At 66.1% G+C, this 56,229-nt stretch carries 54 protein-coding genes and 3 tRNA genes (1 of these 57 only partly in view); 34 read left to right on the top strand and 23 right to left on the bottom strand.

The window, feature by feature from the left end:
• Positions 1–2,783, bottom strand: partial view of a DEAD/DEAH box helicase gene (locus VF992_00285; protein ID HEX9339603.1) — the 5' portion only. 544 nt of this gene lie to the left of the window's left edge; 2,783 of the gene's 3,327 nt are visible here — the first part of the coding sequence; the start codon lies at positions 2,781–2,783; the stop codon falls past the left edge of the window.
• A 251-nt stretch (positions 2,784–3,034) separates the two neighbouring features.
• Here VF992_00285 and VF992_00280 point away from each other — a divergent pair, with 251 nt between their 5' ends.
• Positions 3,035–3,220, top strand: a complete 186-nt coding sequence (locus VF992_00280) for a hypothetical protein (protein HEX9339602.1) — start codon at positions 3,035–3,037, stop codon at positions 3,218–3,220.
• A 103-nt stretch (positions 3,221–3,323) separates the two neighbouring features.
• On the opposite strand, the gene VF992_00275 is transcribed toward VF992_00280, so the two are convergent.
• Positions 3,324–3,875 (bottom strand): GNAT family N-acetyltransferase, encoded by a 552-nt coding sequence (locus tag VF992_00275; GenBank protein ID HEX9339601.1) that lies wholly within the window; start codon positions 3,873–3,875, stop codon positions 3,324–3,326.
• Positions 3,876–3,975: 100 nt separating this feature from the next.
• A complete protein-coding gene (locus VF992_00270) occupies positions 3,976–4,431 on the bottom strand; it encodes an ester cyclase (protein ID HEX9339600.1) in 456 nt (151 codons plus the stop codon).
• Positions 4,432–5,369: 938 nt separating this feature from the next.
• On the opposite strand from VF992_00270, the gene VF992_00265 reads away from it, so the two are divergent.
• From VF992_00265 to lysS, 6 genes are all read left to right on the top strand, one after another.
• A complete protein-coding gene (locus VF992_00265) occupies positions 5,370–6,278 on the top strand; it encodes a dihydroorotate dehydrogenase (protein HEX9339599.1) in 909 nt (302 codons plus the stop codon).
• A complete protein-coding gene (locus VF992_00260) occupies positions 6,271–7,047 on the top strand; it encodes a dihydroorotate dehydrogenase electron transfer subunit (protein HEX9339598.1) in 777 nt (258 codons plus the stop codon). Before VF992_00265 ends, VF992_00260 begins: the two co-directional genes overlap by 8 nt.
• Before the next feature lie 45 nt (positions 7,048–7,092).
• Positions 7,093–8,739, top strand: coding sequence for a DUF885 domain-containing protein (locus tag VF992_00255; GenBank protein HEX9339597.1), 1,647 nt, complete (start codon positions 7,093–7,095; stop codon positions 8,737–8,739).
• Between the two features lie 71 nt (positions 8,740–8,810).
• Positions 8,811–9,404, top strand: a complete 594-nt coding sequence (locus tag VF992_00250; protein HEX9339596.1) for an orotate phosphoribosyltransferase-like protein — start codon at positions 8,811–8,813, stop codon at positions 9,402–9,404.
• An 86-nt stretch (positions 9,405–9,490) separates the two neighbouring features.
• Positions 9,491–9,712 carry a hypothetical protein gene (locus tag VF992_00245; GenBank protein ID HEX9339595.1) on the top strand — a complete coding sequence of 74 codons (222 nt, stop codon included), beginning with the start codon at positions 9,491–9,493 and terminating at the stop codon, positions 9,710–9,712.
• Positions 9,713–9,747: 35 nt separating this feature from the next.
• Positions 9,748–11,346 (top strand): lysine--tRNA ligase, encoded by a 1,599-nt coding sequence (gene lysS, locus VF992_00240; GenBank protein ID HEX9339594.1) that lies wholly within the window; start codon positions 9,748–9,750, stop codon positions 11,344–11,346.
• 461 nt (positions 11,347–11,807) lie between these two features.
• Here lysS and VF992_00235 read toward each other — a convergent pair whose 3' ends face one another.
• Positions 11,808–12,083: a hypothetical protein gene (locus VF992_00235; GenBank protein ID HEX9339593.1), complete on the bottom strand. Its 276-nt coding sequence runs from the start codon at positions 12,081–12,083 to the stop codon at positions 11,808–11,810.
• Positions 12,084–12,199: 116 nt separating this feature from the next.
• Complete coding sequence (locus VF992_00230) at positions 12,200–13,015, bottom strand: helix-turn-helix domain-containing protein (protein HEX9339592.1); 816 nt, start codon at positions 13,013–13,015, stop codon at positions 12,200–12,202.
• A 153-nt stretch (positions 13,016–13,168) separates the two neighbouring features.
• Here VF992_00230 and VF992_00225 point away from each other — a divergent pair, with 153 nt between their 5' ends.
• From VF992_00225 to VF992_00215, 3 genes are all read left to right on the top strand, one after another.
• A complete protein-coding gene (locus VF992_00225) occupies positions 13,169–13,669 on the top strand; it encodes a carboxymuconolactone decarboxylase family protein (protein HEX9339591.1) in 501 nt (166 codons plus the stop codon).
• A gap of 19 nt (positions 13,670–13,688) precedes the next feature.
• Entirely contained in the window at positions 13,689–14,615 is a 927-nt protein-coding gene (locus VF992_00220; GenBank protein HEX9339590.1) for an NAD-dependent epimerase/dehydratase family protein, read from the top strand.
• A gap of 164 nt (positions 14,616–14,779) precedes the next feature.
• A tRNA-Gln gene (locus VF992_00215) sits at positions 14,780–14,904 on the top strand.
• 45 nt (positions 14,905–14,949) lie between these two features.
• Here VF992_00215 and VF992_00210 read toward each other — a convergent pair.
• Positions 14,950–16,554: a glycerol-3-phosphate dehydrogenase/oxidase gene (locus VF992_00210; protein HEX9339589.1), complete on the bottom strand. Its 1,605-nt coding sequence runs from the start codon at positions 16,552–16,554 to the stop codon at positions 14,950–14,952.
• Between the two features lie 226 nt (positions 16,555–16,780).
• Between VF992_00210 and VF992_00205 the strand changes: the two genes are divergently transcribed.
• Positions 16,781–17,938, top strand: a complete 1,158-nt coding sequence (locus tag VF992_00205; protein HEX9339588.1) for a formate--phosphoribosylaminoimidazolecarboxamide ligase family protein — start codon at positions 16,781–16,783, stop codon at positions 17,936–17,938.
• A 26-nt stretch (positions 17,939–17,964) separates the two neighbouring features.
• Here VF992_00205 and VF992_00200 read toward each other — a convergent pair whose 3' ends face one another.
• Positions 17,965–18,393 (bottom strand): SRPBCC family protein, encoded by a 429-nt coding sequence (locus VF992_00200; GenBank protein ID HEX9339587.1) that lies wholly within the window; start codon positions 18,391–18,393, stop codon positions 17,965–17,967.
• Between the two features lie 131 nt (positions 18,394–18,524).
• Between VF992_00200 and VF992_00195 the strand changes: the two genes are divergently transcribed.
• The gene (locus VF992_00195; GenBank protein HEX9339586.1) at positions 18,525–19,529 is read left to right on the top strand and encodes a sodium:calcium antiporter; all 1,005 of its coding nucleotides are present in this window, start codon (positions 18,525–18,527) and stop codon (positions 19,527–19,529) included.
• Here the strand turns inward: VF992_00195 and VF992_00190 are convergent, their stop codons facing one another.
• From VF992_00190 to VF992_00180, 3 genes are all read right to left on the bottom strand, one after another.
• A complete protein-coding gene (locus VF992_00190) occupies positions 19,530–20,264 on the bottom strand; it encodes an RDD family protein (GenBank protein HEX9339585.1) in 735 nt (244 codons plus the stop codon).
• Between the two features lie 82 nt (positions 20,265–20,346).
• Positions 20,347–21,027 carry an RNA 2'-phosphotransferase gene (locus tag VF992_00185; GenBank protein ID HEX9339584.1) on the bottom strand — a complete coding sequence of 227 codons (681 nt, stop codon included), beginning with the start codon at positions 21,025–21,027 and terminating at the stop codon, positions 20,347–20,349.
• 38 nt (positions 21,028–21,065) lie between these two features.
• The gene (locus VF992_00180) at positions 21,066–21,905 is read right to left on the bottom strand and encodes a D-aminoacyl-tRNA deacylase (GenBank protein ID HEX9339583.1); all 840 of its coding nucleotides are present in this window, start codon (positions 21,903–21,905) and stop codon (positions 21,066–21,068) included.
• Between the two features lie 90 nt (positions 21,906–21,995).
• Between VF992_00180 and VF992_00175 the strand changes: the two genes are divergently transcribed.
• From VF992_00175 to VF992_00160, 4 genes are all read left to right on the top strand, one after another.
• Positions 21,996–22,349, top strand: coding sequence for a hypothetical protein (locus VF992_00175; protein HEX9339582.1), 354 nt, complete (start codon positions 21,996–21,998; stop codon positions 22,347–22,349).
• A 176-nt stretch (positions 22,350–22,525) separates the two neighbouring features.
• Positions 22,526–22,954 (top strand): Hsp20/alpha crystallin family protein, encoded by a 429-nt coding sequence (locus tag VF992_00170; protein ID HEX9339581.1) that lies wholly within the window; start codon positions 22,526–22,528, stop codon positions 22,952–22,954.
• A gap of 127 nt (positions 22,955–23,081) precedes the next feature.
• Complete coding sequence (locus VF992_00165) at positions 23,082–23,219, top strand: hypothetical protein (protein ID HEX9339580.1); 138 nt, start codon at positions 23,082–23,084, stop codon at positions 23,217–23,219.
• Positions 23,220–23,259: 40 nt separating this feature from the next.
• Positions 23,260–24,342: a uracil-DNA glycosylase family protein gene (locus tag VF992_00160; GenBank protein HEX9339579.1), complete on the top strand. Its 1,083-nt coding sequence runs from the start codon at positions 23,260–23,262 to the stop codon at positions 24,340–24,342.
• On the opposite strand, the gene polX is transcribed toward VF992_00160, so the two are convergent.
• Positions 24,281–26,011: a DNA polymerase/3'-5' exonuclease PolX gene (gene polX, locus VF992_00155; protein ID HEX9339578.1), complete on the bottom strand. Its 1,731-nt coding sequence runs from the start codon at positions 26,009–26,011 to the stop codon at positions 24,281–24,283. The genes VF992_00160 and polX overlap by 62 nt on opposite strands.
• A 49-nt stretch (positions 26,012–26,060) precedes the next feature.
• Between polX and VF992_00150 the strand changes: the two genes are divergently transcribed.
• The 6 genes from VF992_00150 to VF992_00125 all read left to right on the top strand — a co-directional run bounded on the left by VF992_00150 (position 26,061) and on the right by VF992_00125 (position 31,020).
• The gene (locus VF992_00150; protein HEX9339577.1) at positions 26,061–26,819 is read left to right on the top strand and encodes a DUF72 domain-containing protein; all 759 of its coding nucleotides are present in this window, start codon (positions 26,061–26,063) and stop codon (positions 26,817–26,819) included.
• A 54-nt stretch (positions 26,820–26,873) separates the two neighbouring features.
• Positions 26,874–28,373, top strand: a complete 1,500-nt coding sequence (gene gvpD, locus VF992_00145) for a gas vesicle protein GvpD P-loop domain-containing protein (protein HEX9339576.1) — start codon at positions 26,874–26,876, stop codon at positions 28,371–28,373.
• Positions 28,374–28,488: 115 nt separating this feature from the next.
• Positions 28,489–28,836 carry an ArsR family transcriptional regulator gene (locus VF992_00140; GenBank protein ID HEX9339575.1) on the top strand — a complete coding sequence of 116 codons (348 nt, stop codon included), beginning with the start codon at positions 28,489–28,491 and terminating at the stop codon, positions 28,834–28,836.
• A gap of 131 nt (positions 28,837–28,967) precedes the next feature.
• Positions 28,968–29,375 carry a winged helix-turn-helix domain-containing protein gene (locus VF992_00135; protein HEX9339574.1) on the top strand — a complete coding sequence of 136 codons (408 nt, stop codon included), beginning with the start codon at positions 28,968–28,970 and terminating at the stop codon, positions 29,373–29,375.
• Between the two features lie 160 nt (positions 29,376–29,535).
• Positions 29,536–29,676 (top strand): hypothetical protein, encoded by a 141-nt coding sequence (locus VF992_00130; GenBank protein HEX9339573.1) that lies wholly within the window; start codon positions 29,536–29,538, stop codon positions 29,674–29,676.
• A 75-nt stretch (positions 29,677–29,751) separates the two neighbouring features.
• Positions 29,752–31,020 (top strand): cation:proton antiporter, encoded by a 1,269-nt coding sequence (locus VF992_00125; protein HEX9339572.1) that lies wholly within the window; start codon positions 29,752–29,754, stop codon positions 31,018–31,020.
• Here VF992_00125 and hpt read toward each other — a convergent pair.
• Genes hpt through VF992_00110 form a run of 3 tightly spaced genes read right to left on the bottom strand, consistent with a single transcriptional unit; the run spans position 31,017 to position 33,561 of the window.
• On the bottom strand, positions 31,017–31,580 hold the full coding sequence (gene hpt, locus VF992_00120) for a hypoxanthine/guanine phosphoribosyltransferase (GenBank protein ID HEX9339571.1): 564 nt from the start codon (positions 31,578–31,580) through the stop codon (positions 31,017–31,019). The genes VF992_00125 and hpt overlap by 4 nt on opposite strands.
• Before the next feature lie 2 nt (positions 31,581–31,582).
• Complete coding sequence (locus VF992_00115; GenBank protein HEX9339570.1) at positions 31,583–32,839, bottom strand: amidohydrolase; 1,257 nt, start codon at positions 32,837–32,839, stop codon at positions 31,583–31,585.
• Entirely contained in the window at positions 32,836–33,561 is a 726-nt protein-coding gene (locus VF992_00110) for an MTAP family purine nucleoside phosphorylase (GenBank protein ID HEX9339569.1), read from the bottom strand. Before VF992_00110 ends, VF992_00115 begins: the two co-directional genes overlap by 4 nt.
• 136 nt (positions 33,562–33,697) lie before the next feature.
• On the opposite strand from VF992_00110, the gene VF992_00105 reads away from it, so the two are divergent.
• The 6 genes from VF992_00105 to VF992_00080 all read left to right on the top strand — a co-directional run bounded on the left by VF992_00105 (position 33,698) and on the right by VF992_00080 (position 39,455).
• Complete coding sequence (locus tag VF992_00105) at positions 33,698–35,338, top strand: zinc-ribbon domain-containing protein (protein HEX9339568.1); 1,641 nt, start codon at positions 33,698–33,700, stop codon at positions 35,336–35,338.
• 118 nt (positions 35,339–35,456) lie between these two features.
• The gene (locus tag VF992_00100; GenBank protein ID HEX9339567.1) at positions 35,457–35,990 is read left to right on the top strand and encodes a DUF835 domain-containing protein; all 534 of its coding nucleotides are present in this window, start codon (positions 35,457–35,459) and stop codon (positions 35,988–35,990) included.
• A 103-nt stretch (positions 35,991–36,093) separates the two neighbouring features.
• Entirely contained in the window at positions 36,094–37,875 is a 1,782-nt protein-coding gene (gene arcS, locus VF992_00095; GenBank protein ID HEX9339566.1) for an archaeosine synthase subunit alpha, read from the top strand.
• A 195-nt stretch (positions 37,876–38,070) separates the two neighbouring features.
• Positions 38,071–38,550 carry a hypothetical protein gene (locus VF992_00090; protein HEX9339565.1) on the top strand — a complete coding sequence of 160 codons (480 nt, stop codon included), beginning with the start codon at positions 38,071–38,073 and terminating at the stop codon, positions 38,548–38,550.
• Positions 38,551–38,634: 84 nt separating this feature from the next.
• Positions 38,635–38,883, top strand: coding sequence for a hypothetical protein (locus VF992_00085; protein HEX9339564.1), 249 nt, complete (start codon positions 38,635–38,637; stop codon positions 38,881–38,883).
• Positions 38,884–38,963: 80 nt separating this feature from the next.
• On the top strand, positions 38,964–39,455 hold the full coding sequence (locus VF992_00080) for a hypothetical protein (GenBank protein HEX9339563.1): 492 nt from the start codon (positions 38,964–38,966) through the stop codon (positions 39,453–39,455).
• A gap of 40 nt (positions 39,456–39,495) precedes the next feature.
• Here VF992_00080 and VF992_00075 read toward each other — a convergent pair whose 3' ends face one another.
• The 4 genes from VF992_00075 to VF992_00060 all read right to left on the bottom strand — a co-directional run bounded on the left by VF992_00075 (position 39,496) and on the right by VF992_00060 (position 40,795).
• A complete protein-coding gene (locus tag VF992_00075) occupies positions 39,496–39,738 on the bottom strand; it encodes a hypothetical protein (GenBank protein HEX9339562.1) in 243 nt (80 codons plus the stop codon).
• Between the two features lie 18 nt (positions 39,739–39,756).
• On the bottom strand, positions 39,757–39,993 hold the full coding sequence (locus VF992_00070; GenBank protein HEX9339561.1) for a hypothetical protein: 237 nt from the start codon (positions 39,991–39,993) through the stop codon (positions 39,757–39,759).
• A 380-nt stretch (positions 39,994–40,373) separates the two neighbouring features.
• Positions 40,374–40,444 (bottom strand) — tRNA-Gly (locus tag VF992_00065).
• 156 nt (positions 40,445–40,600) lie between these two features.
• A complete protein-coding gene (locus VF992_00060) occupies positions 40,601–40,795 on the bottom strand; it encodes a hypothetical protein (GenBank protein HEX9339560.1) in 195 nt (64 codons plus the stop codon).
• 188 nt (positions 40,796–40,983) lie between these two features.
• On the opposite strand from VF992_00060, the gene VF992_00055 reads away from it, so the two are divergent.
• Positions 40,984–45,210, top strand: a complete 4,227-nt coding sequence (locus tag VF992_00055) for a tetratricopeptide repeat protein (protein HEX9339559.1) — start codon at positions 40,984–40,986, stop codon at positions 45,208–45,210.
• Between the two features lie 339 nt (positions 45,211–45,549).
• On the opposite strand, the gene VF992_00050 is transcribed toward VF992_00055, so the two are convergent.
• A complete protein-coding gene (locus tag VF992_00050; GenBank protein ID HEX9339558.1) occupies positions 45,550–46,194 on the bottom strand; it encodes a DUF6582 domain-containing protein in 645 nt (214 codons plus the stop codon).
• Between the two features lie 220 nt (positions 46,195–46,414).
• On the opposite strand from VF992_00050, the gene VF992_00045 reads away from it, so the two are divergent.
• Genes VF992_00045 through VF992_00035 form a run of 3 tightly spaced genes read left to right on the top strand, consistent with a single transcriptional unit; the run spans position 46,415 to position 49,723 of the window.
• Positions 46,415–48,415, top strand: a complete 2,001-nt coding sequence (locus tag VF992_00045; protein ID HEX9339557.1) for a DNRLRE domain-containing protein — start codon at positions 46,415–46,417, stop codon at positions 48,413–48,415.
• Between the two features lie 60 nt (positions 48,416–48,475).
• Positions 48,476–49,054, top strand: coding sequence for a Rab family GTPase (locus VF992_00040; GenBank protein HEX9339556.1), 579 nt, complete (start codon positions 48,476–48,478; stop codon positions 49,052–49,054).
• 51 nt (positions 49,055–49,105) lie between these two features.
• Positions 49,106–49,723 (top strand): GDSL-type esterase/lipase family protein, encoded by a 618-nt coding sequence (locus VF992_00035; protein HEX9339555.1) that lies wholly within the window; start codon positions 49,106–49,108, stop codon positions 49,721–49,723.
• 121 nt (positions 49,724–49,844) lie between these two features.
• Here VF992_00035 and VF992_00030 read toward each other — a convergent pair whose 3' ends face one another.
• Together VF992_00030 and VF992_00025 are read right to left on the bottom strand one after the other, a co-directional pair.
• A complete protein-coding gene (locus VF992_00030; GenBank protein ID HEX9339554.1) occupies positions 49,845–50,816 on the bottom strand; it encodes a hypothetical protein in 972 nt (323 codons plus the stop codon).
• Positions 50,817–50,972: 156 nt separating this feature from the next.
• Entirely contained in the window at positions 50,973–51,788 is an 816-nt protein-coding gene (locus VF992_00025; GenBank protein HEX9339553.1) for a carbon-nitrogen hydrolase family protein, read from the bottom strand.
• Between the two features lie 113 nt (positions 51,789–51,901).
• Between VF992_00025 and VF992_00020 the strand changes: the two genes are divergently transcribed.
• Positions 51,902–51,974: transfer RNA gene (locus tag VF992_00020), tRNA-Glu, on the top strand.
• Between the two features lie 736 nt (positions 51,975–52,710).
• On the opposite strand, the gene VF992_00015 is transcribed toward VF992_00020, so the two are convergent.
• Together VF992_00015 and VF992_00010 are read right to left on the bottom strand one after the other, a co-directional pair.
• Positions 52,711–54,348 carry a hypothetical protein gene (locus VF992_00015; GenBank protein HEX9339552.1) on the bottom strand — a complete coding sequence of 546 codons (1,638 nt, stop codon included), beginning with the start codon at positions 54,346–54,348 and terminating at the stop codon, positions 52,711–52,713.
• 152 nt (positions 54,349–54,500) lie between these two features.
• Entirely contained in the window at positions 54,501–55,163 is a 663-nt protein-coding gene (locus VF992_00010) for a VOC family protein (GenBank protein ID HEX9339551.1), read from the bottom strand.
• 269 nt (positions 55,164–55,432) lie between these two features.
• On the opposite strand from VF992_00010, the gene VF992_00005 reads away from it, so the two are divergent.
• Entirely contained in the window at positions 55,433–55,963 is a 531-nt protein-coding gene (locus VF992_00005; protein ID HEX9339550.1) for a DNA polymerase ligase N-terminal domain-containing protein, read from the top strand.
• Positions 55,964–56,229 lie beyond the last annotated feature (266 nt).

The following is a 56,229-nucleotide window of genomic DNA, read 5'->3' as shown; positions in this document are numbered from 1 at the left end:
TTCGGCATGTCGGGCGTCGAGCAGATCGTCCACAGGTGGTATAGCGCGTCGTCGCGAGCCTCTCGCAGCGCGTCTCGCATCTTGACCGCGCTGAGCGGATCGATGTACAGATCGCTCGTCCGCTTCCCGAAGAACGTCGCCTTCAGGAAGCCGTCGCGGCGCGTGATGAAGTCCTCCTTCTCGAGGAAGTCGAGGACCTCGCGGATCTTCCCGTGGATCTCGTGGACGTCCCCGGTGAACGCGAAGAAGGTGCGATTGAAGAACGCCAGGAGGTCCTCTTCCGAGTTCACGTGGCCCGTCGCGACGCTCGCGAGGACGTGCATCCGGAGAGCGGGCTCGGATCCGAGCTTCGATTCGATGGCTTCCGGCTCGCTCCGGAAGTACTCGTCCATGAGATCATCGATCTCGTCGATGTCCTTGGCAAAGAGGATCGCCTCGCCGTATTTGTCGTACTTCGGCCGGCCGGCCCGGCCGCACATCTGTTTGATTTCGAGGACCGGGATCGGTGTGAGGCCGAAGTTCACGTCGAACCGATTCAAATCTCGGATGATGACACGCCGGGCTGGGAGGTTGATTCCAGCTGAATTGTGGACCACGAATCCGAAGGCGCAGGTATAGCTCTGGTCGCCGTGAACGTGCAGGTTGTACACCGGTCCGGAATAGGGTACTTTCCGGATCCTGCGCACCGTCGATCGGAAGGAGTTATCGGCGAATTCTTTCGTGTTGTAAGTGCGGTTCCCGAGTCGGATTTTCGCAGGTGGCAGCCCCATCACAGACGTGAGGAAGTCGACTCCATGTCTGCCGCTGAGTTTCACATGGTATTGAGGGCGTTTGCCGATGCCGTGGGGAGGGCTGATCGACACAGAGGGCATGTACCCGAGCCGTTTCAGCATTCGCACGACTTGATCGGCCAACCTTGGCGAGACGGTCGTGAGACGGGCTCGGTTAGCCCCGCTTGGCTGGATGGCCCCGTCTCCTTCGTATAGCCCCCGGAGCAATCGTTCGATAATCTCGGGAGGCGCGGAGAGAAGTTCTTCGGGGAAGTGTTTGTTCGCCGCGCCGCGACCAACGGCTTCGTCAAAATATTGTGCCATCGCTCTTGAGCAACAACGTATGTTGCGACGGTGTCTCGTGGTGTCGGAAATCCTCGGCATCGCATGGAAGACATTCCTCATCGTCGACGTAATGAACCGGGTCAAGCCTTCCTCAGACGTAGCGACGGCAAATCCAACAATGCCATTTCGCCCAGTGTATCCCTCTGCGGCATACAGACCGAGGAACCGCGCAACCGTACCATCCAGCGGCACCTGCTGGGGAACCGGTATCGCGTTCGGATGAGGGAACACTGACCCGAACTGATTCCTGCCGACGAACTCCCGGCGATGAATCTGGAGCATGGGGCTCCCGCCATCCGCCATCGACCAAGGGCACTCCACAGGTGACTGAACTTGGTCGCCAACAGCCAGTCTCCGTGCGGTTACCCAAACCGGTTCGCTCCTACGGATTTCGTGCCACGATACACCCCCGGCGTGGTATCCGTAACGGTATTGGGTGTTCGTGAGCACCCTGTGGCCCGGGGTCATCAGAACCGGTACCATGCCATCAGCCTTGATCTCGATCAGATCGCCTGCGAAGGACCGTCTGCTCGTTCCGAGGACTTTGCGGAAGACCCCCCGGTCAGTCAACACCATGTCGCCCTTCCGTATCCGAGAAATCGGAACGGGTCCGCGCTGAGTGGTAATCATTGTGTCCGGATGTAGACACAAGGTAGGAGTTGCGACGATGCACGCGATGCGACCCTTTCTGAACTCCTTCTCCACAACGCCGCGCTGCGCGTTGGTCAGTCCCGCATTGTGAAAAGCAACCCCGCTTTCAATGCACCGGGCAAGGCGTGCACCCATTGAAGTCGGCTCGTCCTGCGCGGCCGCGAGGCCTTCGGCTACTTTCTTCAACTGGTCGTGGCGTTTTTCGCCGAGTTGATCCCGCACATGGGACGCAAGGGCCTTAGCGAGCGCTTCGGTGGACCGACGGGTATTCACAAAGATTAGAGCCTGTCCGCCAGATGCCATGATGTCCGTCACGAGCCCCGAGATGTCGTCCTCGCCGGCCTTCACTTCCTGCACGGATTGGTCGACGAAGTGGACGAGGCCCTCATGGTACACGCCCTCCTTCAGGGGGACCGGCCGCCACTCGCTCTTGACGTGTTCGGCTTCGAGCCACTTCGCGAGCTGGCCGGAGTTCTTGATCGTGGCGCTCAGAGCGAGCACCTGCGCCTTGGGGTTGACTTGCCGCAGCTTCGCGAGCGTCACCTCCAGGGTGGGCCCGCGGTCCCCGTCGTTGATCAGGTGGACCTCGTCCGCCACGACAACTGTCAGCTGCTGGAGCCAGTTGATCCGGTGCCGCAGGAGAGAATCGGCGCGTTCGGACGTCGCGACGATGACGTCGAACCTCTCGAGGGACGGATCGATCGAGTCGTAGTCCCCGACGCTGATGCCGACTCTGAGGCCGAGCGACTCGAACTCCTTCAGGTCCTCGTACTTCTCCGCAGCGAGGGCTCGCAACGGGACGATGTAGAGGGCCTTGCCCCCGCGGAGGACGGACGCGAGGATCGCCAAATAGGCCACGAGGGACTTGCCGCTCGCGGTCGGGATGGCGAGGACGAGGTTCTCGCCGAGCAGCGCGGGACCGATCGCCTCGGCCTGCGGCGGATACAGCTCCTCGATCCCCTGTTTCTTCAGGATCTCGACGATCCGAGGATCGAGCCCCACGTCGGCGACCCGCATCGCCCATTGGATGCGAGGCGGTCTGCATAAAGGTTCTCGGGGGAGGCGTGACAAAACCCGGAGCCGCGTGACGTTGAGCCTGCCCCCGGAGTCGCTAGCGGTCCGCGCACAGAAAGTATTATCATCGTTCAGGGGGATTTGCATCGGGGGAGGCTAACGCCCTTGGGTCGAGGGTGGGCAACGCAGCTGATGCCGATGACAAAGTCCTACCCCGAATCGCCGTCCGTGATTTAGGTGGAGGCTCGAAGCATATGGATGCCGGGGAGATCCTGCTCGTCGCCCTCATCGTCGTCGTTCTCTTCACGGTGTTCGTCATCGTTTTCGCAGGGTATGAGCTGGGGCAGCTCTGCGGGCAGGTGATTCCGGTGGCAGCCCTCCTGGGACTGTACGCACCCTACCGGGCGTACGTCATGCGAGGCCGGAATCCCCCGTCGTGAGAGCGGGGGTTCGGACGCCGCGAAGGCGGGTCACCGAACCGGACAGGACGCAGGGGAGGACCCTGCGGAGCCTCTGTGCCCTGGTTGATCCGTTTCTATCCGTTCATATCTTCCGACGCATGACGACGTTGCTCTTTCCGAATGGCGCCACGATCTTGAATCCCTCCCTCTCGAACATCGAGACCGTTCCGAAGTACTCTCGGTAGGCTCCCCAGCGGGCGATCGGATAGGCCTCGACGAGACCCCCTCCCCTGCGGCGTATCGCGTCCATGGCGGCCTTCAGGGCGACGCTTGAGACCCCACGGCGGCGGTGCTTGCCTTCGACGACAAAGCACGTGATCCTCCAAAGTCGCTCCGTGTCGCCTTCCGGGAGGAGCCTCCGGTAACCCCGATCGCCGTCGACGCGAGGGAGCTCGTCCCTCGGACCGAATTGGCACCATCCCACCGGGTCGCCGTCCGAGTAGACCAAGATCCCGTGGGACCGCCCTCTCTCCACGAGTTCTCGCTTCTCGTCCCGGTGCCTAGCGGCTCCCTCGGCCCTGGACTCGAGGCGGTCGCTGGCGGCCAAGGGGCCGGCCCGCTGATGATACATGCACCAACACCCGAACGCGCCGGGCGCCGGACGTTTCTCGAAGAGGCGCTCGAAGTCCGGCAACGTACGCTTCGTCAGCTCTTTCGTGGAATACTCCAAAGCTCCGCGTCCCGTCGCCGACCCGATTGTCGACCGTTTTATCTAAGGCCTCCCCGGCGCGCTTCTAAGGCACGAGCCTCAGCTGCTTCATCAGCTCGAGTTGGTCGTAGTAGATGTGGCTCTCGGCAATCTCGCCTTGTTCCACCTTGTACACGACGCACCCTCGAAGCTCGATGCGCTGCCCAGTGGGCGGAACGTACCCCTCCTTGCCTTGTTCAAGTGCCGCCTGATCGAGGCCGTGGCGAAGCGGCCCTTTGTGCGTTCCCGAGATGAGGAGTTCCACGCACACCCAGTCCCCCTGTCCGAAACCCCGCAGTTTCTTCCACGAGAGATCCGGAAGGGCCTCGCCCCACGCCCGAAGCCGTTCCTGGACCGCTTCCCGACCTTGCACCGGAACGGGCAGGTCCGGGGAAGACATGACGATATTGTCCATATGGAGCCCAAACAGGTGGTCCCAGTCTTGGTCGTTGATTGCTTCGAACGCGGCTTCAACCATACGAAGGTTCTGTTCGACGGTCATTACCCTCAGCCCTCTCCTAGAAGCCGCATAGTATTCCCGGAGTATATAGATGGAGAGAGCGAATGAGACAACGGGCCGCGGGACAGTCAGCAGGGGACAGCTAAGCAGACCACCGCGAGGAGGACAGGCGGCTCCGTAGGGATTTCTCGGTCAGCTGCGGCCTTTGCGGACGCGGTCGGTGATGGCTAGGAGCAGGATGGGCACGAACCAGAGGGCCGGCAACAGTTCGCTCAAGGGGGCAGCAGTGCTAACGGCGTTGCCTCAACTTCTCGTCACGGCGCCGCCACTGCTTTTCCCATGTTCCTTGGTACCAAGCCGCGTAGCGTCTGGACACAACCGAAACCGTTCCCCAGACGAGCAATACGAATCCTAATACCAAGCTGGACAGGCCAAGTAGTCCCAGAACATCCGTGCCGTAGGTCAAGAAAGTCTGAAGGGAATATGTGAGGACGCCTGACCCGATGGCCATGAAGACAATCGCGAAGCTCTTGCGGACCGTGTCCGGCCCCACGGGATTGGGCTGACGCCAGAGCAGGGTGCCCCCGATCAGTTGAGCCGCCGCTCCGATTGCGACTATCGTTCTCGGACCGACCTGTCCCCGAAGGAAGTCTATGGCGACCGTGGACAGGTAGCCTGCTCCCGTGGCGACCAACACCAAGGCCATGAAGCGAAAGGTCACACGGAGCGTTTCCAAGTGGGTGCGAGGGGACGCCCAGGACTCGGGCGGCGGGGATTGCGTCGGGATATTGATCGGCACGCCGGAACTCGTGGATCAGGCAGAGCGCTACATCGTGATGAATCCTCCGAGGGCCGGACGAAGCGACGCTCGAGCCGTGCCGATCTCGCGAGCAAGGGTGGCAGAAAGCGGCACTCGCTCCGTTGGCTCAGTGATTGCCCCACCCAAAGCCTTTAGCGGTTCCGTCGATTCGGTCGGCAAGATGGTCGACCTCCGGACGGAGATCGCGGGCGTAAGGCTCCGGAACCCGACGATGCTCGCGTCCGGTTTCCTCGATGAGACCGGCGGATCGATGGCCCGCGTCTACCAGGCAGGCGCCGGCGCCGTCGTGACCAAGAGCGTCGGCCCCGAGCCGCGGGAAGGCTATCCGAACCCCACGATCGTCGAACTCGATGCGGGCCTCCTGAACGCGGTCGGCCTCCCGAATCCCGGGGTCGTCGAGTACGAGCACGAGGTGAGGCGCGCCCTCACGGCCGGCGCCGTCGTCATCGGCTCCGTCTACGGCAAGGACGCGGACGAGTATGCGAGCGTGGCGGCGAGGATGGCGACGTACGGGGTGAAGGCGATCGAACTCAACTTCTCCTGTCCGCACGCGAAAGGCCTCGGGACGGAGATCGCGCAGCACGAGGACGCGGTGCGAGATTTCACCCGGGCCGTCAAGGACGTCGTCTCGCTGCCCGTCTTGCCGAAGCTCTCCCCGAACGTCCAGGACATCGCGACGTTCGCGCTCGCCGCCGAAGAAGGCGGTGCCGACGGAATCGTCGCGATCAACACGCTGAAGGCGATGGCGATTACGCCGGAGTTGAAGATGCCGTCCCTCGCCAACCGCTACGGCGGGCTCAGCGGCCCCGCCATCCGGCCGATCGGCGTGCGCGCGGTGTACGACATCTGCGAGAAAGTCCGCATCCCGGTCATCGGCGTCGGCGGCATCGGATCCGGCCGGGACGCCCTCGAGTACATCATGGCGGGCGCCAGCGCCGTCCAGGTGGGGACCGCGATCATCTCGAAAGGCCTCGGGGTCTTCGACGCGATCGCGAAGGAAATGGCGTCCCTCCTGGAGGAGGCCGGATTCGCATCGGTGCCCGAGGCGATCGGGGTCGCGCATGCCTAGGATCCAGGTCGTGTCCCTCCTCGAGATCGTCCGGGAGACGCCCTCGACGACCACGTACCGCTTCCGAGCCGATTTCGCCGAACAGCCGGGCCAGTTCCTGATGGTCTGGATCCCGCGGTACGACGAGCTGCCCATGGCGCTGTCCTACCTCGGCGGCGTCAAGGGCATCACCGTCCGGGATTACGGGGACGCGACGCACGCGCTCGCGGCGTTCAACGCGGGGGACCGGATCGGCGTGCGCGGGCCGTACGGAAACGCGTTCCGTCTCCGGGGAGAGCGAGTCCTCGCGGTCGGCGGCGGAAGCGGCATGGCGTCGATGATCGCCGCGATCGAGGCGTTCGCGCAGCAAGGCGCCCGCGTCGTGACGGCGGTGGGCGCGAAGACCGCGGAGGAGCTGCTGTTCGTCGATCGCGCGAACGCGAGCGGGGAGGTGCATATCGCGACGGACGACGGCTCGCGCGGTTTCCATGGGTTCGCCGCGCCCCTCGCGGAGAAACTGATGGACCGCGAGCCGTTCGACATGGTCCTGACGTGCGGCCCGGAGAGGATGATGAAAGCCGTCGTGGACCTCGGCCGGAAGCGGGGGATCGCCGTCCAGGCGAGCCTCGAACGGTACATGAAGTGCGGGATCGGCATCTGCGATGCGTGCTCCCTCGACAGCCAGCTCGTCTGCTACGACGGCCCGATCTTCACCGCGGAGCAACTCGCGGGCTTCGAGGACTTCGGCCGCTACCGGCGCGACAAGAGCGGCCGCCGCGTGCCGGCGTGACGGCCACGCGACAAGGCTAAGCCGGGATGTTCGATGCCCGCGCTGATGTCCGACGCAGAGCTGGACGGCCTGGCCAAAGAGGTTGTCGATTGGTACATCCGGTGGAACCCGAGCTTCGCGACCCATGTGGGGATCCACGAATACGATCACCTGCTTCCGCGCGGCTCTTACGAAGCGGAGCTCGAGGAACGATCGCGCATCAAGGGGTTCCTGCGCCGGCTCGAGGCGATCGACCCGAAGACGCTGTCTCCCTCGAAGCGCGTCGATCACGGCGTCCTCCGCAACTCGTTTCGCCTCTGGATCTTCGAATCGGAGGAACTCGCGATATGGCAGGCGATGCCCAACGCCGCACCGAGCGTCGGCGACGGCCTCTTCCCGCTCTTCATGCGCGAGTTCGCGCCCTTGCCGCGGCGCCTCGAGAGCATCACCGCCCGGCTTGAGAAGTCGCCCGCGTTCATCGAGGAGACGAAAGGCCGGATCCGCGCGCCCGTGAAGATATGGTCGGAGATCGGACTCGAATCGGTCCAGCGGCTGCCCGGATTTCTACAGGTGATCGAAGGCGCGGGATCGGGCGTCCTCGGGGGTCCGGATCGCGCGCGGCTCCGGGAGGCGGTCGCGAAGACGAACGACGCCCTGCAGGCATACGCCACGTGGATCGAGAAAGAACTCCTCCCGCGAGCGGAAGAGCGGATCGGCATCGGCGCCGCAAAGTTCCGTAAGCTCGTGCGCCTGCGGGAACTCGGCCTGACCGTCGAGGAGATCTACGCGGTCGGGGAGACGTACCTTCGGGAGAGCAAGCGAGCGTTGTCGCAGGTCGCGGGAGAGATTCGACGAGGCGCGTCGGTCGAAGAAGCGAAGGAGATCGTCAAGTCCGATCATCCGGCGCGGTTCGAAGAGGCGCTCGCCTACACGGCGAAGGCGATGGCCGACGCCAAGGCGTTCATCCGCGAGCACGACCTCGCGACGATCCCGCCGAACGAGGAACTGAGCGTCATCGAGACGCCGACATACATCCGGCATATCATCCCGTTCGCGGCATACAACTCGCCCGCGCGATTCGAGCCGCGCAAGCAAGGGTTCTACATGGTCACGCCGATCGAGGACAAGCCGGAGATGTTGCGCGAACACTCCTATGCAGGCACGCGCAACACGGCGGTCCACGAAGGGTACCCGGGCCACCACCTCCAGCTCACGTGCGCGACCCTCAACCCCTCCTATGCGCGGATCCTCGTCGGCGCGACGGAGACCGTGGAGGGCTGGGCGCACTACTGCGAGGACATGATGAAGCAGGCGGGGTTCAGCGCGGACCCGAAGACGAAGTTCGTCCAGCTCCTCGACCAGATCTGGCGGGCGTGCCGCATCCTGATCGACGTGGACCTCCACATGGGACGCATGTCGTTCGGCGAGGCGGTCGAGCTCCTCGTGCGGGAAGCAGGGATGGAGAAGGCGGGCGCGATCGCGGAGGTGAAGCGCTACACGTACTGGCCGGCGTACCAACTCTCGTACCTGCTGGGGAAGCATCTGATTGTCCAACTCCAGGCCCGCGTGAAGAAGGATCTCGGGACGGCGTACTCGGACAAGTTCTTTCACGACACGATCCTGTACGCGGGGTCGCTCCCGATGAAGTACATGCGCGAGATCTTCGCGCACAAAACGAAGGAGTTGCGGCGGCTTCGCAAGGCGGGCGTCTGAAGGCGGGACGCTCCCGGTCGATACCTTAATATCGAGACCTCCGCATCGCGCGCGTCGGACCGAGGGATCGGATGAAAGACGTCAACGCGATCGCGAAGAAGGCCCTCGAGTACAAGGAGAAGGGCCTCGCGGAGCGGGAGATCGCGGACGAGTTGCACTTGTCGCCCGAGACGGTCACCTGGCTCCTCACGCGCGGCGTGAAGGGCGGCGAGCCGCCGAAGGACGTGAAGATCGGTTGGCGGTCGGTCGGCGTCTATGGGAACCGGATCGGCTTCATGGCCGCCGCGATGTCGGACATCGCCCTCGAGGAGATGGAGAAGCGGCAGGTCGACGCGGATGCGATCCTTGGCGTCGCGATCAACGGGATCCCGCTCGCATCGCTGATCAGCGAGGAACTCGGGAAGGAACTGATCATCTACCGACCGAGCCAGGAGCGCCACGGCAAAGGCGGCGCGTTCTCCTCGAACTACGCGTCCCCCCAGGGGAAGAAGGTCGTCATCGTCGACGACGTCGTCTCGACGGGCGACACGGTGAAGGCCGCGATTGGCGACGTTCACGAGATCGGAGGGACGGCGGTCCTCGCGGTCGTCCTCGTGAACAAGACGGCGTACGACGACCTGGCGGGCGTGCCGCTTCGGGCACTGATTCGGGCACGGTCGATCTGATTTGCGCGCGAGGGCCCGCGAACGGCCCATGGTGCTCGCGCGAAACACGCAACGGTTAAGTAGGGGGAAAGGGACTAAGGTTGTCCATGGCCGCGTGGATGCCGCAACGCAGGCGGAAGTCCCGCAAGAGCCAAGACCGGGCTTTCATCGAATTTGCCGTGACCTTGTTCCTCCTCGGGCTGATGCTCGAACTCCTGTACGTCTTTCGTGGGAGATCGGGCGGATTCGAGTGGATGCTGGCCCTCCCCGGTGTCGCGGCGCTCGTCGGGCTGATCTGGTTGGTGTCGCGCGAGCCCGTAAGGCTATAGGCCCGTCGTCCCATCTGCGCGACCGGTGACCCCAGCTGACGCACTGGTACGATGATCTCTTCGTCCAGGTGAAGGCGTTCGTCGGCGAGAAGGGCGACTTGATCATCAACGCGGGCTTGAGCGTCAGCGGCCTCCAGCACGTTGGCCGACTGCGAGGAGAGATCACCCTCAGCCAGTTCTTGGCGCGCAGCCTCCGCGAGATCGGCCGCGATTCGCTCCAGAGCCTCGTCCTGTACACGCAGGACGAATGGAAGGCGAAGCCGGCGCAGGTCGCGCAGTTTGCCCGCGAAGACGGACGGGCGTACATTGGTCGGCGGCTCATCGACGTGCCGGACCCGTTCGGTTGCCACAAGAACTGGGTCGACCATTACTGGCAGGATTTCGGAGGCGTCCTCGACCGCTTCGCGCCCAACGTTCGGATCGTCACGACGACGGAGGCGTACCAGCATCCGGAGATGCAGGCTCTCGTCCGGGATCTCGCGTCCCGCGCCGAGGCGGTGCGGGCCGTCGTGAACAAGTACCGCGCCCGGCGGCCGTACCCGGAAGGCTGGATCCCGTTCGAGGCGTTCTGCGAGCATTGCACGACGATCGGGGCGAAGACTCTTGGAATCGCCGGCACGACGGCGACGTACCGCTGCGAGCGGTGCGGGCACGAAGGGACGTCATCGATCGAAAAGGGCAAGTTGAACTGGAGGCTCGAGTGGCCGGCGCTCTGGAAGGTCTACCGGGTTGACATCGAACCGTTCGGCAAGGACCACGCGACCCCGGGCGGATCCCGCGATTCGTGCAAGGAGATCGCCGAGACGGTGATGCATTTCCGTCCGCCGATGGGCGTCCCCTACGAGTGGGTCGGGATCGCGGACCGTGGGAAGGACTTGGGGGACATGGGCTCCTCGGATTTCCTCGGCTTCACGCCGACGCAATGGGTGGAGGTCGGCGACCCGGAGGTCCTGCGGTACGCCTACGCCTTCACGCCGATCTTTCGCCGAATCGTTCTGGACCTCTCGCGCATCGACGCGTACCACGATGCGTACGACCGGGCGGAGGGAGCCTCGTACGCGGCCGAGCGAAAGGGGGACGAGGACGACCAAGCGCGCGCCTATGAGCTGGCTCAGCTCGCGTCGCCGCCGAAACGGAAGCCGTTCGCGCTTTCGTACCGTCATGCGGCGTTCCTGTCCCAGATCAGCCCGGAGAAGGGGCGGCTCGAGTGGTGTCTGAATCGGATGCGCGACACAGGAATGCTGGCCCGCGCGCCGACGGCGTTCGAACGCGCGCGGATTGCCCGTCGGATCGAGCAGGCGCGCGTTTGGGTCGAGAAGTACGCGAGTGAGAACCGTGTCACCCTGCTCGAGGCGCTGACCCCGGAGGTCGCCGCGCAGCTCGACGATCGCGATCGGTCCGCTCTCCGCGCATATGCGGAGAAGGCCACCCACGCCGCGTGGACCGAGGATGCGATCAAGGAGTCGATGGTCTCGCTGACAAAGGGCGGTGGCCTACCGGTCGAGACGAGCCGTTTCTTTCGCGATCTCTATCTCGTCCTGCTGGGGAGCGAGCGTGGGCCGCGCGCCGCGCCGTTCCTCGCCGTCCTGGAGAAAGACTGGGTGTTACGTCGGCTGCGCGAGGCCGCTAACTAGGGTGCGTTCCACGGCCCGGTAAATGTTCCACGGGCCCAGGACGGTGTTCCACGGGCGGAGTTCCCTTATCCGGCGGATAAAGGGGCGGGCACGCGAGGCGGCGACGCGGTGGGAGTTGGGGCTCCTGGCGGGCGCCTGGGAACGACCCGCAACTCCATGCGGTAGAGCAAGACCTGGCCGTCGACCACGCGGAACGTCACGTAGTCGCCCGGCCCCACGTCGAGCGCCCGCCGCACGTCGCGCGTGAGGGCCACGCGGTTTCGCCCGTCCACCAGTCGCGGTTGCACTTCCCGGCGGGCCATTTCAGCCCCTGGCTACGGCCTTTCCGCCTTAAGGAGAGTCCTCGTGCGGCCTGCCTTTTTGAAGGACCTATGACCCCCCTCTGCACCCCTCTGTTTCGGGTGCCCGTTTTTCAGGTTCTTCTCTGATCTTGTAGGGGAAAAACCAAACTTTCAGTCACGTCACCAGAATCCTCTTTGCCATGCAGGCAAACTACCCGGTTCCATGACGGATAGGACTGCCGCCACGGCCGCACCAGGGAGGAAAGCCGCCTTGACCCGGAGGGCTTTGCGGCGAGGGCGAACCGGCGCAACAACGCCGAGACCGGCAACCACGCCTTCAAGGCAATCCTGGGCGACCAGATCTACAGCAAGAGCGCCGAGGCGCAGCGCAGCGAAATCCTGTGCATGTGCATCGCCTGCAACCTCACGCGCCTGGTCTATCTCGAACTGGAGCAAGGCATCGAGGCGGATTTCGCCGGCGGCGTCGAGATTCTGCGTCGCGAGTCCTGGGTTTCACTGGAGGAACTTCATAATCGGTTCCGGAGCCGCGCAACGCCTAAGGAGGCGCCACGTCAGGTGGCTCCATGAGGTTTCTTTTTGGCCGTGGCGCGCGAAGATGTTTGGAGGAGCGGTTCCGCCTGCTCCCAGGCGAGCTCGTAGGCAGGTGCAAGAAGCCTAACGAAATCGCGCAGCGGATTCCAGATTGCCAACATCTCTTCCCGGGTCCTCCAAGGAGGAATGACAAGGGAAGTCTCGAAGTCTGCGTGGATGAGGCGAAAGGGGGTACGAAGCAAGCGAAGTTCAACCCCTGCTTTGACCAATTGCAACCACGGGTCCACGGCGGTGTCAATCGAGAGGTCAGGCGATACAATCATTCGAACGCGCCGTCCGTGGCGCGCGCACTTGGCGAGCGCGCGAAAGAATTCTGGTTCGTCAGAGGTCAGAGTGAATGGATACGTGACCGTCACCTGCTTACGGGCCGAGTCCAGCACTCCCATGAACCGCTGGGCAATGGCATCTTCGCCGCGGATGAACCAGACGGGAGAGGAAGCGACCATGCTTCGTCCGCTGTAAGCCAAATCGAGTTCGGTGGCGGCCTTCTCCTGGCTCCGCGTAGCCTCCATCCATTCAACCGTCAAACGCTCGCGCGGGGGCCGGGGAACGTAAACCACTGGCCGGCCCACCTCCGGGGTCGTCGTCCAGTCCTTCCGGTGCAACTCCTTGAGGACCGAATGGACTCGCGTCGGCGGAACGCCACTGGCTCGCGAAACGCTTGCCCCGTCTCCGCGGCCGAGAACCAGCAACGCGTGGTAGGCGCGGACCTCGTATTCGGTCATCCCAAGGCGGCGCAACGTCGCGAGAGTGTCCGGGGCAAGCGGTTCGGCCATACTGAACTAACCATGTTAGTTAACGGTTCCTTAAGTATGCACCGCAGGGTGCTCCCGCGGCTACTGAAAATGGCACGCATCTCACTCAATCCGCCCCCGACACTTTCGTTTAGGATTGCCAACTGGTTCATGCGACGGAAGTTTGGGACGGACTTGGACCCGTTTCGGGCGATGGGCCACAACATGAAGGTGGCAATGGCCTATGGCAAATTGGAGCAAAGCGTCGTCAAGTGGCGCAGCTTGGATGTGAAGCTGCAGAACTTGGCCGACTTCGCTACCGTCACCAAGATCGGCTGTCCGTGGTGCTTGGACTTCGGCTACTGGATCATGCACACGCAAGGCGTCGCCCGGGACAAGATCGAAGCGGTTCCAAAGTGGAGGACCAGCAAGCTCTTCAGTCCTCTTGAGCGGCTGGTCATGGAGTATGCCGAAGCGATGACCGAGACGCCACCCACGGTCAGCGACGAACTCGTCAACAAACTGCGGGAGCACCTGGATGAGGGCCAACTGGTCGAGCTTACGATGGTTGTGTGCGTGGAGAACGTGCGGTCTCGATTCAATTCAGCACTGGGGATTGCTGGCCAGGGATTCAAGGACCGGTGCGAAATTCCGCAACGTAGTGCCGGGCCATCGCGAGTCGGTAAGGTCGCATGAGCCAGCGGGCCGGCTCCTGATGCGCGTCTTCGTCGCTGGCGCCTCCGGTGCCATCGGACTGCCCCTGGTTCGCCAATTGGTCGCAGCGGGCCATGACGTCGTGGGCACGCATCACCATCCGGAGACGGCGGACCGGTTGCGCGCCCTCGGAGCCAAGCCAGTGCAGCTCGATCTTCGCGACGCGCCCGCGGTTCGTCGCGCCGTCGTCGACGCCAGGCTCGACGCCATCATCCACGAGGCGACGGCTTTGGGCAGCAGCCACAGCATGGGCCAGGCAAAGACCATGATCCGAGCCACGACCCAGTTGCGCACCCAAGGGCTGGACGCGCTGCTTGCCGCAGGCAAGGCGGTTGGCGTGAAGCGCTTCGTCGCCCAGAGCTTCGGCAACTTCCGTCACGCCCGCGGCGACGGCCGGCCAAAGTCGGAAGACGACGCCCTCAATCCGTCGCTGCCGAAAGACCAGCGAGAGAACTTCGAAGCCTTGCAGCGCCTCGAAGAAACTATCGCCAGAGCCGGCGGCGTCGCATTACGCTACGGTAGCTTTTATGGCGCCGCCAACGACGGGCTGGTAGCGCCGCTTCAGAAGGGCAAGATGCCCATAATCGGCGACGGCAGCAGCGTGTGGTCGTTCATCCATCTCGATGACGCTGCCGCCGCAACGGTGCTTGCCCTGGAGTGCGGCCGGCCCGGCGTCTACAACGTGGTCGACGACGACCCGGCGCCCATGCGGGAATGGCTGCCAGCTATGGCCAACGCTTTGGGCGTCAAGCGGCCCCGCCGGGTGCCATTGTGGCTGGCGAAGCTGTTCGGCGGCGGCTTGGTCACCATGATGTCCGAATCGACGGGCTTGACCAACGCCAAGGCCAAGCGCGAACTCGGCTGGCGCCTGAAATACCCGAGTTGGCGGCAAGGCTTTGCCAGGGTCTACGCCGACCTCCGGAGATAGCCATCACGCGCCTACAAAAGGGTATGGAGAGGACCGGTGAAGGTGGGTGGCCCAGTTCCACAACCGGAGTTCACTGTTCCACGGCTGGAGTTCAGAGGGGAGTCGTGGAACGCACCCCACCAAGTAGGAAAGGCAAAATACGTCCTACCCGTTGAATCGCGCGCAGCCCCGTGGTCTAGCGGCCAATCGTGACCGGCTCTCGGTCGCGGGCCAGTGATTCGAGGCTCTGGATCGGTCCTCCGGACCGAGGAGAGACCTCGCGACGGCAGTTCGAATCTGCCCGGGGCTATCTCTTATTCCGAGAGGATCGGCATCGCCTTCGATGAAGAGCGTCTCAGCGGCCATGGTCCTCGCGGAATGCGCGATGCGCCCGAACGAGCTCCGCGTACTCTGCAAGCTCCATCTCGACGGTGCGCGGATTCCACCGGAGGATCCGGCCCATTCGCGCGGCGACTTGCACCGCGACGCCGAACGCCTGATCCGGGGTCTCATAGAAGAGCCCGAGCCGGCGCACGAGGACGTCGGAAAGGCGGAGCGCCATCTCCTCACGGACCGCGAGGTCGACCTCCGCCCAGAGGCAGGGGCGTCCGTGGACGATTCGGCCGCGCGCCCCGGGCGATTCGAGATTCCGTTGGACCGCGGCGAGCGAGTATCTCATTTGGAGGTGCGACGCCGCGGCCTCGTCCAGTCCGAGGTCCGTGAAGTCCTCGAGCGGGGAGGCGCTCGGGCCGAGCGAACGGTCGCTCGTGGACCCCGTCGCACGCCGGCCCACGATGCGGCTCACGACCTCCTCGGCCATGGCCCGGTGCGTCGTGAGCTTTCCGCCGGCCACCGAGATGAGGCCGTCCTCGTCCTCGAAGAGTTCGTGCGCGCGAGAGACCTCGGACTCGGACACATCTTCCCCATGCTTGCGGAGCAGCGGACGGAGGCCCGCGTAGGCGCTCACGACGTCGTCGCGGGTGAGATGCGCGTCCGGGAACGCCTCGTTCACCGCGGAGAGCAGGTAGTCGACGTCCGCCGGATCGGCGACGACGTGGTCCGGATCGCCCGCGAAGTCCGTGTCCGTCGTGCCGACGAGCGTCAGATCTCCCCAAGGGAGGACGAACACCACCCGACCGTCCGTCCGCACCGTGAGCGCGATCGCGTGGTGGTGCCCGAGCCTCGCGCGAGGCACGAAGACGTGGACGCCCTTCGTCGGCCGGATCGTGGGGTGCGGCCTCGGGGTCCGGAGTCGGTCGAGCCAGACCCCGGTCGCGTTCACGACGACCCCCGCGCGGACCTCGAAGGAATCGCCGGCGAGGCCGTCTCGGACGCGCCCGCCGCACACGGTCTCCTCTTCGCGGATGACTTCGGAGACCTCGGCGTAGTTCGCGACGACCGCCCCCGCGGCCGCGGCGTCTTTGACGACCGCGAGGACGAGGCGGCTATCGTCCGTCCACGCATCGTAGTATATCCCTGCGCCCGCGATCGCAACTTCCGCGAGGCGCGGTTCTCGAGCCATCGCCTGCTCGAGCCGGAGCCACGTCCGCCCGGGCACCGCCTTTCCCTTCGAGAGGAGATCGTACACGAGGAGCCCGAACCGCAACGCCAAGGCGCCGGGAGGCCGATCCCGGTACACCGGGATGACGAACGGGAGCGGATGGACGAGGCACGGCGCCGTCGCCAGGAGACGATCGCGTTCCCGCACCCCCTGACGGACCAGCCCGATCCGGTAGTTCCTCAGATACCGCAGGCCGCCGTGGACGAGGCGCGATGTCTTCCCGCTGGTCCCGCTCGCGAAGTCCCCGCGTTCCGCCAGGGCCGTCCGGAGACCGCGGCACGCCGCCTCCCTCGCCACGCCGGCACCGACGATCCCGCCTCCCACGATCAGGACGTCGAACGTCTCCCGGCGCATCCGCTCGAGGTTCGCCGCGCGCGTGCTTGCGGAGAACTCGGTCACATCGATCTTGTCACCGCGGTTGCCAGGGGTCGTCGGCGAGGGTGGACTGGGCTCTCCAGGGGGACGACCGTGTCCACCGATCCCCGACCCCACCACTTGATCGCCCGCGATACGATGCGCGGCGAAGTGTCTCATCGGTAAAGACGTTTTCCGGGAGTCGGAGAATCGAAGTGCCAAAGCATTAAACAGGCGCGGGCCATGCGGCCGCACCGGCGGGGCGGGCGCGATGATCGAGCGGGAGGCGATCGTGCAGATCCTCGAGGGATATGATCCCTCGGCGATCCGCGTCGCGTCGATCGGATCGCATTCCGCCCTCGACGTCTGCGACGGCGCGATCGAGGAGGGGTTTCGGACCCTCGTGATTTGCGAGAAGGGCCGGGCGACCCCGTACGCGCGGTTCTTCCGATCCGTGCGAGACAAGGAGGGCCGGCCGAAGCGCGGCATGGTCGACGAGGCGATCGTCCTCGCGAAGTTCGACGAGGTCCTCTCGGACAAACTTCAGGAGCGCCTCCGCGGCACGAACTCCGTGTTCGTCCCCAACCGCTCCTTCACGTCGTACTGCGACCTCGATGCGATCGAGGAGGAGTTCCGCGTGCCCTTGTTCGGGAGCCGCAACCTCCTCCGGACCGAGGAACGCGAGTACGAGCGCAGCTACTATTGGATCCTGGAGCAAGCGAAGCTGCCCGCGCCGGAGAAGTTCGATTCGCCGAACGACATCGACGGGCTCGCGATCGTCAAGCTGCCGCACAAGGTGAAGAGGCTCGAGCGCGGCTTTTTCACCGCGGCGAGCTTCAAGGAGTATCGCGAGAAGTCCGAGGCGCTTCGGAAGGAGGGCGTGATCTCGAAGGCGGACCTGGCAAAGGCGCGGATCGAGCGGTACATCATCGGCCCGATCTTCAACTTCGATTTCTTCTACTCTCCGATCGAGGAGGATGCGGAGAAGCTCGAGCTACTCGGCGTCGACTGGAGGTTCGAGACATCCCTCGACGGCCATGTCCGGCTCCCGGCGGACCAGCAGCTCTCCCTCGAGAAGGCTCAGCGCATCCCGGAATACGTCGTCGTGGGGCACAACGCCGCGACGTTGCGCGAGTCGAGTCTCAAGGATGTCTTCGAGATCGCGGAGGCATACGTCAAGGCGACGCAGCGGTACTTCGCGCCCGGCATCATCGGCCCGTTCACCCTTCAGACGGCCGTCGACAAGGATCTGCGGTTCTGGGTCTACGACGTCTCGCCGCGCATCGGCGGCGGGACGAATATCCACATGGCGCTCGGCCATCCGTACGGCAACTCGCTGTGGCGGAGGCCGATGAGCACGGGGCGCCGGATCGCGATGGAGCTGCGGCGCGGCGTCGAGAGTGGACAGCTTGGCGCGCTGGTGACCTGAGGCGTAATCGTCCGATCGGTGGCGGCTTATCGCCGCTCGACTTGGCCCTTCAGCCGATCAAGCAAATCGTCGTCGGTCTCCGCCATCATCCGGTTCATCGCGCCGCTCATCAGGCGGAAGAGCCCTTTGCCCCGCATCTCGGCCTCGTACTGGATTTCCGTCCCGCCGCCTCTCGGCGTGAGGCGGAACTCCAGGTGGCCCTTCATCGGCTTGCTGTCCACCTCGAGTCCTAGCCGGGTCGGAGGCTCCAGCGCCGTCACGCGGACCATGGACTCGAGCGTCCGTTTCCCGGCGGCCCGAGTCTCCCGCCAACTCGTACCGATCACGAACGGCCCCGACGTGAGCGGGTCGATCTTCTGAATCGACGGCATCCATTGCTGGGCTCGGCCGAGGTCCGTCAGGACCGCGAACACGCGATCCGGGGTCGCATCGATCATGTTTGTTCGGGTGAACATGGGCGGCCCGGCGCGTGACTTCATAATAAAGTCGTGCCCCACTCGGATGCCCTTTGTCAACGCCCGCCGCCGGGAACGAAGCTTGATGCGTTGCGGAGGAGTCGCGAGTCCGTCCGAAGGGAATACGCGGGATGCTCGAGTGGGTGCCTTGGGCGGTCGCAATCGCGATCGGTTTTATCACGCTCAACCAAGGTGCGAAGTTCATCACGGACAACGCCACGCGGATCTCCGGGAAGATCGGGCGGAGCCGTTTCGTCGTCGGCGCCCTCCTCGTCTCCACGCTCTCGGCGGTCCCGGAGCTCCTCGTGAGCGGCATCGCGGCCGAGGAAGGGAGTCCGGAGATCGCGCTGGGCAACGCGCTCGCCTCGACCGTGGTCACGATCGCCTTCGTCATCGGCGCGAGCGCGCTCGTGCGGCCGATCAAGACTTCCCGCGAGATCGTCCTCCGGGACGCGGTGTTCCTCGCGATTGTCACGTTGGTCGCCGCGACGCTCTTGCTCGACGGGAACCTCACGCGATACGAAGGCCTCGCCCTCATGGCGCTCTTCGTCCCGTACGTGCTCAACCTGTCGGTCTCTCAGCGAACGGGCCCGCCGGAGGAGATCCAGGAGCGGGTCGACGACCTGAAGATCGGCCTCGAGTTCACCGGTTGGATTTTCGGCCGGAAAATCGAGATCCGGGCGGGCCTTGGGTGGCTCATCCTCGGGGTCCTCTGGTCCGTGATGGGGGCGCAGTTCCTCGTCCGCGGCGCGATCGGCGTCTCGGCCGTCGTCGGCCTGAATCCGTGGTTCATCGGGATCACGGTCGTCGCGCTCGGCACGTCGCTCCCGGACATCGCCGCCGCCTATCACGCGACCCGTCGCGGTTACACAGACCTCGTCCTCGGCGAGGGGATCGGGGCGAGCGTCGTCACGACGCTCCTGACGCTCGGCCTGATTGGGATCCTGCGGCCGTCGACCCACTCCGTCGACTTGCTCCTGCCCGTCGTCGGCGCGATGGTCGTGACGTCGTTCTTGCTGCTGGCGCTCATGCTCGGCGAATGGAAAATCACGTCGCGATCCGGCGCCGTCCTGACGTCGAGCTACTTTGCGATGGTCGCCTTCGACCTCGTGTGGCTCCGCGGCCGTCTGACGTGATCAGTACGTGGCGCCACACCGTACGCACGCGAGCTTGCCGTCGCCCCGCGCGACGAGCTGGCCGCCACACGCCGCGCAGAATTTCGTCTCCTTCACGAGCTTGCCTTGGTCGTCCCACGAGTGCTGCGGCCATGTGCTCTGTGGGGGGGCCTGTCCCGGCCACCCCGCGGCAGCCCCCGCGGAGGCGCCCGCGGGCTGCGGCGCCGGCGGCGGGGCGGACGGCGGTGGCGCCTGCGGATACGTGCCCTGTGGGGTCATCGGGTACGGCGGCGCGTGCTGCATCATCCGGAACTGCTCCTCCATGTAGGCGCCCTGGTCGACCCGGGTGACGGTCGTCCGTGCGAATCGGTCGAAGAGTCGCTGCCGTGGGTCGCCTCGGGTCGCCGCCCCGATGAAGAGGTCCGCCAGGAAGACGAGCCAGTAGACCTTCGAGAGGTTTCGGGCGATCGTGTGCATCAGGCTGAGATTGCCATCGAGCGCGACGACTCGGATCGAGAGCAGCCTCTTGCCGATCGTCCCGCCGATGAAGCCCTCGAGGAGCATCGAGTACACGAACCAAATGATTCCAAAGAAGAGCGGCGGAAGCCACCACACCCATCCGAAAACGGATAAGGGAATCCCCAAGAAGAGTCCGATCACGAACACGACGACCGCATCGATGAGGAAGGCGAAGAGACGACGGATCCAGTGATCCTGCAGCGCCGGGTTGCCGCTCAATCCAAAGGCGGAAGGCATGTCTCACCCATCCGAACTCGACGATATCCGACGGGCCTTCATAAAGATATTGGGCATTAATATTTCGCGTCGGGATTGAAAATCAGCCCGGCGAGTCGGCGGACGGTTGCGAAGGCAATTCTTCCTCGACCCGTGTAGAGCGCCGCAAGAATTCGCCCGGGACTTCTTTCGACGTATAGACGGTCTTCCCGGCTTTGTGAATCACGACGCCGTCGGCCCGCGCCGCCTTCGCGTCGATCTCGAGGATCACGGGCGTTTGGATGCGGACGCGACCCGCCTCCATCGCGGCCTCGAAGGTCGCGCTCAGATGGACCATCTTTCGGTCCGAGGGGCGCAGGCCCGCCTCGAGCAGGAGGTGGCTCTCTTCCTCGGTCGTCGGGTAGAACAGCACGTCCGGGATCCCTTCCGTCGGGAGGTCGAGGTCGAGGTCCATCGAGTGTCCGTACGTCGCGCGGATCTTTCCGTCCTCGAACTGGTACCGCCCCTTCGGGTCCGTCTCGATCAGGCCGACGACGTGGTGCTGTCGCACGAAGCGGAACCGGCGGTTCCGGATCTGGATCGCGGTCAGGAAGTCGCGGAGGTCCACCCATCCGTGCGCGTCCATCTCGAGTCCGTATCGTTGCGGGAAGTGCCGCAGGACGCCCGCCATCGTGCGGCCGAGGATTTCGACCTCTTCGTTGTTGAGCAGGAACTTGCCTTCGCTCCCGCAGTGGGGACAGAACTCGTCCCGGAAGTATCCATGAGAACCGCACTCCTTCAGCATGCGTCCCCTCCCGCGACGGTTTGGTATTCAGCGTCGGCTTATGAAGTTTCGTCCCCACGCTCCAGGGGAAGGTCCCCCTCCCGGACGACGCGGACCCCGAGGGACTCGAGCCGTTCCTCGAGGGAACGGACCGCTTCCTTGCCGATCGTCTTCCGGTGCAGATACGCGACCGTCGCTCCGTGGGTCCGCTCGATCGCTTGGTCCACGATCGCCGGTGGCGCGCGTTCGAGGGCGTACGCCGGGAGGAGATGGCCGAACGCGATCCGTCGCTCCAGCGCCAGGTCCGTGTGCCGCGGCACGTAGTGGCCGCCCCCCAGGCCGACCGCGATCGGCGCGTCGAGCGGCGTGAGGTCGAGCAGCACCTCCGCGATCGTCCGAGACGCGCTCCCGTCTCCCCATTCCCGGGCCGTGCTCCCCTGTTCGATATAGAACGTGGGCGACGTCAGGTACGGTCCGTGGTGGGTCGACTCGAAGGTGACGGCGTAGGTGAGGGGCGCCGCCGCGCGCTTCAACGCGCGGAGGGCTGCGGACATCCACCGGGGCGCCGAGGGGACGAGCGTCTCCGGCTGTCCTCCGAATTGGGCGGCCGTGGGATTCCCAATCGGGTGGACGGTCAGGCTCGGTCGCTCGCTCTCGGACTTGTGCTTCGACAGGTATACGACGAGATCGGCGGCGTCGCCGAAGGCGTCTTCGAGATCCCGATCGAGGTGATCCCGGTAGAGGTGCGGCTCGGCGATCGTGACGAGGAGGAGCTCGCGGAACCGCCACGCGGGCCGTCCTTCGAACGTCGATTCGGAGCTCCACGAGGCCGCCTTGAGCAAAGCCTCTTTCTGCCCCCGGCTCGCCTCGTCCGCCTCGGACGCCACGAGATATCGCATCGCGCGCGGGAACGGCCTCCGCCAACTTCTCTTTTCTCCCGTGCGCGCACAAACTTTAAGGGATGTGCCCCGGTACTCCGGCGGGAGGCCATGGTGACCGTCACGTTCCTCGCCTCCGTCCAGGAGTACCAGGAGGGGCGGATCCAGGAGGTCGCGGAAAGGCTGCGGGCGGATCATCCCGAGTGGACGGTCAAGGTGCTCCCGCCGGAGGCGTCCGGGCCGCTCCTAGCGAAGTACAAGCTCAAGTTCGGGCCCGCGATCCTCGTGGACGACCGGATCGAGTTCGTCGGGATCCCGAGGTACCGAATGCTCATCGAACGGGTCGCGATGGTGGCCGCGGGCCGGATTTCTCCAAGGACCGCCGCGCCACCGCCGTCCGCCGCGCCGCCGACCTCTTCATCGAAACCTGCGGTGCCGGCGAGTCCGCCGCCCGCGTCGGAGTGAAGCGCTGCGGCCCTCGGTGCGGGACCTTCGACGATCCGCAGCGGGCGTCGCGCATCCACTGGTCAAGCTTGTCTCTTCGAAAACTATATGGTATTAGGAACGCATTGTTTACACCGGGTTAGAGGAGCGGGACCGCGAACTCGTTGGCGGTCCGATGTAAGGAGCCGGATTGCGCCATGAGCATTGAGGACGAGTTGGAGGAGACCCGCCGGGCGATTCACCGCATGCTGAAAGACGCCTTCGAGGGGAAGCTCGGCGTATTCCGCGAGCCGTTCATCTACGGTTTCACGACGCGGACGCGGGAAGCGCGGCTCGAGGCTCCGCGGCCCGCGCTCGAGGGCGAAGAAATCCGGGCCCGCGACCCCCTCGTCGACGTCATCCTGACGGAATCGGCGATCTTCCTCACGGCGGAGATGCCCGGGGCCTCGCGCGACGAGGTGCGCGTCCGCCTTGACGACGGGATGCTCGTCCTCGAGAGCGAAGGCGACCGTCCGTACTTCACGAAGGTCGACCTCCCGGCGAATGTGGACCGCGACACCCTGAAGTACACGTTTACCAATGGCGTGCTCGATGTCGTGATCGCCCGGAAGCGCACGGTGGCGTGAGGGCGGTCCGGGCGTCCGGACCCGGGGTGAGGCGATTCCCACCGCGGACAAAATCAACCGCAAGCTCAAACGGCTGCGACGCATCGAGGCGGGATACCGTGCGGACATCCGCCGCGCGCACGACGCCTTGAAGTTCGAGACGGCGAACCGCACGAAGGCCGAGCAGCGCTACGAGCGGGTCCGCCGCAAGCTCGAGGCGAGGATCGAGAAGCTACAACCGAAGATCCGCGACCTGACGAATCTCCGGGCCGGAATGAGGTCCTGATCGCCGCGAAGGATAAGAGCGCCCGCGCCGTTTCGGAGGCATGACGGACACGGACCCGTCGGTCGTCCTCGAAGAGACCGCCCGAGCGATCCGGACGTGCACCCGCTGCCGACTCCACGAGGGCCGCATCCAGGCGGTGCCGGGCGACGGGCCCTTCGATGCGGATGTCGTGATCGTGGGCGAGGCGCCGGGCAAGGCGGAGGATGCGTCCGGCCGCCCGTTCGTCGGGGCCGCCGGAAAGGTCCTCGACAAGGCCTTGGGCGCAGTGGGGCTCCCGCGCGGGTCCGTCTTCATCACGAACGTCGTGAAGTGCCGCCCCCCCGCGAACCGCTCGCCCCGCGCGGACGAGATCGAGGCGTGCCGTCCGTATCTGATGACCCAGATCGCGGCGGTTCGGCCGAAAGCGGTCGTGACGCTCGGCTCGACGGCGATCCGAGGCGTCCTCGGCTCTGCGTTCCATGTGAAGGAAGCGCGGACGAAACCCCTCGCATTGGACGACGTGCCGGTCGTGCCCACGTACCATCCCGCCGCGGTCCGGTACAATCGGGGTCTCGAGCGAACGATTCGAGACGATCTGCGAAAGGCGGTGCGAGCCGTTCGTGCCGGGGCCACGCGGATTCGGAGTCGGCCGCCCCACGATGGGGTGCCGACGAAACCGCTCCGGTCGAGCGGGGCCGCCATCGTCGACATGAAAGGCCGGATCCTCCTCCTGCGCCGCGAAGACGAAGGGATGTGGGGCCTGCCGAAGGGGAGGGTGGAGCCGGGCGAAACCCTGGAGCAGACCGCCGTTCGGGAAGTGGAGGAAGAGACGGGACTGCGCGTACAGCTGGTCCGACCCGTCCGTGAAGTTTCCTACTCGTTCTACTGGCCTCCCGCCGGCGTCAACTACCACAAGACCGTCGCGTACTTCCTCGCGGAGCCGATCGGCAGTGCAGTGCGGCCCGAGCCGGGGTTCGAGGAGGCCCGATGGGCCACCCGCGAGGAGGCGCTGAGGCTCCTCCGATGGACGAACGACCGGGACGTGGTCTCGGAAGCGTTCGAGGCCCGGCGGCGCGCCCCGGCTAGGCGAGGAACTCGCGGACGCGTTCGAGCGTCCAAGCGTTCAGGACGTCGTCCGGCGTGAGCCACGCGCGTCGGGCGGTGCCGACGCCGAAGCGCATCCAATCGAGGTTCCCGCTCGCATGGCTGTCCGTGTCCACGGCGATCGTGCAGCCCGCATTCTTCGCGGCGCGCGCCTGGGTCGCGCTCAGGTCCATCCGCCTCGGATCCGCGTCGATCTCGACGGCGGTCCCCGCGCGGGCGCACGCCTTGAAAACGGCGTCGAGGTCCAGATCGATCGGTCCGCGCCAACCGATTTGGCGGGTCGTGGGGTGACCGAGCAGATCGACGTGCGGGTTCTGCGCCGCGGCGACGACCCGGGCCGTCTGTTCTTTCCGCGGGAGGGTGAACCGCGAATGGACGGACGCGATGACGTAGTCGAGTTCTTTCAGCACCTCGTCCGGGTAGTCCATCTCCCCCGAATCGAGGATGTCGCACTCCGTCCCGAGAAGCACGGTGAAGCCCTTGGCGGCTCGGTTCAGGGAGCGGACGCGATCCCGCCGCTTCAGCGCCTGCTCGGCCGTCATGCCTCGCGCCACGGTCGCCGAGACCGAATGGTCGGAGATGCCCACGAAGGCGTAGCCGCGTCGCCGGGCGGCCTCGACCATCGCCTCGAGCGGTTCCGTCCCGTCCGTGGCGTTCGTGTGGACGTGGAGGTCCCCTCGGATGTCCGACGGCTCGAGGAGCGTCGGGAGCCGGCCCGCCGCGGCGAGGTCGACCTCGCCCTGGTCCTCCCGCATCTCCGGAGGAATCCACGCGAGGCCGAGGGCGGCGTACACACTCTCCTCCGTGTCCCCCGCGACCCGCGCCTCATCCCGGAAGACGCCGTACTCGTTCAGCTTGAGGCCCCGACGTTCCGCCATCGTCCGCAGGCGGATGTTGTGGTCCTTCGAGCCGGTGAAGTACTGCAAGCCCGCGCCCCAGCTGCCCGGCTCCAGGATGCGCAGGTCGACCTGGATCGTGCGAGGCGACCCCTCATAGTCCGTGTACGCGAGGCGGACGACGACTTTCGTCTCGCCGGAGGCCAGGGTCTCGACCACGCCGGGCGTGCGCGTGAACGCCGCGCCCGCGGCGCCCCGGTCCTTGGCGACCGCCAGGACGTCGACGTCGCCCACCGTCTCGCGCATCCTCCGGAACGACCCGGCCGCCTCGATCCGCTCGACGGTCTTCGTGGCGTGCATGTGCGCCACGATCGATTCGACGACGTGCGCCGCGTCGACGAGGAACGCGCGGGCCTGCCCTTCCTTTGCGAGCTCGACCGCCTTCAGGAGGTTCTCCTCCGTCTTCTCCCCGAACCCCTTGACGCGTCGCAGCCGTTGCTCCTGCGCCGCGGTCCGCAGGCCGTCGAGGTCCGTGATCCCGAGCTGCTGCCAGAGGATCTTGACCTTCTTCGGGCCGAGCCCGCGGACCTTCAGGAGGTCGAGGACGCCGGGCGGGAACTTCGCCCGCAGCTCGTCGTGGTAGGCGATCCGCCCGGTCGTCACGTACTCGGCGATCTTCTCCGCGAGGGCGGGACCGATGCCGGGGATCCGGTCGACCTGGCCTCGACGAGCGAGGTCCTCGATGTCGTCCGCGACGGACTCGAGCTGCCGTGCGGCGCGCTGGTACGACAGGATGCGGAACGTCTCTTCACCAAGGATGTCGAGCATGTCCGCGATCTCGCTGAACCGCGCGGCGATCTCCTCGTTCTTCATGTCTCGGCGCGATGCCTCACGGCCGTCTTTATGGTTTCCCGCGCGCTTCGTGCGCCGCGTGATATGGACGGGGACGTGCGGCTTCGGGCGCCGCCGATCCGACGCACTGCGGGAGCTCGACGCGGTCGAGATTCAGGAGACGTTCTATCGGCCCGTCGCGGTGGAGCGCGCCGCGACGTGGCGCGCCTCGGCCCCACCCGGATTTCGATTCTGCGTGAAGGCCTCGCAGTTCATCACCCACGATGCCTCCTCGCCGACGTACCGGCGCGCGGGACGAGCGATCCCCCCAGAGGAGCGTCCGGCGTACGGCGGGTTCCGCGACACGCCAGCGGTGCGGGAAGGATGGGAGGCGACCCGGGCCGTGGCGGACGCCCTTCGGGCCAGCGTCGTCGTCTTCCAGACCCCGGCCTCGTTTGGCCCGTCGGAGGCGAACCGGACCGCCCTGTATCGGTTCTTCGAATCGATCCGGACGGACGCGACGAAGGCCATCGAGTTGCGCGGTCCGTGGGCGACCCACGTCGTCGAGCGGATCTGCGAGGACCTGGGGCTGGTCCACGCGGTGGACCCGTTCGACCACGAATCGGCGACGTACGGGCTGGCATACTTCCGGCTGCACGGGAGCCCGCCGGGGCCGTCGATGTACCGATACACGTACACGGACGAGGATCTGTCGCGGCTCCGATCGATCTGCACGGAGTACGACGATGCGTACGCGATGTTCAACAATCTCTCCATGCACGCGGATGCGCAGCGCTTCGTGCGGATCGCCCGCGACACCGCGTCTTCCGAGTCTTCCGGTCGCAAATGACAGCCAGGGGGAAACTTATGTATAGCCGGCCTCTCTGTTTCCGCCGACGCTCCCATGCCCGCCGCCGGTCGCATCCCGCGAGAGGTCGTCGCGTTCTTCGAATCTCCGGGCGGCCATTCGCTCATCGTGAAGGGCCCCGCCGGGACCGGCAAGACGACCTTTGCCTTGCAGCTCACGGAGGAGACCGGGGACGTCGCGTCGTCTCACTACCTGAGTTCCCGGGTCTCGGACGAATCCTTGTACAATCAGTTCACGTGGCTTCACGACCGCATCAGGCCCGCGGGCCTCCAGACGGGTGCGAAGGCTCCGCGGCAGACGAAGGTCGCGCGCGACGCGCTGAACCAGCTCGAAGGGAAGCTCGAGGAGGGCAAGGAAGGCGAGGAAGGAGATCTGGAGTCGGTAGGCTCGGGCGAGGTCAAGGGGAACTTCCTCGAGGTCACGCTCGGCTTCGACCTCCCGGAACTCGAGGCGGCGTACGACTTCGTCGACGCGCGTCTGCCGAAGCGGTCCCTCGTCCTGATCGACTCGATCGACGCGCTCGCCGAGCACTACGGCATCCCGGCTGCCCGTCTGATCACGGTGTTGCAGCGGGACCTCGTCGAAGGCAGCAAGCAGAACGTGCTCTACGTGCTCGAGAGCAGCGGGGAGACCCGCCTCGACTACCTGGGCGATGGCGTCGTGAGTCTCGTCTCGTCGGAATACGAGGGCCGCCGCCTCCGCGTCCTCACGATTGAAAAGCTGCGAGGCCAGCAGATCCAGCAGCATCGCTACCTGTACACCCTCAACGGCGGACGCCTCACGGCTTTCGAGATCCACGAGCAGGCCCGGCCCCAGAAGCCTCAGGTCTGGAAGCCGATCAAAGACCTGTCGAAAGACGCCGTGAGCTCGGGACTCGAGTCCCTCGACCGGCTTACGGGCGGCTTGATCCGCGGTCGGGCGGTCGCCTTCGAGATCTCCAACGCCGTGCCCCTGGACCACGTGGACTTCCTCCGGATGGCGATCATCTGCAATTTCGTCGCGCAGGGCCGAGGCGTCGCCCACGTCCCGCCGCGGAAAGGGACCGCGGAGTTCGCGCGGGAGCTGCTCGCCCCTCACCTCCCGTCGGAAGCGTTCGACGCGCACGTGCGGGTGTTCGAGGCGGCGACCCTGGGGTCCGCAGACGTCTCGCGGACGGTCCTCCACATGGAGGGGACGAACGTGGACTCCGATCTGAAGTGGTCGAACGTGGAGTTCCAGCTCCCGAAATCGGAACGGCCCTTCCTCGCCTTCATGGCCTTCGACACCCTCGAGTCCGTGTACTCCGACAAGGTGCTCGAGCAGATGTCCGGCGTCTTCGGGTCGATCCGCCGGGGGAAGGATGTGTTCGTCGGGTTCGTGACGCCGCAGAGCGCGTCGGCGGGGAAGCTGGAGAACCTCGCCCGGGTCGTCCTCCACATCGAGACGATCAACGGCTCCGTCGTCTTGTACGGCTCGAAACCCTACACCGGACTGTTCAGCCTGTCCTGGGACGTGTCGGCCGGGGTCCCGAAGGCGGATCTGCGTCCGATTGTGTGAGCGAATCGCAACCGTCGTGGGCCCACGCAGGCCGACGGCCTCCCGTGATCCGCGAGTATCAAATTCGAGAACCGGATAGATAGCTGAATTAATACGCATGGGTGAATGACGAGCAATGCGAGAAAAGGACGTCTCGCGCTTGCTCACGGACGAGTACGCAGAGCGCATTCTCGTCGCAACGCAAGCTATCTCGCGGTCCGTTCAAGAGATCAGCGACAAGTACGATATCCCGATCGCAGCCTGCTACCGCAAGATTCACGAGCTCGAACAGGCGGGCTTCCTGAATGTCGCGGAGATCGTCACGACCCCGAAGGGGAAGACGATGAAGCTGTACCGTTCTCTCCTGAAATCCGCCCAGCTCGTGTACCAGGACGGCATTTTCAAGGTCAAGTTCGAGTTCGACGGGGACCGAGACAACCTCGGCGGGAAGTGGATCGAGTTGAACGCGTCGCTCGACACGTGAGCGCGCGCGGGCGCGCGCGTTTCCGGTCCTTTGATAATCATCGGCACAAACGAGTATTTTGTCTGATAATCAATCGCAATAGCTTAAATATCCCAAAACGGCATCGACGGCGACAGAACGGGGTCGCTACCGTGGAGGAAAACGCCTTACCGACGGACAACGGCGTCGAATTTCAAGGGGCCTCGAAATTGCTGTCACCCCTCGAGGCATCCCAGCTTTTGACGGACGAATACAGCGCGAAAATCCTGCTCGCCACGTACAAGCGGAGGATCAGCGCCCAGGAAATCAGCCAGCGATACGGCATCCCGATCGCGGCGTGCTACCGCAAGATTCGGATCCTGGAAGAGGTCGGGCTGATCCAGTGCGTCGAGCGAATCCTCACGCAGAAGGGCAAGCGGAAGAACCTCTACACTTCCTGCCTTCGGAACGCATACATCTTCTTTGAGAACGGCAAGCTTCGCGCGCGGTTCCAGCTCGCGACCGGCCAAGTCAAGGATTTCGGCGGCGACTGGAACGGCCTCGACATGCTGAAGCAGTAGCCGGACCGTCTCGATTCGTCTCTTCCCATCCCTTCTTTTTCTTGCCGGATCGACGGCGAACGCAAGTGCGCGTGCGTGCGATCCGTTATCACCTATCGCATTGGAGAACCACGTCATTGCGTTTCATTACCTTTCGGCGGTGTCCGGAACGCCGGGAACCGTGAAAATTCAGTACCACAAAATTCTGTCCGAGGGTCGCAGCATCCGATACGACCCGGATCCGGATCGCGGCGTCCTCCATTTGAGCGTCATCGTGACCGAGGAAGAGGCCCGCCGCGCAAGGTCGAAGCGCTCGGCCTGAACCTGTCTTTGGTCGTCCGCTCCGGTGGTTCCCCCGGCTTAGCGATTTAATACGGTCCGCGCGTTTCGGTTCGCGATGGCGGGGACCGAGGCCATCTATGAGCAGTTGACGATCCTCCTGGTCGTTGCGACCCTGGGCCACTTCGCGATCAAACGACTTCACCAGCCGACGATGGTGGGCGAGATTGCCGTCGGAATTCTCTTGGGGCCGACCGTCGTGGGGAACGCGGCACTCGGTCCGTACCGGTTCGTGTTCGACCAGACCCTCGTCGTGACGTTCGCGGCCCTCGGTGCGATCTTCCTCCTGTTTTTGATCGGGCTCGAGAGCGACTTCCGCGCGATCTACACGAAGAGGAACTCGATCGTGGCGGCGGGTGGCGTCGTGCTCCCGTTCGTCTTCGGGGCCCTGACCGCGTACTTCATGGTCCCGACATCCGAGGTCGGGACGAACGCGTCGCAGTTCCTGATGGCGATCTTCGTGGGCGCCACGCTGACGGCCACCAGCGTCGCAATCGCGGCCGCCGTCCTCTTGGACCTCGGTCTGATGAGGGAGCCCGTGGCCAAGACGATCCTCGGCGCGGCCGTCGTCGACGACATCCTGGGCCTCGCGGTCCTCTCACTCGTGGTTGGCGCCAGCCGCGGGCAGGTGGATCCGCTGTCGATCGGGGTCCTGGTCGGCACGGCCGTCCTCTTCCTCGGGGTCGGGTTGGCCGTGGGGCTCTACCTCTTCTCGCGGATCGTCGTCCGGGTCCAGGCGGAGGCGACGAAACTCGGCCTCAGGCACGGCGGTTTCATCGCCGCGGTCGCGGTGACGTTCCTCTACGCGTTCGTCGCGGAGCTGATCGGTCTTTCCGCCGTCGTGGGCGCGTTCTTGGCGGGGGCCATGTTTGCGAACACGCCGCTACGAGAGGACTTCACGGAAGGCGCAGGATACCTCGGCGCCATCTTCACCCCGATTTTCTTCATCTCCCTCGGCCTCCAGGTGGACCTGCCCGCCGCGGTCCGCGACCCCTCGCTCTTCCTGTTTGGCTTGGTCCTCGCGGTCGTGGCGATCCTGACGAAAGTGGTCGGATGCGGGTTCGCGGCGCGGCTCTCGAAGATGTCACGGCCCGAGTCCCTCGCGGTCGGGTGGGGGATGACGCCTCGCGGGGAGGTCGGCCTGATCGTCGCGCTCGCCGCGTTGACGGCCTCCGTGATCAGCCAAGCCCTCTTCTCGGTGATCGTGGTCGTCATGGTCCTCGTGTCCGTCGTGCCCGCCCCGGTGTTCAAGCGGGCCCTGGCCGCCGTCGACCGGGAGCGCCAGCGGGCGAAGTCCGCGGAGGCGCCATCCTCCGATCCGCCCTAGGCGCGCTCGACGAGCTTCCCTTGGACGACCTCGACCGGGAGGAGCGTCTTGATCCGCACGCCGATTTCTTCCTCCATGCGGCCCTTCTCGCGGGTCTTCTCGAACACAATCAGGATGTCGACGACTTCCGCGCCGATCGTCCGGATGGCTTTCACGATCGAGAGCAGTGTGCCGCCGGTCGAGACGACGTCGTCGACGAAGACGACGCGATCCGCCTTGCGGATGTTGTTGATGAACATGTCCGTCCTCGAGTAACCGGTCGTCTGCTTGAGGGAGACCTCCCCGGGCAGTCCGTACCGCCGCTTGCGGATGAACACGTACGGCTTCCGGACCCGCATGGACAGGCCGGCCGCGAGGGGGAAGCCCATCGACTCCGCCGTGACGATCTTGTCGCAGCGCGACCAATCTCCGATTCGCGCGAGCTCCGCCAGGACCTCGTCGAGGACCTCCGGCCGTCCCAGGGGGATGCCGTCCGTGATCGGATGGACGAAATACTCGTACTCGCCGAACTTCACGACGGGGCATTCAGCGAGGCTTGCCCGCAGTCGCTCCAGGGCCATCGTCACGGCCTCGACACGAGGTCTCGCGCGACCGCCGCCGCCTTCTCGAGGATCTCCGCCTCGCCCTTGACCCGGCGACCGCGCATCAGCACCTGTCCGTCGCAGATCGTCGTGTCGACGATGTTCCCATGGGCCGAATAGACCCAGTTGCTGAAGTCGTCGTGTCGGGGGGTTACCTCGGCCCGCCTCGGGTCGACGAGGATGAGGTCCGCGAGCCGTCCCACGCCGATGATCCCGGCGTCGATCCCGAGCGCCCGCGCGCCGCTGAGTGTCGCGAGTTCGAACGCCTCGAGCGCAGGCAAGACCTTCGGGTCTCCGTGGGCGTGCTTCTGCAGGAGCGCGGCGACTTTCATCGTCTCGAACATGTCCAGGTTGTTGTTGCTCGCTGCGCCGTCCGTGCCGAGGCCCATGACGACGCCCGTCTCTTTCATCGCGACGTAGGGCATCGCCTGGCCGGTCGCGAGCTTCATGTTCGACACGGGGCAGTGGGCGACCCTGGTGCCGGTGTGCGCGAGGATCTCGATCTCGCCCGCGTCGAGCCAGCATCCGTGGGCCGCGATGACGTCCTTCGCGAGGAAGCCGATCGAGTCGAGGTACTTGGCGGGTCGCATCCCGGTCTCCGCCAGGCAGTCGTCGACCTCGCGCTTCGTCTCCGACAGGTGGAGGTGGATCAGGGAGCCGGTCTTGTCCGCGAGCTCTCGAATGCCAAGGAGCGAATCTTTCGAGACCGTGTAGATGGCGTGGGGTCCGAGGACCCCACTGATGCGGTCGGTCCGAAGGGACTCGATCTTGCGGTTCGCCTCGTCGGCGGCCCGGATCTGCTTCGCCGCCCGCTCCGGGTCGTTGAGGTCCACGATTCCTTCCGCGAGGAACGCGCGGAGACCCATCTCCTTCACCGCCTTCCCCGCCTGGTCGACGTGGAAGTACATGTCGTTGAACGTCGTCGTGCCGGTCTTGATCATCTCGAGGCAGGCGAGTTTCGTGCCCCAGTAGACGTCGTCGGGCGTGAGGTGCGCCTCCGCGGGCCAGATCTTCGTCTCGAGCCACGTCCCGAGGTCCATGTCGTCCCCGAAGCCGCGGAACAGCGTCATGGCGGCGTGCGTGTGCAGGTTCACGAGGCCGGGGAGGGCGATCCGTCCCTTCCCGTCCAGGACCGTGTCCGCCTCGCGCTTCTTTCCGATCTCGGCGATTCGGTTGCCCTCGATGTAGATCTGGGTGACCTCGCCCTCGAGCTGGACGTCCTTGATCAGAAGGCTCATCCGAGGTGCCCCAGGGCGTTGACGACGATCGACTTCGTCAGGTCCGCGTTCGCCCGCTGCGTCTCCCGGATCCGCTCGAACGTCAGCGGCTCGTCCACGATCCCGTTGGCGAAGTTGTCGACCGTGCACAGGGCGGCGTAGGGAATCCCGAGTTCGCTCGCGAGCGTGGCCTCGGAGGCGATCGTCATCCCGACGACATCGCCGATGGACTTGAAGTGGGCGATCTCGGCGCGCGTCTCGAGGCGCGGCCCCGTCGTCTGCACGTACACGCCCCGCGCACGGACCGTCGCCTTGGCGTCCCTCGCGCCCGCCACGAGCGCATTCCGCAGGCCCTCGTCGAGGGACGGCATCGCGTGCACGACCCGCTCGTCGTAATACGTCGGGATGTCCCAATAGGAGACGAAGTCGTCGGGCACGACGAACGTCCCCGGGCGGATCGTCTCCTTCAGGGAGCCGGTCGAGGAGGTCGCGAGGATCCGCGTGACGCCGAGTTCCTTGAACGCCCAGAGGTTCGCGCGGTGGTTCAGCTTGTGCGGCGGGATTCGATGATCATGGCCGTGGCGAGGCAGGAACGCGACGGTCAGCGCACCGTGCTTGCCGATGCGCGGCGGATCGCTGGGCGCGCCGTGCGGCGTGACGAGGAACTTCGCCTGCTCCTCCTCGAGCGCGAACGCATCCCCCAACGCCGACCCACCGATGATCCCCACGCGAGAAGGCGCCATTGATGGCGGACGAAAAGCCCTCGGCCGATAAAGCTTCTGGGCCGTCGGTGGAACGGTGGGCAACCGCCCGGGGAGGGCCCGGCGCCGGGCCGGAAGGTTCTTCCTCTCATCCGGCCCTCGTATCGAGGAGGACCGCTTGACGCTCCGCGCCTCGTCCGCCCGCGTGGCCGTCGCCTCGCTCGCACTGACGTTTGGGATCCTCTCCGCGTTCGCGCTCATCGCATCGGCGGCTGCCTCTTTCACGTGGACGAGTCAATCCGACTTCCTGTCCGGCCGACTGACGGACCTCGACGCGTCGACGTCGCCCGGCGATCTGCTCCTCGCGCGGACCGTGACCGACTGGGCCCGGTCCCCGGCGAATCCCGTGTTCGGCCCCGGGACGGGATGGGAGGCGGACTGGGTCGATTCCCCGACGGTCCTCTACGAAGGCGGCCTTTACAAGATGTGGTATCAGGGGTGCGTCGGGGTCCAGTGCGCCATCGGATACGCAACCAGCTCAGACGGCGTCGCGTGGACCCGCTACCCATCGAACCCCGTGTATACGGGCAACCCCTTCGGGTGGGACCAAAACCTCGGCAACCCGGTCGTGATTCACGACGGGGCCCTCTACAAGATGTGGTATGCGGGGGACGGGCCGGTCGCGATCCAGATCGGGTACGCGACCTCGCCGGACGGGATCAGTTGGACGCGGTACGGGAGTGCGCCGGTGCTCAGCGGCCTTGCGCCGTGGGATAGCGCCACCACGAGCACGCCCGTCGTAGTCCGAGAAGGCTCCACGTACACCATGTACTTCTCGGGCCACTCCGGGGACTACACGTACCGGATGGGGCGCGCCACTTCTCCGGACGGAATCAACTGGACGGAAGACCCCGCGAATCCGCTGATGTCCCCCGACGTCTCGTGGGAGGAGTCGCGCGTTCATCCCACCGGCATCGTCGTCGGATCCTCCGGCTACGAGCTGTACTACACGGGCGGTTTCCCGCTCCCGCAGATTGGCCATGCCACGTCGACCGACGGTCGGACCTGGACGAGAGACGCGGCGAACCCGGTCTTGCGGGTCGGCGCCTCGGGAGCATGGGACGGCGCCGGGGTCGCCGTCGCGAAGACCGTCACGGTCGGGAGCGAGACGCGGATGTACTTTGGCGGTACCAGCGGGGGCTGGAGCTGGCGGATCGGGGTCGCGACCTTCAGGCCCGGCGGCGCGATTACGTACGCGGCCACGGGCGTCTTCGCGTCCGCCGTCGTCGATTCCGGCACGGCGACGACGTCGTGGGATACCGTCGACTGGTCTGGGACCGTTTCAGCCGAAACCGGAATCGGGGTGAGCGTGTGGGTCGGCAACACCTCCATGCCCGATTTCTCCTGGTCCAGTCCATCCCCGCCCGTCCTCTTCCCGGGTCCCGCGGGGCTGCACCTCCCGCGCGCGCGGTTCGCGCAGGTCGTCGCCGCGCCCGTGACGTTGAACGCGTCGATAACGCCACGGCTCGATCGGATCACCCTGACGTACCGCGAGCCGAGTCCACCGCCGTCCGAACTCTCGCTCATTTTCTCCGGAGGTCTCTCGCTCGTATTGCTCATCCTCGTGCCCGTGATCCTCGCCATGGTAGCGATTACGGCGCTGTTGATCCGGCAGTCATCCGGGCCAGCACCGCCGCGGCCGCAGGCCCCCGCGATCCCGACGTGTGTCTATTGCGGCGCCATGAATCCTCTGGACCATCGGTTCTGCATGAACTGCGGGCGCGAGTTGCCGCTCGTCGGCCCAATGACGTGGCACTAGGAGAGCATGCGGCGCACTCCTCATGCGCGATGATCCTTGGTGCGGATTGAATCTCACCCCCGATACGCGATACCATACGTATAAAGACGGACCTCCGGATGGCAAGCCGGTTCCGAAAATGCAGCGGCTTCTGTGGCCGCTCCTGCTCGCGTTCGAGGAGGACGAACTTCTCAGAGACCTGCTCTTCGGCAAGAAGAAGGACCTCGAGGAAGGGCGCGCCTACCTCGTCAAGGAGCGCAAGCCGGAGAAAGGCCTCGCCTACTTCCACCGGGCGATCGACGCCGGGTGGCGTCCGATGTACATCACGCGGCAGCATCCGAACCACGTCGTCCGCCGGCGCGGAGAGCGCGAGATCCGCGTGGTCTGGCTGTCGACGACCCTCGGCAAGGACTACATCGACCCGCACAACCTGAACAGCCTCAGCAACCTCGTCGGGAGCTTCGTGAACGACGGTCCGAGGGCGGTCGTCCTCCTGGACGGGATCGAGTATCTCATGATCAACAACGATTTCGCGCGGATCTTGCACTTCCTCGAGTACGTCAACGAACAGATTGCACTGCACCGGGCGGCGCTCATCCTGAGCGTCGACGACCGCGCGTTCGAGGCGAAGGAACTCGCGTTGATCGAGCGCAACACGTCGGCCCTCGAGTGAGCTCACGCGCCTGGGCCCACCGGAACCGAAATTCGTCTGCGCCTTCCGACCGCCCCGAGTGGGCCGCGGTTTTATGCCGGGCCGCTCACATCCACTGGGATCGATGCTGGAAATCCTCCACCGAGGCGGCCTCGGGCGAAACGCAACATGGTTGCGAGGCGGCCGGTCGACGCCCCTCCCGACGGTCCTCTTCGTGGACCTCCCCGCCCGAAGGGCGCCCGAGTACGCCGAGGTCCTGTTCGTGCGGGAACGCACGGCGGACTCGCGGCCGCAGATCCGGGTCAGCGGAAGCGTCTTCGCCCCCCGTCCCGCCGACCATCCGGACGATCTCCCGCCCACGCGAGGCGTGCCGGCCTCGCTGCCGGACCTCGACATGCCCCCGGCCGCTCCCACCGGTGACCTCGCGATCGTCGCCGGCGGGTCCGACCTCGAGGCCGCGAAAGCCGCAGACGGCGTGTTCCTCGCGAACGGGCCCGAGTTCGAGCGGTCGCCGCGCGACTTCGTCGAGGCGGTGCGGCGCGTGCGGGAGGAGCTCGGCCCTGGGAAGGTCCTCGCGGTCGCGGGCCTTGCGACGCCGTCGAACCTCGCGGTCCTCGTCTACGCTGGAATCGATGTCGTCGATTCGAGCCGGATGGGGCTTGACAGCGCGCGGGGTTTCTTTCACACCGCTGACGGCGCGCTCCCCCTGGCGGAAGCGGACCGACAGGCGTGCGGCTGCCCCGCATGTACAGCGGGGGAGGACCTCGCGGCGCACAACGAACGCGCGCTGTTCCGTGAGATGCTCCTCGTTCGGAATCACATCGCCCACGGGCGCCTCCGGGAGCTCGTCGAGCGTCGCCTCGCGAACGCGCCGTGGAACACCGCCGTTCTTCGGCATCTCGACCTGCGCGGGTACGATCTCGTGGAGCCGTACACGCCCGTCGCCGGGGGGGAGCTCCTCGCGTACTCGCGGGAGTCGCTCACGCGGCCCGAGGTCGTTCGATTCCGGCGTCGGGTGCGGGACCGGTATGCGAGGCCGCCGTCCGCGCGGATCCTCCTCTTGCTGCCGTGCTCCGCCCGCAAGCCGTACTCCCTGAGTCGGAGCCACCGCCGGTTCCGTGACGCAATCTTGGCTTCGAAGAATCCCTCCGTCGTGCACGAGGTCATCGTCACCTCGCCGCTCGGCCTAATCCCGCGGGAGCTCGAGCGCTTCTATCCCGCCCGCTCGTACGACATTCCCGTCACCGGCGACTGGAGCCGGGACGAGGCCGCGGTCCTGGCCGAAGACCTCCGGGCCTACGTCGAAGCGAATCACTACGATGCGGTGGTCGCGCACCTGGGCGCGGAGATGCCGATCGTCCAAGAGGCGCTTCCCGATGCAATCCGATCCTCGAAGGAACGCCCGGCATCGGACGAATCCCTCGCCTCGCTCACGGCCGCGCTGAACGGGGCGACGGCTGGGCATGAGCGCGTGGCGAGAGGAAGCCGCTTCGCAGAAGAGATGGCGCGCATCGCACGCTTCCAGTTCGGCGATCCTGGCGTTGCCCTCGTCGACGGAGCGACGTTCCGCGGTCGCTTCCCGAACGTCCGAATCGCGCAAGGCGGTCGGCAGGTCGCGATGCACACGGGCCGTGGGATGCTGTCGCTCACGCTCGAAGGCGGTGCGATCCTGTCGAACCGGGACGCGTACTGGGTCGAGATCGAAGACTTCCTCCCGAAGGGGAACGTCTTCGCGGTCGGGGTCGTCGACGCCGCGAAGGAGGTTCGGCCGGGCGATGAGGTCGTCGTGCGTAACGCCGGAGCGGTCCGCGCGGTCGGCACGGCGCGGCTCACCGCTCGCGAGATGGTCGACCTACGAAGGGGAGAGGCCGTCCATGTGCGTCATGTCCTCGAGGTTCCGCCTTGACGACCGGACCACCGGTCTTCGAGACCGCGCAGGCGTTCCTCCCGAGGCCGACCCCGAAGCGGCGACGCTCGACTGGATGACGATAGACGGTTCGAATCCGGCCTCGACACCAGGAATCTCAACTCGAGCCGTCCGCCCACTGTGGCGGGAGGCTCCGCAAAACCCTGATATGGTCCGGAAGGCGTCGGCCCTTCGATGCGGAGTCCCAACTCGGCCCGAATGGCGCTGGCGACCTACCTCGCGAGCCTTCTCCTGTTGGTCCCGATTGCGGAGATTTCCGTCTCGTTGAGCGGATGGCCGTCCTCCGCTTCCACCGACGCCCTCGGTGGAGGAGCGATCTTGCTCGGGGTCGCCTGGATGATGGTCGGGTATTCGACCGGGATGAGCGTCTCAGCCTATTTGGGACCCGGCGCCTTTCAGAATCGGCCGTTCCTCGGTGGGGGTCGGTCGAGCCTCCCGTCGTTGAACCCGGAGGTCGTTGAGGATGTCCGGCGGAAGATGCAGGATCGCTCGGACCCGAGCCTCGTGCTGATCGGCCTCGGCGCCTTCCTCACCGCCGCCGGGGTCATCACAATCGTTTCCTGGATCGTCGGTTTTCTCGCACTCGGCGCCTTGGTCCTCGGAGTTGCCGTCCTCCTGCTCGCAACCAGGCGACGAGTTCGGTCGATCGCTTAGGTTGAGGCCGGCGCGGAGAGCCGATCGCAGGCGGTGGGCTTCCGCCGAAGTCTTAAGGGAACGCCGCGGCATCGCGTCGTGCTCATGGCCCTCATTCCGGACCTCGCGGTGGCGACCCTCTATGCCGCCGTCGTGTTTCTGCTGGTCTTGGGGGTCCTAATCATATTCGTCGAGACGGTTCGACCATCCCATCTCCGGGCGGTCCTCGCCGCGGACTTCGGGCTCGTCGGGTTCCTCGTAATCGCGGGGGAGGGCGGGGTCGCGCTCCTCGTGCTCGCGGTCGCCGGGAGCTTCGTCGCGAACCACGTCTTCGAGTGGCTGACGACACGGTAGCTGCCCGCCAGGGCAGCGATTGTCGGGGTTTCCGACGAATCCTTTTTCTGGGTGGATGCCGGCTGTGATGCGGGCCTACGATGGCGGCGTCGCGAGGGCTGCACAGACTGTTCCGTAACTCGTTGGTCGTGTTGGTCGTCTTCACCGGGATCGGCGCCCTCTTTTCCGTCGTCCCTGATTTAGTCCCGGCCCGGGAAGGGATGGGGTTCGCGTACGCGTTCTTCGTCGCCGGACTCATGTGGATGGTTGTTGCGTATTTCTCAGGGGGCTTCGTCAGCACCTACCGCGCGCCCATCCTCGCGGTACGGCCTGGGAACCCGTTCTATTACGCGATCCGCGACCGAGCGGCGGATCTGAGCTTGCCTGCAGATAGTCCGGAGGCGATGGCGGACTTGCGGAAGAAAATGTCCGAGCAGCCCGTGGTGATGGCCGTCGCGTTCCTCAAAGGTCTCGCGTTCTTCGGACTCGCGGCGTTATTCTACCTGGCTCCCAACGCCGGCGCCTTCGCGCTCGCCGCAGCCATCGGCGCCTTCGCGATTCTGTTCCTGCGCTCCCGCCGTCGAGGGCCCTAGGCTAATCAGACGTGAGCGCCCGACGACGCGGTGAGGCGTGTCACGAGCTTGGCGGGGCGGGAGGCGCCAGACTCACTGGCAACGGAGGCGCCGCCGTCCGCCCCGCGAGGACGATGAGGAGCAAGAGAAACACGGCGACGACGTGGGCTCCGGCGGCGACGCCTTCGAGGCTGGCTAATAATTGTGCCATCTCGATCAATGAGCCGGGGCCATTGCGCAAGGACCAATAGAACCAGGTCCCCGCGCCAATCCCAATCGCCGACGCGAGGAGCTCCGCGATCACGAACCCGAGGAACAGGCCTTACGGTCCGGGGCGGTGCGTCTGGATTCCCACACCGAGGAGGAGCAGGAGCGCGGTGCCGCTCGTCCCCGAGATCCAGACGGATGCGATGAAATAGAGAGTGGAATCGCCCGTGAGCGGGATGCGGAGCAACGCAATCGCAACGCTGAACGAGTACCAACCAAGGAAGATGACGAGCGCGATGAGCGCGAGGACGACCAGCAGCCGGTCCTTTGGATCCGACCAGAGGCGATCCATCGAAAGGCACCGAAGGGACCAACCCGAGGTGCGGGGATGTGCTTTGTGGTGCGGACGAATGATCCCATACGGACGGCGGGCCTGACAGTACTTTCACACCTCCAGCCGAGTACTTTCGCGGACCTCCCCTCCCTTCCTTGCTTTATACTCGCCATCTCTTCGGACGTTCGTGCAAAGCGCAGCGATCATGGCCCCGATGAACGACATGCAGTCGGGAGAAGACCACAGCTGGCAAGACGTCTACGCCTCGTACGGATGCTCGCTCGACTTCGATGCGTCCGACGACGACGGCTAACGATCACCCATCCATCCCACAGATCGGCGGAGAGGGTCGCCTCCACGACTCCGCCGGTCGCCTTCTTTTTCTGGCCCAGGTCCAGTGCGTGGGGCGGGAGTCGAACCCGCGTCTCAGGCTTGGAAGGCCGGTGTCCTACCGCTAGACTACCCACGCTCGGTTCGGGGACACTCGCCTTCGATACTTGAGGCCTTTCCTGCCAACGCCGCTCTCGGCCGATCTACAGTCTCCTCGGTCCTCGGTCGACTTTGCGTTCGCCTGTCGGAGGCTGTCTAGCCAAGACGTACGTCCAAATCTCGGTCCCTGCACGCCTTACGGATGCCGTTTCGCCGTCGCACGCCCGGGCGACTTGATCGGCTTCCCGCGGACGAGCGACTCCAGCTCGTCAATCGCGGCGAGGAGGTCGTGCACGTCCTCGCCCGCGTTCCCGAGGTCCCTCGCGACTTCGCGCACGTTCGGGATGGTGCGCGTCGTCAGCCACTCTCGCGTCTCTCTACGGAGCCGCACCGGATCCGCGGCCCCTGAATCGCCCTTGGTCATTCGTCCCATCCGTCCGACGATTGTCCGTCGTGAATCGGCTCCCCGGTATTTAGCGGCATCGGCACCATAGCTTCGCTGATTCGCCCCAAGGTGATTGTCCACATGCGGAGCCCGTTGGCGATATCTATAAGTCATCCAGCCTGCATGTCGGCCAGTTGTCCGACGCGACCCCCAGCGGGCCGCGTGCGCGGGATGGGATGACAGGGATGGCTCTCCTCGAAGGCTTCCTGGATCGCGAAGGTCGCACCCTCGAAAAGGTCCGCCGGCTCGTCGAATCCGGCGGCGCGTCGCTCAATGCGGGCGCGGAAGGCCGCGCGGCGAACGCGTATCTCAAGGCGCTCGGCCTACTGGAGGCGCGGACCGCGCCGATCGAACGCCCGGAGGAATGGGCCGAGGCGTGCGCACGGGTCGGGGCGGGCCTCCTCGCGGTCGGCCACGTCGAGCCCGCCCAGGCGGCAGCGACGGAGGCGCTCCAGTGCGACCACGCGAACGTCCGCGCGATCGCCGTGCAGGGAGACCTCCTCGTCGCGGCGGGCCGCCCGGCGGATGCGATCCCGTACTACGACGCCGCCCTGCGCGCGAAGCCGACGGCGAAAGGCGTCTGGGCTCGGAAAGGGAACGCCCACGCCTCCCTGGACCAGCGTCCGGAGGCGATCCGGGCGTACATCCAGGTCGTGAATCTCGACCCGGACGACACGGATGGATACGCGCGCGTCCTCGCGCTCGTGCCGGAGGACGTCGATCTCTGGCTCAGGAAAGGCGAGGCCCACCGGCGGAGGGACGAGATCGAGGAGGCTCAGTCCGCCTACGACCGTGCGCTTCGCGTCGACTCGGCGTGCAAGGGAGCCCTCGAGGGCAAGGCCCTCGCGTACGTCCGCGCGCAGGACCCGCAGCGGGCGTTGCGTTGCCTCGACCGCGTGATCCAGCTCGACGGCTACGACCCGGACGCGTGGCGGCTCCGAGGCGACGTCCTCGCGGCATCGCACCAGAACGAGGAGGCATTGCGCTCGTACGACGAGGCGGTTCGGCTCCGGGACGGGGATGCGGTCGCGTGGCTCGTCCGGGCCGAGTTGCTCCGGAAAATCGGGCGAAACGTCGATGCGGTCGGCTCGTACGATCGGGCGATCGCCCTCACCCCGAAGGCCCTCGCGCCCCACATCGGTCGCTTGGAGGCGTTGCGCGCCTTGGCCCGGTGGGACGAGGTCGTGCAGGAGGCCGGCAAGGTCGTCTCCCTTGACCCGCGACATGGCCCCGCGCTCTTTGCGAAGGCGCACGCGTTGCTCCAGCTGAACCGGCGGGAGGAGGCGCTCGCCGCCTTCGACGCGTTCTTGGCGGTCGAGCCCCGCTCCTACGACGGGCTCGAGGCGAAGCGCCAGCTGCTCCTCGCGTCGGAGCGGTGGGCGGACCTCGTGGCCGCCTGCGACGCGATCCTGGCGCTGCAGCCTCACCATCTCCGCGCCCTGCGGGACAAAGGCCGGGCGCAGCTCGCCCTCGGCCAGTCGGACAGGGCGTACGCGACGTTCGAGCAGCTGCACGTCGTCGCGCCCGACGACCTCGACGCGATCCGCGGACAGCGAGACGCCCTGCGGTTCTCGAAGGACCCGAAGGCGCTCCTCCGCGCGTGCGACCTGATCCTGGCGAAAGACCCATCCGACCGATCCACGTGGGTCGCGAAGGGCGAGGCCCACGAAGGGCTCTCGGAACCCGAGGCGGCGCTCGGCGCTTACGAGGCGGCGTTGCGTCTCGATCCGCGCGCCCCCGGGGCCGCGGCGCGGAAGGCCGCGTTGCTTTCCCACCTGAGCCGGTACGAGGATGCCCTCCGGGCGTACGACGCCGCGATCGAGGCCGACCCCGCGTCCGCGAACCTGTGGCTCGAGAAAGGCCGGATTCAGTATTGGCTCAAGGCCTACGCGGATGCGGTCGACTCCCTGGACCGCGCGACCCGCTACGCGCCCGCGGATCCGAAGGGATGGTACCTGCTCGGGGTGTCGCTCGAAGGCGCGACGCGGTACGAGCAGGCCGTCGCGGTGTTCGACCGCACCCTCGCCCTCGAACCGAACAGCGCGAAGGCGTGGCTCGGGAAAGGCACCGCGCTCCAGTGGCTCAAGCGATACGACGAGGCCGCGAACGCGTACGGACAGGCAGCGCTCCGGGACAAGGCGATGACGCCCGCCTTGCTGAAGCAGGGATCGTGTCTCCTCGAGTTGCACCGGTACGAGGAGGCCGTGCCGATCTACGAGACGGTCGTCGCGGCAGACGCGAAGGACAAGGCCGCACTCACGGGCCTCTGCGCCGCCCTCGAGGGGCTCGGCCGCACGAAGGAGGCGTTCGACGCGAGCGGTCGGCTGACCGTCGCGGACCCGAAGGACGTCGAGGCGTGGGCGCGGCGCGCGCGGTACGCGAGCGCCATCGGCCAGGGAAAGGACGCGCTCGTCGCGATCGGGAAGGCGGTCGGCCTCGCGCCGGACCGGGCGGACCTGCTGCGGGCCAAGCGGGACCTCCTGGCGTCCCAAGGCTCGTTCAAGGCGGCCGCAGAGGCCGGCGAGCGGTTGCTCGAGATCGACCCGCGCGACCTGGACGCGAGACGCGAACGGGCCGTCGCCCTGGAGCGCCTCGGGAAGCTCGACGCGGCTCTCGAGGAGTTGGACGGCGCCGCCCGCGTGGACCCGATGGACCGCCGCACCTGGAACGCGAAAGGCGCGTTGCTCGTCCGCGCCGGCCGAAAGGCCGAGGCGCTCGAGGCGTACGACCGCACCCTCTCCCTGAACCCCGGCGACCGCACCGCGCTGGCCGCCAGGGGCCGCCTCTTGTTCGACGCCGGCCGGGTCGTGGACGCGCTTCGGACCTTCGACGACGGCCTCCTCCTGGATCCCGAGAACCTCGAGTTCCTGAACGGAAAGGCGATGTGCCTCGCCGCGGAGTCTCACTTCGACGACGCGCTGTCGCTCGTGACGATCGTCTTCGGGAAGGATCCGAACAACTACGACGCCTATCGCACGAAAGGGGTGTGCTTCCTGCGGACGGGCCGGGCCGCCGAGGCGATCCCCTGCCTCGACTTCGTGCTGAGGGCCCATCCGGCGGACGCGGCCGTGCTCACGTGGAGAGGCGAGGCGTATCAGGCCCTCGACAAGCCGACCGAGGCGCTCGCGGCGTTCGACGCGGCGATCGACGCGGACGAGTCGCACGGCGCGGCGTGGCGCGGACGGGGCCTCGTCCTCCTGACGTTGGAGCGGTACCCGGACGCGGCGGACGCGCTCGCCCGCGCGACGGAATCGCGGAGGGACGACAAGGCCCTGTGGACCACCCTCGGCCTCGCGGACGAACGGGCGGGCCGGTACGACGCCGCCGCATCCGCGTACGACGAGGCGCTGCGGCTGGACGCGCGGGACAAGGCGACGTGGACGAGCAAGGGGCTCGCCCTTTTGCACGTTCGCCGCTTCGACGACGCGCTCAAGTGCTTCGACGCGGGACTCGCCCTCGATCCGGCGTACGAGCCGGCGGCGGACGGGAGGCGGCGCGCCGAGGAGCGCATCCACGCCGCGACGGTCGAGGGCTTCGCCGAGGCGGTCGTCCGGTTCGAGGCGCACCTGAAGCGGCCCGCGACGCGTGACGAGATCTTCAAGTATTGTTCCGTGCCCCTCGAGCTCCTCGATGAGGTCATCCGGTACGTGAACGAACCCGCGCCGCTCGCCCCGGACCGAATCGAGCCGGAGGCGCTCCGGAAGTACGAGGCCGTCGGCGCCGCGGTCTTGCGCAACGTGGAGAACGCGGCGAATCTGGACCGGATCCGGCTCGCGGACGTGACGACCGTGCTGCCGCACGTCGACCTGGACGAAGCCCGCACGATCTGGGGCTACATCGACTGGGTGCGCGAGGCGCCGCTCGAGCCGACCCCGGAGTGGCACAACGACGACCTGATCCGGCAGGCGATGGACCTCCCGAAAGAGGAGTGGAACCTCGTCGATCTCGCGAAGGAACTCCACCTCGGACCGTTCGAGGCGAAGAAGCTCGAGGTCTCCCTGAAGATCTTCGAGGGCGGTGGCTACAAGATCTCGACGAGGCATGCGCCCGAATCGAAGCGCAAGAAGCCGAGGGGCGAGGCGCTCACGGAAGAAAAGGGCGAAGGAGACCCGGAGCCGACCCCGGTCTCAAGGAGGCCGGAGTCGCCGAGGTCCGCCGGGAAAATCGATGGTGGCGGTCTCCCACCGAACTGCTCGCCTCATCGCGCCCCCGGCGTCCAGCGTCATGTGTGCGGCGCATGGCTTTGCAAGGCTTGTGTCGACTCGGGAGGGGCGTGTCCCGGGTGCGCCGCACCGCTCTCGACGGCGGCCGAACGCGAGGCGAGGAGGAAGGACCGTGAGGCGGACTTCAGCCGGCTGTGAGGCGGCCGGGCCCAACCGCGGCCATTCGTCAATCCGTGATTGTGACTAATATGGGACCTCGTTTCCTCATGCGAGCGCAGGGTTGACTCCCCAATCGCCGAGTCCCGATTGGTGCAAATGCGGCCGGCGAGATATGATGGACGTTGGAAAGGACGAATGGTTCTGCCTGCGATGCGGTCGCTCGGAAACGTCATGTGTGGCGTTCGGGTGCAAGAGTCGTCGTTGACAGAAACCTGCTCATTTTCGTAGGGCAGCCGTACCGTTGCGTCGGATGGATTCCCCCGGGGGATCATCTCCTCGATAAACGACGACGAGGATGTCAGAGCGCGCCGGCCGCGCTCACGCGAATGTCCAGTGGTCCCTCTCCCGCAATAGCTCACGCAGGAGGCGCGTCGCCCGCGTCCGGTCCGCCTGCATGAGGAACGCTCCGAGATGCTTGCAGAAGAGCCGGCCCACCGCGCGATTCGTCTTGAAGTCCACACAATCGTGCTCGACGAGCCGCCGTTGCCGGTCAATCAGGACCGAGTACTCCTTCACCGTGCCGGCGAGGAACGTCTCGGTCTCCTTGTCGACCGAGGCGGCCCCGGGGTCGATCCCCCGCGCGGAAGCGAGGCGGTTCTTCCCGAGGAAGACGAGCAGCAGGTCGTCGAACGTCATCTTGTCGATGTCTTTGTTCATCGGAACGTCGGCTTGGATCGTGCCCGCCTCGTCCTCGATCGTTCCGCCTCGGATCTTCACCGCGACCCCGAACCGCTCGAGCGCCTCGTTGATCTTCTTGTCGATGTACGCCTGCTCCTCCGGCGTGTACTTCGCACGGTTGCGAGGCTCGTTGAAGTACCGCCGCGCGGCGCGCGCGTGGAACGGCGTGTGCACGGGGTACTTCCAGTTCGCGGGGTCCGCGTACTTCTCGAGGTCCTTCGGATAGCCCTGGGGCGGGCCGAGACGTCCGTCGCGCTTGCGGCTTGGCTTGACCGCGCGGACCATCGACGCGGGTACGCGGTGCGTCGGGATAAACGTTCGATGCAGTCCTCCGCCGCGAGACGAGCTATCCTGCGCCTCCGCCTCCTCGGCCACCCCCGCCGGCCTGAGAACCGCAAGGTCCCCCGGTTAACATGTTAACCAGGCCAGTTTGAAGGGTGTGAGAATTCGGGCGTCTGATAACGACCCGGGAACCTTTACGTGGGCGGCCGGTCCCTAAGCTTCCATGACCCGTTTCCGGGTCGTGGTCGTCGCCCTGATCCTCGGGATCCTCGTCGCCCCCGCGGTAGTTTCGGCGGACCCCGCGGTCACGGCCTCGGCGGCGGGCGAGCAGCAAGCGGAGTGGGCGTTCTCGAACCCGTCCGACTACGGCCTCGTGAACGCGACGATCGGAGCCTCCGGGGCGAGCCTCGCTTGGCTCTCCCGGACGTTCGCGGACACGACCGCGGCGGATTTCGGGCTCGCGCTGGCGCGGTCGAACGTCGATGTCACGGCCAGCCCAGGGGACGTCCTCATCGCGGACACGTCGCGGCTCGGCCCCCCGCTGAGCACGGCGTTCCAGCCCGGTCCTGCCTCGATGGTCGACACCTACATCGCGACGGGCAGCTTCGCCAACACGAACTTCGGCGCGAACGACACCCTGAAACTCGGGTTCACGAGCAAATCGAACTGGAGCCGGGCGATCCTCCAATTCCCGACGTTCCCGATCCCCGCGAACGCGACCCTCCTCACGGTTGACCTCTTCCTCTACCTGTACGCCTCTGACAGGGCGAACTCGATGTCGGTCAGCGTGCACGCGATCACGAACAACTGGACGGAGTACGGCTCGACGTGGGGCGTCCGCGACGGCGTGCTCGACTGGACGGCGGCCGGCGGGGACTTCAACCCGACCGATCTGGACCTCGTGCCTGCGGTCGGGACGGTGCCCGGCTGGTACACCTGGGACGTCACCCGCGCCGCGGTCGACTGGTGGACGGGCCGCGCGCCGAACTACGGCCTCCTGGTCCGCCAGGCGGACGACGGCGCGAGCGTCATCCGCGGGCACAAGATGTTCTGGAGCTCCGATGCGGCGAACGCGTCCGCCCGGCCGTTCCTCACGATCACGTACGCCATGCCGAGCTCCCTCGGCGCCCTGGAGTCCCGCGTCTTCGACACCGGGAGCGGGGGGGCGTGGGAGACGATCACGTGGACCGCGACGGTGCCTTCCGGCACGGGAATCGAGGTCCGGACCCGGTCGGGCGCGAGCCCGGCGCCCGACGGATCGTGGAGCGCGTGGTCCGCCGCCTACCTCGGTCCCGGACGCCCGATCGCCTCGCCGCCCGCGCGGTACATCGAGTACCGCGTTCAGCTTTTCACCTCGAACACGCTCTCGCCGTCCCTTCACGACCTGACGATCGGCTATGGTCAGTTCGCGACCCTGGGACGGGTGTTGACGGCGTCCCTCGACCCCGTCGGGCTCCTGGGATGGGGTCGCCTCCAGGCCAACTGGAGCGGGCCGCCGGGCGCGTCCGTCTCGTTCGCGTATTCGCAGGACGGCGGGGCGTCGTGGACTGCGGCGGCCATCGGCGCGAACCTGTCTGGAGCGCTCACGAAGCCCGTGCGGCTCCGAGCGACGCTCACGACGCCGGACACCGCGCTCACGCCGACTCTTGTCGCCTTCACCCTCCGCTATTCCGTGTCGGCCGAAATTCTGTGGTTGTCCGGGATGTACCCGTGGCTCTTGTTCGCCCTGGTCGCCGTACCAATCGCGTGGCTTCTCGTTCGGCGGTTGCGGACGAAACCGTTCCGGCCGACGGACCTCTACCTGATCCACGGGGATGGGCGGCTCGTTGCGAGGGCGGGCGGTGAGATAGGGGCCGTGCAAGACGAGCTCGCCGCCTCCGGGATGTTCACGCTGGTCGCGCGGTTCGTCCGCGATTCCTTCGGAGGATCGAGCGGTCCGGGGGACCTGAAGCGCATGACCGTGGACCGGAGCGAGGTCGCCATCGACAAGGGCGCGTTCCTGTTCTTTGCGCTCGTCTACGAGGGCGCCGCGCCGGACGACCTGAACCGGCGGATGTCCGAGTTCTTGGGGGCGATCGAGGAGGCGTGGGGACCCGTCCTCCGGGAATGGGACGGCCTGCGGGACGAGTTCGGGGACCTCGAGCCGCAGCTCGCCTGGTACCTCCAGACGGGATACCTCGTCGCGCATCCGGGGCTGTCTCGCCTAGCTCCCCTGACGATGTAGTCGCGGGACTGATAGCAGGGAGCAAACGCTTATCGTCCCGTCCGCGGGACGGAGGAGCGGATGGCCTCGCGCCAGCGCCCAGTCGTCGACCGATCGGTCCCGGGGCTCACGATGAAGATCGCCTTGGCGGGCGACCCGGGCGTCGGGAAGTCGAGCCTCGTCCGACGATTCGTCTCGGATACGTTCGACCGCGGATACGTATCGACCCTGGGCACGAAAGTCTCCTCGCGCACCTTCCGCGTCGACGATTCGCGCCATCCGGGCGCCTCGATCGAGGTCGGCGCGAGCGTGTGGGACATCATGGGGTCCCTCGGATTCCGCGAACTCCTGAAGGACGCGTACTTCTCGAACAGCCAGGCCGTCCTGTACGTGTGCGACCGGACCCGGCCCGAGAGCCTGTGGAGCCTCATCGACTGGGCGGCGGCCGTCGAGAGCGTCGCGGGCCCGATCCCCGCCGTGCTGCTCGTGAACAAATCCGACCTCGAGGCGCCGGACGCGATCCCGACCGCGGATGTCGACGAGGTGTGCCGGGCGCGCGGCTGGCCCTCGCTCGCCACGAGTGCGAAGACCGGCTCGAACGTGGAGGCGTCCTTCCGCCTCGTCGCTCAGGCGCATCTCCTCCGAGTCCGGACGAGATAGTTCGACCGGCTCCCAAAGGCCTTTTCCACAGGTGTCGATGTGGCGGGGAGCATGCCCTCCCCGCCCCTGACGATCGTCGGCATCGGCGACTCGACGACCGCCGGCACGCCGGGGTTCCGTTCGCCGCTCGAGGCGCCGCCCCGCGGCGCCGGGAATCCCGCGAGCCAGTACGCGTTCTGGATGATGCGCCTCCATCCCGAGTGGACCGTGCTGAACCGCGGGATCGACGGGCAGACCGCCGCGGAGGTCCACGCGCGCTTCGAGCGCGATGTCGTCCGCGCGAAGCCCGCGTACGCGATCATCCTCGCCGGGGTCAACGACCTCTTCGCGGGCCACGAGCCGGACCCGATCCAGCGGGAGTTCGGCGCGATGTACGCCGAAGCGCTCGATGCAGGGATCGTGCCGGTGGCCGCGAGCGTCCTCCCGTTCGACCGCGCATCGCCGGACGTCACCGCGGCGATCTTCACCCTGAACCATTGGATCGAATCGTTCGCGAAGGTCCTCGACATCCCGTTTTGCGACACGCACGCCGCCGCTGCGGACCCGGCCGCGCCGCACCGGTTGCGTGGATCGCCCGACGGGCTCCACCCGGACGTCGACGGCTACCGCCGCATGGGGGAGGCGCTCGCGCGCACGATCGAGGGCCACCTGCCGCATGACCCGCGGTGACGCGGGCCCGCAACGCGGCGGAGGGAATCGAGAGACGGGCGTCGATCCCGCAAATCCTCCGCGGCCGAGCGGCCGACGGGCAATCGGTGACCCGTCCGTCGGTCGGCCCGACGCACGCGATTCAACGGACTTTGCGGGCGCGTACGGCTCCCCACCGGAAGCCGATCCCGCCCGCCACGAGCGCGACCGCCATCATCGACCAGCTGAGGGCGGGGCTCGTCAGGTCGTCCTGTATTTGAATTCCCGCACTCGGCGTATCGAATGCGATGGCGTCCGAAGGGGACATCTGGCTCGAGCCGTCCACGGAGACGATGCGCGCCTCGTAATGCGTCGAGCGCCACAACGTCACCTCGACGTCCGTCGCGTTGGCCGGCAGCCGGTACGAGACGTTCGTCCTCCCGTCCGTCAGCCACAGCTCGAGATGATCGACGTCCGAATCGACGATCCCGGTCCAGGTGAACGTCGCGCGGTCGTCCGACAGCTCCATCGGCCCCACGAGCGTGAGGGTGTGGGGACGCAAGTCGACGGAGAGGGGTGTGACGAGGGACGGGCCGCCCGTGAACGATCCGATCCGCACCAAATCCAGATGGTACAGGGGGATCCCGTGCGAGTAGATCGAGAAGCCGATCGACATCGCGTACGCGAACGTCGTCTCGAGTTCCGAGGTCGCGATGCTCCCGACCCCGTCTTCCCCGTGGATGAGGATCCGATTCGCGCCCCACGCCGACCACCCGATCTGGCTCGGGCTCACCTGCGCGATCCCGTCCGGCACGCGGCTCGTCGAATCCAGAGAGGTGGTCAGGTCCACGCTCAGGTCCACGAACCCGAGCGTCACCGTCGAGATGCCCGGCAACGAGAAGGAGTGCGTCCCGAGGGGCGTCTTATCGAACACGGGCAGCCCGATGTCGAGGCCGAAGAGCACGAGGACGATCGTGCAGGGGCCCGGCCCGGCGGCCAAGATCGAACGGGTGCTCTCGTTCGCCAAGATGAAGATCGGCTCCCCCGACGCGTCGATGTCGCACGCAGCCCGCATCGCGGCGACCCCGGGGATGATGTCCGTCTGCTGCACGCCGAAGTGGATGCGTGTGGTCACGAGGTCGTCCGTAGGATCGGCGATCGCGGAGCGCAGCCCGACGGCGGCGATGATCAGCGCGAGAAAAACGATGGCGAACGCCTTCAGGACTGTGTCTCCTCCATGGAGGTATAGTGGTGTTCTCAGCTAATGAAGGTGGCGGTCGGTGCGCCACGCTCACGAGCGGCGCACCGGGACCGTCGGCGCGACGGGTTCCCAGAACTCCTTGCGGGTGTCGCGGAGCGTTGGCCGGAGTCCCCGGGCCGCGGTCACGTTGCGGACGTCGACGTCGGCGACGACCGTCGCCTCCTGGAAGTCCGGCGCCTTGCCGAGGTCCTCGCCTCGCGGCCCGATCGCCTGGGTGCCCCCCTGGAACACGACGTTCAGCTCCGCGCCGACGAGGTTCGCGTACAGCACGTACACCGCATTTTCGATCGCCCGCGCCGGCAAGATGCGGTCGAAGAACGGCTTCGACGTGGCCGGTGAGGCGCTGATGATCGCGAGTACGTCAACGCCCTGGAGGGCGTACGCCTTGGCGAGCTCGGGAAAGAAGGCGTCGTAGCAGATCAGCAGACCGATCCGCCCGAGCTTCGTGTCGACGAGCGTCAGGCCGTCTCCCCGGCCGAAGTAGAGACCCTCTTCGAACGGCCCGAAGTTCGCCGGGTACACCTTCCGATAGGAGGCGACCTTGCCGTCCGGGGCGACGAGCACGGACGTGTTGTACAGCTTGCGCGTGTCCGATTCGCGCTCGGGCATGCCGAAGACGACGTGCGTGCCGTGCTCCGAGGCGATCTTCGCGATCGCCTTCACAGTCGGGCCGTCGATCGGCTCCGCGAGCTGCGCGAACGAGTCGCGGGCCATGTAGCCGGTCAGATACATCTCGCCGACGAGGAGGAGATCCGCCCGCTCCGACGCGATCGTCGTCTCGAGCTTCCGGAGGTTCTTCGCCTTGTCGCCGACCGCCGGATCGAGCTGCGCGAGTGCCGCCTTCACATCGCCGCCTCGTCGTCCGCAAGGGGTCGGGAGCGGGAAAAAACTTCGCACTCTTCGTTTGCATCAAACGCCGCGCAACCTTTATGTCGGCGCCACCCTTAGCGCGGCCTCGCGCTCCCGTAGTCTAGTGGCCAAGGATAGAAGCCTCTCGAGCTTCTGACACGGGTTCAAATCCCGTCGGGAGCATCCCCACGTGGGTGTACATCCACCCACCCAGCCCCGCGAAACACCGGAAGTCGTTATGGAAGAACTTATTCACGCTCCGAGGTCATTGAGGGCAGCGACATCAGGTTGATTGGCGCGTCCTTGTCCATAGATCGAGCATCATTCCTGCAACCATAATCGCCAGCAAAAGAATCCAACCTAGTGCAACTCCCGTTGACAGGGCCGGCGGCCATCCCAGCAGCAGATTAAGAGCTGAGCCAACTAGCATAAAAATCCCCAGAAGTGGCAAACCTAGAGAGAAGTGTTTCCAACCCCTTTCAGCCATCGAGTGTCTCCCGAAGAACCACAAAGCCAGCCAGAGGATGCCCCCTGCCAGCCCCATATAGGGTCCAAGCAGCACCCACAAGGGGGCGTCTGTCATGAAATCACCACACTCCCAGACATGCTACGGCCCAACGACACCACAACGCGCAAACGCAACATATTTGTAACGTTTTACAGCCAGAGCAATCCCGAAATCCGAATCGATCCAACCGCCCAACCGGAGCACGAGCGTTAGTTTCATTCTGATGGGAACAGCTGGAAGTAACCCCACATGAGGCCACTCCCAGTCGGGAGCAATCCTACGCGGCCTCAGGTTCGGAACTTCGGCGGCAATCGCCGATCTTCGCGCCCTTCCGTCGGCGGCACGTGGCTTCGATTCCAACCCGTGTGCCGTGTCGACCGCAGAGCCCCAATCGCTGTCCGGATCCTCGCCCTAGCGGACCGTGTACACTTCGGTGAGAGTCTTCGTCCCGCTCTCTCCCTCGATTGCGTACCGGCCGGCCGTCCAAGCGATCTCCGTCCCCAGGGCGTCCACGGCGTACAGGGTGTTATACCAGGGGAGGTCCGGTGCGGGGACTTCCTTCAGGCCCGTCCCGTCCCAGTGGAACAGCCACGCGTCGCCCGCCGCCTCACCGACGACCCAGCCGAAGTCGCTCGCGACCGCCGAGACGCCGTAAAAGTTCGAGGAGGAGTAGTATCCCCCCGGGTCTAGGAAGGTGAAGTCCGTGATGTGGGTCCACGTGGCCCCGTCCCAGTGAGCGGCGAAGGCCACATGCCGGATGCCGCCCTCGAGGCCTGCGTCGAAGACGGTCGCGCCGACCGCCAACAAGTCGCCGGAGGCCGTCCCCGAGACGCTCCGGAAAAACGATCCGTAGCCGCCGCCTCCCAGCCCTTCGGTCGAGAGTGTGTTCCACGCCGCGCCGTCCCAGTGGAGGGCGAGGGGCGCGTAGGGGTGCGTCGAGTTGCCCGAAGCCCCGACGGCCCAGATGTCGTCCGCGGAGAACGCCGCGATCCCGTAGAGCTCGTTGCTCGCGAATGCCGCATTCGGATTCGGGCTCGGGACCCGGCTCCAGCTCCCCCCGTCCCAGTGAACGATGAGCGTGCTCGACCGGTACCATCCGGCGCAGAAGCCAACGGCCCAGGCGTCGTTCGCGGACACGGCCGCCACGGCCCTCAGCTCGTTCACGACGGCGCCCGGGCTCGGGGAGGGCACGATGCTCCACGCTGTCCCATCCCAGTGCTCGATGAGGGTCTGCAGAGGGACGTAGGCGAGGTCCTGCGAGGCTCCGACCGCCCACACGTCGTTCGAGGACGTCGCCGCGACGGCGTAGAGCCGATTCCAGTCCATGGGAGCGTTCGGCGTCGCCACGATGCTCCAGGCGCTTCCGTCCCAGTGGAGGGCGAGGGTCTGGATGGAATATTGCGGTCCGTCCGGGTTGTTCGCGTACCCGACGGTCCAGACCTCGTTCGGCGCGATCGCCTCAATCCCCTGGAGGGTGTTGTCGACGAAGATCGACGGCGACGTAGACTCGACGTTCGGGCTCGGAACGAACGTCCAGGTCCCTTCGGGACCGGAGGACGGGGGATTCGACGCCCCTTCGGCAGCCGTCCACGTACCGTAGGCGTTCGCGGATGGAGTACCGCAATCGTCCCCGGATTGTAGAGAGAACCGGATCGGGTAATCGTCCGGGTTGGCGTTGCGGGAGAGGTCTCGGCACCGCACATAGAACGTGAATATGGTCCCGTCCTGGAGTCCCCCGACCGCTGTTGCGTGCGACATCCCTCCCGTGGTCGAGAAGGTGTCCTTCATTCGACTGTACGCCACCCCCGCCGTCGTCGAGTACCGGCACATCGCCGGCTCGTCCGTGTTCAAGGAAAGGGTTGTGGACGTCGTGCCGGCCGGAAGGGTCCCCGTCGGCGACCCGTCGCTCCGTGCGGGCGGCATGGTGTCGCTCCCGCTCCTCCCGGCCTCTGAGGCATCCGGGGAGACCGCAAGGATGGCGGCGAACAGCATGGAGCCCGCCACGGCGACCGCTGCCATGCGAAGCCTGCGCCACTTCACCGTGTTCATGGGAGCTGCCTCCCGGTCGCAATGCAGGCCGAGCGTTCGGACTTTGTTCCGAATTTCGCCAGAAACTCGCCCTACTGCTCCCGACCGCGAGCGTGCCTGGGTAGGCCCTCGGCCCCGAAGTCCGCGTGTGCGGAGCCTTGCAGGACAGACGCTCAGTCGCGGCTCATCGTCGTCGCCACGTCGGCGAGGTTGCCCTCGGGATCGGCCAGCGTCCACCAGGCCGGCGCGTGCTTGTCGGTGACGAGGCGGCCGCCTTCAGCGATCGCGGCGGCGATTCGCGCCTGGGCCTGGTCCGGTGGCACCCAGATGTCGAGGTGGATTCGGTTGACCTGCGGGTCTGGAGCGTCGATCTTCTGGAACCAGATAGACGCTCCGCGGCCACGGGGGTCGACGAGGTCCTCGGGGCTGTCCCCGCGATCGTGATACCCAAGCACGGCACGCCAGAACGGCTTCACCTTGGGGATGTCAAATGCATCGATCGTTACGAGGACCGTCTGCACGGTGGCGGGGTCGGCGGGGACGCCCAGCTCGCGCGTTTTCGCCGAGATCTGCCGAGCCAGCTCGAGGTCGCGCTCGCTCAGGCCGTAGTAATCGGCCGCGACCGTGATCAGCCGCACGATCACGCCATCGTACCGCAGGTCGACGTCCGGATGGTGGTCCTCGAGGCCGGCCAGATCGCTGATCGCGTTCACGAGCCGCGCGCCGGCCGCGAACGACCCGGTGCGGAAGGACGCGCACGCTCCTTCGCCGACCACGCGCCAATCCTCGACGCCCTGAGACTCGTGGAACCGCCGCGTTGTGATCCGGTCGCTCATGCTCTCGCCGTAACCCTTTGGGTGCGCGAACGTCCGCATGGTATAAGACGATGCACGGGACCGCGGCGAATCGCCCGGCGGCGGGTTAAATGGGTGGCGCGGATGCGGTGTCCCGTGAGGACCGGCGGACCATGACTCGCGTGACCCCGAAGAGATGCCACTGAGGAACGGGCCAACGGACTCAGTTCGGAGCGTTCGCTCAGACGAAGCGGCACTCCAATACAAAGGGTCTAGTAAGGAAGAAACCTGAAGCCCTCAGGGCCGTCGGCATGGCCTCCCCAATCATCCCCGATGCGGCACCTCGGACCGGGGCACCGCGACGCCGATTCGTGGTCCAGAAGCACTGGGCTCGGAGTCTTCACTATGACTTCCGACTGGAGATCGGCACAGTTCTCGTCTCGTGGGCGGTGCCGAAGGGGCCATCCAAAGATCCCCAGGCGAAGCGCCTCGCGATTCATGTGGAGGACCACCCGCTCGACTACCTGTTGTTCGAGGGAACCCTCCCTGAAGGTGATTATGGCGCGGGCGAAGTCATTGTGTGGGACTACGGCGAATTTGAGGTGGTCGGACTCGCTGAACACGACGCGGCAGCAGCGCTCAGCGAAGGCGTGGTGCGACTCGCTCTGTATGGCAGAAAACTCCGAGGGCAATGGACGATCATACGAACGAGAATGGGACAAGGAAAACGTGAGAATTGGCTCTTGCAGAAGGCGCAAGACGAATTCGCTCAAGCAGATCATGACCCGGAAACCGAGCCGGCGTCAGCGTTGTCCGGCAAAGTTCCACGCGGTCGGCGTTGACCTCTTTCGCTTCGCGCTGCAGATCTTGTTCCCCTCACGAAGGCAGCAGCTCGGAGACACCGGACGAAAATTTGCGGGCTGCGCGATCCAGAATTGTAGGGGGCAACCTGCCGGCAAGACGGTGCTTCGTTGCAAGCAGACGCCTCGCGGATTACAAGGACGTCGAAATGGCCCTTTCATCCGAGGGGCGCGACCACCCGATGTCGGGGCTATTGAGCTTGGGATATTAACAGTCGCAGTGACTTCGGGATCCTGTCCCGATTTCA

The sequence above is a fragment of the Thermoplasmata archaeon genome (genome assembly GCA_036395115.1).
In the GTDB taxonomy this organism is placed as follows: domain Archaea; phylum Thermoplasmatota; class Thermoplasmata; order RBG-16-68-12; family RBG-16-68-12; genus RBG-16-68-12.
The sequence above is the reverse complement of the archived record's forward strand: the minus strand, read 5'-3'. Positions and strand labels throughout refer to the sequence as shown.

What these genes read in the sequence shown, in the direction of transcription:
- VF992_00250 (HEX9339596.1), top strand. Translation starts at nt 8,811, where the DNA reads ATGAAAGACGTCAACGCGATCGCGAAGAAGGCCCTCGAGTACAAGGAG.
- VF992_00110 (HEX9339569.1), bottom strand. Translation starts at nt 33,561, where the DNA reads ATGGCGCCTTCTCGCGTGGGGATCATCGGTGGGTCGGCGTTGGGGGAT.
- VF992_00160 (HEX9339579.1), top strand. Translation starts at nt 23,260, where the DNA reads ATGACGGACACGGACCCGTCGGTCGTCCTCGAAGAGACCGCCCGAGCG.
- VF992_00270 (HEX9339600.1), bottom strand. Translation starts at nt 4,431, where the DNA reads ATGACCGTCGAACAGAACCTTCGTATGGTTGAAGCCGCGTTCGAAGCA.
- arcS (HEX9339566.1), top strand. Translation starts at nt 36,094, where the DNA reads ATGCTGGAAATCCTCCACCGAGGCGGCCTCGGGCGAAACGCAACATGG.
- VF992_00035 (HEX9339555.1), top strand. Translation starts at nt 49,106, where the DNA reads ATGCCCTCCCCGCCCCTGACGATCGTCGGCATCGGCGACTCGACGACC.
- VF992_00280 (HEX9339602.1), top strand. Translation starts at nt 3,035, where the DNA reads ATGGATGCCGGGGAGATCCTGCTCGTCGCCCTCATCGTCGTCGTTCTC.
- VF992_00070 (HEX9339561.1), bottom strand. Translation starts at nt 39,993, where the DNA reads ATGGATCGCCTCTGGTCGGATCCAAAGGACCGGCTGCTGGTCGTCCTC.
- VF992_00085 (HEX9339564.1), top strand. Translation starts at nt 38,635, where the DNA reads ATGGCCCTCATTCCGGACCTCGCGGTGGCGACCCTCTATGCCGCCGTC.
- VF992_00260 (HEX9339598.1), top strand. Translation starts at nt 6,271, where the DNA reads ATGCCTAGGATCCAGGTCGTGTCCCTCCTCGAGATCGTCCGGGAGACG.
- VF992_00265 (HEX9339599.1), top strand. Translation starts at nt 5,370, where the DNA reads ATGGTCGACCTCCGGACGGAGATCGCGGGCGTAAGGCTCCGGAACCCG.
- VF992_00090 (HEX9339565.1), top strand. Translation starts at nt 38,071, where the DNA reads ATGCGGAGTCCCAACTCGGCCCGAATGGCGCTGGCGACCTACCTCGCG.
- VF992_00185 (HEX9339584.1), bottom strand. Translation starts at nt 21,027, where the DNA reads ATGCTGAAGGAGTGCGGTTCTCATGGATACTTCCGGGACGAGTTCTGT.
- VF992_00180 (HEX9339583.1), bottom strand. Translation starts at nt 21,905, where the DNA reads ATGCGATATCTCGTGGCGTCCGAGGCGGACGAGGCGAGCCGGGGGCAG.
- VF992_00040 (HEX9339556.1), top strand. Translation starts at nt 48,476, where the DNA reads ATGGCCTCGCGCCAGCGCCCAGTCGTCGACCGATCGGTCCCGGGGCTC.
- VF992_00045 (HEX9339557.1), top strand. Translation starts at nt 46,415, where the DNA reads ATGACCCGTTTCCGGGTCGTGGTCGTCGCCCTGATCCTCGGGATCCTC.
- polX (HEX9339578.1), bottom strand. Translation starts at nt 26,011, where the DNA reads ATGAAGAACGAGGAGATCGCCGCGCGGTTCAGCGAGATCGCGGACATG.
- VF992_00015 (HEX9339552.1), bottom strand. Translation starts at nt 54,348, where the DNA reads ATGAACACGGTGAAGTGGCGCAGGCTTCGCATGGCAGCGGTCGCCGTG.
- VF992_00255 (HEX9339597.1), top strand. Translation starts at nt 7,093, where the DNA reads ATGTCCGACGCAGAGCTGGACGGCCTGGCCAAAGAGGTTGTCGATTGG.
- VF992_00220 (HEX9339590.1), top strand. Translation starts at nt 13,689, where the DNA reads ATGCGCGTCTTCGTCGCTGGCGCCTCCGGTGCCATCGGACTGCCCCTG.
- VF992_00140 (HEX9339575.1), top strand. Translation starts at nt 28,489, where the DNA reads ATGCGAGAAAAGGACGTCTCGCGCTTGCTCACGGACGAGTACGCAGAG.
- VF992_00115 (HEX9339570.1), bottom strand. Translation starts at nt 32,839, where the DNA reads ATGAGCCTTCTGATCAAGGACGTCCAGCTCGAGGGCGAGGTCACCCAG.
- VF992_00195 (HEX9339586.1), top strand. Translation starts at nt 18,525, where the DNA reads ATGCTCGAGTGGGTGCCTTGGGCGGTCGCAATCGCGATCGGTTTTATC.
- VF992_00205 (HEX9339588.1), top strand. Translation starts at nt 16,781, where the DNA reads ATGATCGAGCGGGAGGCGATCGTGCAGATCCTCGAGGGATATGATCCC.
- VF992_00125 (HEX9339572.1), top strand. Translation starts at nt 29,752, where the DNA reads ATGGCGGGGACCGAGGCCATCTATGAGCAGTTGACGATCCTCCTGGTC.
- VF992_00100 (HEX9339567.1), top strand. Translation starts at nt 35,457, where the DNA reads ATGCAGCGGCTTCTGTGGCCGCTCCTGCTCGCGTTCGAGGAGGACGAA.
- hpt (HEX9339571.1), bottom strand. Translation starts at nt 31,580, where the DNA reads ATGGCCCTGGAGCGACTGCGGGCAAGCCTCGCTGAATGCCCCGTCGTG.
- VF992_00005 (HEX9339550.1), top strand. Translation starts at nt 55,433, where the DNA reads ATGGCCTCCCCAATCATCCCCGATGCGGCACCTCGGACCGGGGCACCG.
- VF992_00175 (HEX9339582.1), top strand. Translation starts at nt 21,996, where the DNA reads ATGGTGACCGTCACGTTCCTCGCCTCCGTCCAGGAGTACCAGGAGGGG.
- VF992_00080 (HEX9339563.1), top strand. Translation starts at nt 38,964, where the DNA reads ATGGCGGCGTCGCGAGGGCTGCACAGACTGTTCCGTAACTCGTTGGTC.
- VF992_00010 (HEX9339551.1), bottom strand. Translation starts at nt 55,163, where the DNA reads ATGAGCGACCGGATCACAACGCGGCGGTTCCACGAGTCTCAGGGCGTC.
- VF992_00190 (HEX9339585.1), bottom strand. Translation starts at nt 20,264, where the DNA reads ATGCCTTCCGCCTTTGGATTGAGCGGCAACCCGGCGCTGCAGGATCAC.
- VF992_00245 (HEX9339595.1), top strand. Translation starts at nt 9,491, where the DNA reads ATGGCCGCGTGGATGCCGCAACGCAGGCGGAAGTCCCGCAAGAGCCAA.
- VF992_00050 (HEX9339558.1), bottom strand. Translation starts at nt 46,194, where the DNA reads ATGGTCCGCGCGGTCAAGCCAAGCCGCAAGCGCGACGGACGTCTCGGC.
- gvpD (HEX9339576.1), top strand. Translation starts at nt 26,874, where the DNA reads ATGCCCGCCGCCGGTCGCATCCCGCGAGAGGTCGTCGCGTTCTTCGAA.
- VF992_00200 (HEX9339587.1), bottom strand. Translation starts at nt 18,393, where the DNA reads ATGTTCACCCGAACAAACATGATCGATGCGACCCCGGATCGCGTGTTC.
- VF992_00230 (HEX9339592.1), bottom strand. Translation starts at nt 13,015, where the DNA reads ATGGCCGAACCGCTTGCCCCGGACACTCTCGCGACGTTGCGCCGCCTT.
- VF992_00170 (HEX9339581.1), top strand. Translation starts at nt 22,526, where the DNA reads ATGAGCATTGAGGACGAGTTGGAGGAGACCCGCCGGGCGATTCACCGC.